The 57671-nt window shown below is 70.8% G+C and carries 47 protein-coding genes (2 of these 47 only partly in view); 25 read left to right on the plus strand and 22 right to left on the minus strand.

The features are described from left to right. On the minus strand, positions 1-690 hold the 5' portion of the coding sequence (locus ACFY0U_RS31340) for a LysR substrate-binding domain-containing protein (RefSeq protein ID WP_388641552.1). The gene continues 63 nt to the left of window position 1, outside the view; the window shows 690 of its 753 coding nt (coding positions 1-690); it begins with the start codon at positions 688-690; its stop codon lies off the left edge, out of view. A gap of 58 nt (positions 691-748) precedes the next feature. Between ACFY0U_RS31340 and ACFY0U_RS31345 the strand changes: the two genes are divergently transcribed. The 4 genes from ACFY0U_RS31345 (at position 749) to ACFY0U_RS31360 (ending at position 7612) form a co-directional block, all read left to right on the plus strand. After that, a complete protein-coding gene (locus tag ACFY0U_RS31345; RefSeq protein WP_388641553.1) occupies positions 749-1147 on the plus strand; it encodes a DUF5997 family protein in 399 nt (132 codons plus the stop codon). Between the two features lie 172 nt (positions 1148-1319). Next, complete coding sequence (locus ACFY0U_RS31350) at positions 1320-3365, plus strand: calcium-binding protein (RefSeq protein ID WP_388641555.1); 2046 nt, start codon at positions 1320-1322, stop codon at positions 3363-3365. A gap of 309 nt (positions 3366-3674) precedes the next feature. Further along, on the plus strand, positions 3675-6593 hold the full coding sequence (locus ACFY0U_RS31355; RefSeq protein ID WP_388641901.1) for a glycosyl hydrolase 115 family protein: 2919 nt from the start codon (positions 3675-3677) through the stop codon (positions 6591-6593). 248 nt (positions 6594-6841) lie between these two features. Next, positions 6842-7612: a response regulator transcription factor gene (locus tag ACFY0U_RS31360; protein WP_388641557.1), complete on the plus strand. Its 771-nt coding sequence runs from the start codon at positions 6842-6844 to the stop codon at positions 7610-7612. Here the strand turns inward: ACFY0U_RS31360 and ACFY0U_RS31365 are convergent. The 4 genes from ACFY0U_RS31365 to ACFY0U_RS31380 all read right to left on the minus strand — a co-directional run bounded on the left by ACFY0U_RS31365 (position 7601) and on the right by ACFY0U_RS31380 (position 12374). Further along, positions 7601-9154, minus strand: coding sequence for an MFS transporter (locus tag ACFY0U_RS31365; RefSeq protein ID WP_388641558.1), 1554 nt, complete (start codon positions 9152-9154; stop codon positions 7601-7603). The two genes, ACFY0U_RS31360 and ACFY0U_RS31365, sit on opposite strands and share 12 nt — an antisense overlap. A 75-nt stretch (positions 9155-9229) precedes the next feature. Further along, positions 9230-10147, minus strand: a complete 918-nt coding sequence (locus ACFY0U_RS31370) for a TIGR01777 family oxidoreductase (protein WP_388641560.1) — start codon at positions 10145-10147, stop codon at positions 9230-9232. A gap of 59 nt (positions 10148-10206) precedes the next feature. Next, positions 10207-11817, minus strand: coding sequence for a DHA2 family efflux MFS transporter permease subunit (locus tag ACFY0U_RS31375; protein WP_388641561.1), 1611 nt, complete (start codon positions 11815-11817; stop codon positions 10207-10209). Positions 11818-11900: 83 nt separating this feature from the next. Further along, on the minus strand, positions 11901-12374 hold the full coding sequence (locus ACFY0U_RS31380; protein WP_388641563.1) for a MarR family winged helix-turn-helix transcriptional regulator: 474 nt from the start codon (positions 12372-12374) through the stop codon (positions 11901-11903). 90 nt (positions 12375-12464) lie between these two features. On the opposite strand from ACFY0U_RS31380, the gene ACFY0U_RS31385 reads away from it, so the two are divergent. Further along, a complete protein-coding gene (locus ACFY0U_RS31385) occupies positions 12465-13793 on the plus strand; it encodes a HEAT repeat domain-containing protein (protein ID WP_388641565.1) in 1329 nt (442 codons plus the stop codon). Between the two features lie 7 nt (positions 13794-13800). Here ACFY0U_RS31385 and ACFY0U_RS31390 read toward each other — a convergent pair whose 3' ends face one another. Further along, positions 13801-17175: a pyruvate carboxylase gene (locus ACFY0U_RS31390; RefSeq protein ID WP_388641566.1), complete on the minus strand. Its 3375-nt coding sequence runs from the start codon at positions 17173-17175 to the stop codon at positions 13801-13803. 282 nt (positions 17176-17457) lie between these two features. After that, entirely contained in the window at positions 17458-18669 is a 1212-nt protein-coding gene (locus ACFY0U_RS31395) for a cysteine desulfurase-like protein (RefSeq protein ID WP_388641568.1), read from the minus strand. 206 nt (positions 18670-18875) lie between these two features. Between ACFY0U_RS31395 and ACFY0U_RS31400 the strand changes: the two genes are divergently transcribed. Both ACFY0U_RS31400 and ACFY0U_RS31405 read left to right on the plus strand, forming a co-directional pair. Next, positions 18876-19835 (plus strand): trypsin-like serine peptidase, encoded by a 960-nt coding sequence (locus ACFY0U_RS31400; RefSeq protein WP_388641570.1) that lies wholly within the window; start codon positions 18876-18878, stop codon positions 19833-19835. 89 nt (positions 19836-19924) lie between these two features. Continuing rightward, positions 19925-20356: a DUF6174 domain-containing protein gene (locus ACFY0U_RS31405; protein ID WP_388641571.1), complete on the plus strand. Its 432-nt coding sequence runs from the start codon at positions 19925-19927 to the stop codon at positions 20354-20356. Positions 20357-20358: 2 nt separating this feature from the next. Here the strand turns inward: ACFY0U_RS31405 and ACFY0U_RS31410 are convergent, their stop codons facing one another. The 5 genes from ACFY0U_RS31410 to ACFY0U_RS31430 form a co-directional block, all read right to left on the minus strand. Further along, on the minus strand, positions 20359-20793 hold the full coding sequence (locus ACFY0U_RS31410; protein ID WP_388641573.1) for a hypothetical protein: 435 nt from the start codon (positions 20791-20793) through the stop codon (positions 20359-20361). Between the two features lie 67 nt (positions 20794-20860). After that, positions 20861-21790 (minus strand): glycine betaine ABC transporter substrate-binding protein, encoded by a 930-nt coding sequence (locus ACFY0U_RS31415; RefSeq protein WP_388641574.1) that lies wholly within the window; start codon positions 21788-21790, stop codon positions 20861-20863. A 41-nt stretch (positions 21791-21831) separates the two neighbouring features. Then, a complete protein-coding gene (locus ACFY0U_RS31420; RefSeq protein WP_388641576.1) occupies positions 21832-22521 on the minus strand; it encodes an ABC transporter permease in 690 nt (229 codons plus the stop codon). Next, entirely contained in the window at positions 22518-23174 is a 657-nt protein-coding gene (locus ACFY0U_RS31425; RefSeq protein WP_388641578.1) for an ABC transporter permease, read from the minus strand. Before ACFY0U_RS31425 ends, ACFY0U_RS31420 begins: the two co-directional genes overlap by 4 nt. Further along, on the minus strand, positions 23161-24255 hold the full coding sequence (locus ACFY0U_RS31430) for an ABC transporter ATP-binding protein (RefSeq protein WP_388641579.1): 1095 nt from the start codon (positions 24253-24255) through the stop codon (positions 23161-23163). The genes ACFY0U_RS31425 and ACFY0U_RS31430 overlap by 14 nt, the downstream gene beginning before the upstream one ends. Positions 24256-24393: 138 nt before the next feature. On the opposite strand from ACFY0U_RS31430, the gene ACFY0U_RS31435 reads away from it, so the two are divergent. The 4 genes from ACFY0U_RS31435 to ACFY0U_RS31450 all read left to right on the plus strand — a co-directional run bounded on the left by ACFY0U_RS31435 (position 24394) and on the right by ACFY0U_RS31450 (position 29266). Further along, a complete protein-coding gene (locus ACFY0U_RS31435; RefSeq protein ID WP_388641580.1) occupies positions 24394-25395 on the plus strand; it encodes an ornithine cyclodeaminase family protein in 1002 nt (333 codons plus the stop codon). Continuing rightward, a complete protein-coding gene (gene hutH / locus ACFY0U_RS31440) occupies positions 25392-26906 on the plus strand; it encodes a histidine ammonia-lyase (RefSeq protein ID WP_388641582.1) in 1515 nt (504 codons plus the stop codon). Before ACFY0U_RS31435 ends, hutH begins: the two co-directional genes overlap by 4 nt. Continuing rightward, the gene (locus ACFY0U_RS31445; protein ID WP_388641583.1) at positions 26903-27802 is read left to right on the plus strand and encodes an amidohydrolase family protein; all 900 of its coding nucleotides are present in this window, start codon (positions 26903-26905) and stop codon (positions 27800-27802) included. Before hutH ends, ACFY0U_RS31445 begins: the two co-directional genes overlap by 4 nt. Positions 27803-27913: 111 nt before the next feature. Then, positions 27914-29266 carry an MFS transporter gene (locus tag ACFY0U_RS31450; RefSeq protein WP_388641585.1) on the plus strand — a complete coding sequence of 451 codons (1353 nt, stop codon included), beginning with the start codon at positions 27914-27916 and terminating at the stop codon, positions 29264-29266. 89 nt (positions 29267-29355) lie between these two features. Here the strand turns inward: ACFY0U_RS31450 and ACFY0U_RS31455 are convergent, their stop codons facing one another. Continuing rightward, positions 29356-30768, minus strand: coding sequence for a condensation domain-containing protein (locus ACFY0U_RS31455; protein ID WP_388641586.1), 1413 nt, complete (start codon positions 30766-30768; stop codon positions 29356-29358). Between the two features lie 254 nt (positions 30769-31022). Between ACFY0U_RS31455 and ACFY0U_RS31460 the strand changes: the two genes are divergently transcribed. Further along, positions 31023-31886, plus strand: a complete 864-nt coding sequence (locus ACFY0U_RS31460; RefSeq protein ID WP_388641588.1) for a glycoside hydrolase family 16 protein — start codon at positions 31023-31025, stop codon at positions 31884-31886. A 9-nt stretch (positions 31887-31895) separates the two neighbouring features. Here the strand turns inward: ACFY0U_RS31460 and ACFY0U_RS31465 are convergent, their stop codons facing one another. The 4 genes from ACFY0U_RS31465 to ACFY0U_RS31480 all read right to left on the minus strand — a co-directional run bounded on the left by ACFY0U_RS31465 (position 31896) and on the right by ACFY0U_RS31480 (position 37320). After that, entirely contained in the window at positions 31896-32789 is an 894-nt protein-coding gene (locus tag ACFY0U_RS31465) for an NAD(P)-dependent oxidoreductase (protein ID WP_388641589.1), read from the minus strand. Between the two features lie 175 nt (positions 32790-32964). Then, a complete protein-coding gene (locus tag ACFY0U_RS31470) occupies positions 32965-33654 on the minus strand; it encodes a response regulator (protein ID WP_388641591.1) in 690 nt (229 codons plus the stop codon). Next, the gene (locus ACFY0U_RS31475; RefSeq protein WP_388641593.1) at positions 33651-34853 is read right to left on the minus strand and encodes a sensor histidine kinase; all 1203 of its coding nucleotides are present in this window, start codon (positions 34851-34853) and stop codon (positions 33651-33653) included. The genes ACFY0U_RS31470 and ACFY0U_RS31475 overlap by 4 nt, the downstream gene beginning before the upstream one ends. A gap of 106 nt (positions 34854-34959) precedes the next feature. Continuing rightward, complete coding sequence (locus ACFY0U_RS31480) at positions 34960-37320, minus strand: MMPL family transporter (RefSeq protein WP_388641594.1); 2361 nt, start codon at positions 37318-37320, stop codon at positions 34960-34962. A 278-nt stretch (positions 37321-37598) separates the two neighbouring features. Here ACFY0U_RS31480 and ACFY0U_RS31485 point away from each other — a divergent pair, with 278 nt between their 5' ends. The 3 genes from ACFY0U_RS31485 to ACFY0U_RS31495 all read left to right on the plus strand — a co-directional run bounded on the left by ACFY0U_RS31485 (position 37599) and on the right by ACFY0U_RS31495 (position 41175). Next, positions 37599-38609 (plus strand): LacI family DNA-binding transcriptional regulator, encoded by a 1011-nt coding sequence (locus ACFY0U_RS31485; protein ID WP_388641903.1) that lies wholly within the window; start codon positions 37599-37601, stop codon positions 38607-38609. A gap of 127 nt (positions 38610-38736) precedes the next feature. Further along, entirely contained in the window at positions 38737-39894 is a 1158-nt protein-coding gene (locus tag ACFY0U_RS31490; protein ID WP_388641596.1) for an SGNH/GDSL hydrolase family protein, read from the plus strand. A gap of 390 nt (positions 39895-40284) precedes the next feature. Continuing rightward, on the plus strand, positions 40285-41175 hold the full coding sequence (locus ACFY0U_RS31495; protein WP_388641598.1) for a S1 family peptidase: 891 nt from the start codon (positions 40285-40287) through the stop codon (positions 41173-41175). A 194-nt stretch (positions 41176-41369) separates the two neighbouring features. Here the strand turns inward: ACFY0U_RS31495 and ACFY0U_RS31500 are convergent, their stop codons facing one another. Beyond that, positions 41370-41528, minus strand: a complete 159-nt coding sequence (locus ACFY0U_RS31500; protein ID WP_388641599.1) for a hypothetical protein — start codon at positions 41526-41528, stop codon at positions 41370-41372. Between the two features lie 349 nt (positions 41529-41877). Beyond that, positions 41878-43635 carry a sensor histidine kinase gene (locus ACFY0U_RS31505; RefSeq protein ID WP_388641600.1) on the minus strand — a complete coding sequence of 586 codons (1758 nt, stop codon included), beginning with the start codon at positions 43633-43635 and terminating at the stop codon, positions 41878-41880. Positions 43636-43823: 188 nt separating this feature from the next. Here ACFY0U_RS31505 and ACFY0U_RS31510 point away from each other — a divergent pair, with 188 nt between their 5' ends. From ACFY0U_RS31510 to ACFY0U_RS31530, 5 genes are all read left to right on the plus strand, one after another. After that, positions 43824-45251, plus strand: coding sequence for a TRAP transporter substrate-binding protein (locus ACFY0U_RS31510; RefSeq protein ID WP_388641601.1), 1428 nt, complete (start codon positions 43824-43826; stop codon positions 45249-45251). Positions 45252-45286: 35 nt separating this feature from the next. Continuing rightward, positions 45287-45643 (plus strand): response regulator transcription factor, encoded by a 357-nt coding sequence (locus tag ACFY0U_RS31515; RefSeq protein ID WP_388641602.1) that lies wholly within the window; start codon positions 45287-45289, stop codon positions 45641-45643. 7 nt (positions 45644-45650) lie between these two features. Then, positions 45651-47279, plus strand: a complete 1629-nt coding sequence (locus ACFY0U_RS31520; RefSeq protein ID WP_388641603.1) for a sensor histidine kinase — start codon at positions 45651-45653, stop codon at positions 47277-47279. After that, positions 47185-47835: a LuxR C-terminal-related transcriptional regulator gene (locus ACFY0U_RS31525; protein ID WP_388641605.1), complete on the plus strand. Its 651-nt coding sequence runs from the start codon at positions 47185-47187 to the stop codon at positions 47833-47835. Before ACFY0U_RS31520 ends, ACFY0U_RS31525 begins: the two co-directional genes overlap by 95 nt. Positions 47836-48692: 857 nt before the next feature. Further along, positions 48693-51335 (plus strand): NACHT domain-containing protein, encoded by a 2643-nt coding sequence (locus ACFY0U_RS31530; RefSeq protein WP_388641607.1) that lies wholly within the window; start codon positions 48693-48695, stop codon positions 51333-51335. A 136-nt stretch (positions 51336-51471) separates the two neighbouring features. Here the strand turns inward: ACFY0U_RS31530 and ACFY0U_RS31535 are convergent, their stop codons facing one another. After that, positions 51472-51897: a secondary thiamine-phosphate synthase enzyme YjbQ gene (locus ACFY0U_RS31535; RefSeq protein ID WP_388641609.1), complete on the minus strand. Its 426-nt coding sequence runs from the start codon at positions 51895-51897 to the stop codon at positions 51472-51474. 122 nt (positions 51898-52019) lie between these two features. Between ACFY0U_RS31535 and ACFY0U_RS31540 the strand changes: the two genes are divergently transcribed. The 5 genes from ACFY0U_RS31540 (at position 52020) to ACFY0U_RS31560 (ending at position 56057) form a co-directional block, all read left to right on the plus strand. Then, the gene (locus ACFY0U_RS31540) at positions 52020-52103 is read left to right on the plus strand and encodes a putative leader peptide (protein WP_349817350.1); all 84 of its coding nucleotides are present in this window, start codon (positions 52020-52022) and stop codon (positions 52101-52103) included. 158 nt (positions 52104-52261) lie between these two features. Then, entirely contained in the window at positions 52262-53137 is an 876-nt protein-coding gene (locus ACFY0U_RS31545; protein ID WP_388641611.1) for an ABC transporter permease, read from the plus strand. Further along, positions 53110-53877: an ABC transporter ATP-binding protein gene (locus ACFY0U_RS31550; protein ID WP_388641613.1), complete on the plus strand. Its 768-nt coding sequence runs from the start codon at positions 53110-53112 to the stop codon at positions 53875-53877. Before ACFY0U_RS31545 ends, ACFY0U_RS31550 begins: the two co-directional genes overlap by 28 nt. Positions 53878-53920: 43 nt before the next feature. Beyond that, the gene (locus ACFY0U_RS31555; RefSeq protein WP_388641614.1) at positions 53921-54943 is read left to right on the plus strand and encodes an ABC transporter substrate-binding protein; all 1023 of its coding nucleotides are present in this window, start codon (positions 53921-53923) and stop codon (positions 54941-54943) included. A 46-nt stretch (positions 54944-54989) separates the two neighbouring features. Beyond that, positions 54990-56057, plus strand: a complete 1068-nt coding sequence (locus ACFY0U_RS31560) for an NAD(P)-binding domain-containing protein (RefSeq protein WP_388641615.1) — start codon at positions 54990-54992, stop codon at positions 56055-56057. Positions 56058-56069: 12 nt separating this feature from the next. Here ACFY0U_RS31560 and mltG read toward each other — a convergent pair whose 3' ends face one another. Together mltG and ACFY0U_RS31570 are read right to left on the minus strand one after the other, a co-directional pair. After that, positions 56070-56927, minus strand: coding sequence for an endolytic transglycosylase MltG (gene mltG, locus ACFY0U_RS31565; protein WP_388641617.1), 858 nt, complete (start codon positions 56925-56927; stop codon positions 56070-56072). A 43-nt stretch (positions 56928-56970) separates the two neighbouring features. Next, positions 56971-57671, minus strand: partial view of an ABC transporter ATP-binding protein gene (locus ACFY0U_RS31570; RefSeq protein ID WP_388641619.1) — the 3' end only. Its footprint extends 1102 nt past the window's final position; the window shows 701 of its 1803 coding nt (coding positions 1103-1803); the start codon falls outside the window, past its right edge — the gene reads right to left on this strand; it ends in the stop codon at positions 56971-56973.

Genomic DNA, 57671 nt, shown 5'->3' on the forward strand with positions numbered 1-57671 from the left:
GCGTCGCCCGCCGGCCGCGTCGGGGCGCTTGGGCTGCTTCTTCGGCTCGGCCTTCGCCTTGGCCTTGTCCGGAGCGGCCGGACGGCCGCGGGTGCTGTTGACCGTGCGGCCGCGGACGATGCCGATGAAGTCCTCGACCATGTCCGTGGTCGCGTCCTCCGGCCACGACAGCGCGATGGACGACACGGGGGCGTCGGTGACCGGCCGGTAGGTGAGGTCCTTGCGGTGGTGCAGCCGGGCCAGCGACTGGGGGACGACCAGGACGCCGATGCCGGCCGCGACCAGTTCGACGGCGTCCTCCGTGGTCGCGGGCCGCTCGAAGGCGGGCTGTCCCGGCGGCTGCGACCAGTCCAGGACGTCGTCCAGGGGGTGCAGCACGATCTCGTCGGCCAGGTCTTCCGTCGTGACCTCGTCGACCGCGGCGACGACGTGGTCCTTCGGGACGACGACGACCGTGGTCTCCTCGTAGAGCGGGATGGCGCTGAACACCGTACGGTCCACCGGCAGCCGTACGAGACCGGCGTCCGCGGCCCCGTCCCGCAGCGCGTCGCGCGCCTCGGCGACGGAGAGCTGGAGGAGGGTCAGCGGGATGTCGGGCAGCCGCTCGTTCCAGATCCGCACCCACTTCGAGGGGGTCACGCCCGGGACGTAGGCGAGCCGGAACTGCGGGGGTTCTTCCGAGCCTGTCACCTGGCCAGGTTACCGGCCGTGGTCGGCGGACGTTCACCCAGTCGATACCCTTGACACCATGACGCAGCACCAGAGCACCCAGACGATGAAGCCCGCGACCGCGGCGAAGAAGCTGGGTGTGTACCTCGAGGCCACCCCCGCCGAGTTCCGTGAGGGTGTCGTCTCGCGGGCACAGCTCACCGAGCTCCAGGCCGATCCGCCCCAGTGGCTCCGGGATCTGCGCGCCAACGGCCCGCACCCTCGTCCGGTGGTCGCGGCCAAGCTCGGCGTGTCCATCGCGGGCCTGGCCCGCGGCGGCGTGACCGAGCCGCTCACCACCGAGCAGATCGAGGCGCTCAAGCAGGAGCAGCCCGAGTGGCTGACCAAGGAGCGCGCCACCCAGGCCGAGGTGCGCAACGAGACGGTCCGGATCAAGAAGAAGCACGCCGAGCAGGCGGAGAAGGCCGAGCGCGACTGACCCCAGGGCCGTCCCGCAGGCCGTGGCCGCGGACGTCCTTCACGCGGCGAAGCCGCATGTCGCAGGCATGACACCGCCGTGATCCCCCGCTCGGATGGATTCCTGCGTCCGGTGAGTGCAACGCCGCTCGTGGTGACCGCCGGAGTGCGCGAGCGCCGGAAGGCTGTCGCGCATGCTCACACCTCATGTGCGGTCGGCACGGCGCCACGGCGGACGTCGCCGCCGGTCCCTCCTGGCCCGGGCAGGGACCGTCGCGGTCACCGTTCTGGCACTCGTCCTGACCTTTCCGGGCGCCGCGATCGCGGCCCCGGGCGACCTGGATCCCACCTTCAGCGGCGACGGCAAGGTGCTCACCGGCTTCGCCGACGACGATCACGCCAATGACGTGGCGGTGCAGTCCGACGGAAAGATCGTCTCGGTCGGCGCCTCCACCGACGAGTCGGTTCTGGAGAACCGCTTCGCGCTGACCCGCCACCATGCCGACGGCACCCTGGACACCGGCTTCGGCGGCCAGGACGGCGACAGCCCCGGGACGGTGACGACCGCCGTCAACAACATGGAGACCAACTTCCAGTGGAGCGAGGCCCACGCCGTGGCGCTCCAGGCCGACGGCAAGATCGTCGTGGTGGGCAGCAGCTGGCGGGAGTACGAGAACTGCTGCTGGTTCGTGGTGGTCCGCTACAACGCCGACGGCACCCTGGACAACACCTTCAGCGGCGACGGCCGGGTCTTCGCCGACATCGCCGGACCGACCGAGGCCCTCGACGTGGCGCTCGACTCCAGCGGGAGGATCGTCGCGGCCGGCTACACCGGGGGCCACATGGCGCTGCTCCGCCTCACCGGTGACGGCACCCCGGACAGTACGTTCGGCGGCGACGGCACGGTGACCACCAATCCGGCGGGACAGGTCCCCCTGGAGGGCGGTGACGGCCGTGCCCTGGCGCTGCAGGCCGACGGGAAGATCGTCGTCGGGGGCGAGGTCGGTACCACCCGCTTCGACTTCGCGCTGATGCGGTTCAACACCGACGGCAGCGTGGACACGAGCTTCGACGGCGACGGCATCGTCCGCACCGACTTCGGCGGCTACGACGGCGTGGATTCGCTGGCGGTCCAGCCCGACGGGAAGATCGTCGCGGCGGGCGGCAGCGACAGCAGCGCCGCGCTGGCCCGCTACCACGCCAACGGCAGCCTGGACACGAGCTTCGACGGCGACGGCCGGGTCCTCACGCCCGGAGCCGGTGCCTCCGACATGGTGCTCCAGCCGGACGGACGGATCGTCGCCGTCGGCACCGGCGGTGCCGACTTCTCCGTCCTGCGCTACCACACCGACGGCAGCCTGGACAGCGGCTTCGGCACCGCCGGTCGGGCGAGCGCGGACTTCGGCGGCGTCGACATGGCCCGCGGCGTGCAGCTCGACTCCGCCGGCAGGATCGTCGCCGCCGGCTGGGGCGGGCCGGACAGCGACTTCGCGCTGGCCCGCTTCCAGGGCGGCGGCAGCGCGCCGCCGAGCGGCACGGACCTCTCGGTCGCGAAGAGCGGTACCGGCACGGTGAGCATCGGTGACCGCGCCACGTACACCGTGGCGGTCACCAACACCACCGACGGCACCACGGCGACCGGCGTCACCCTCACCGACACGCTCAGCGGAGTCGCCGCCTCGGTCGTCTCGGCCACCACCACCCAGGGCAGCTGCACGATCACCGCGACCGGCGCCACCTGCGCGCTCGGCAGCATCCCCGCCGCAGGACCCGGCGCCACGGTGACGATCGTCGTGGAACCCCGCGCCACCGGCACCCTCACCGACCGCGCCACGGTCACCACCACCACGACCGACCCGGCCGCCGGCAACAACACGGCCACCAAGACCACCACGGTCAACAACGCCCGTGGCTGCACCCGTATCGGCACCAGCGGCAACGACACCCTCACCGGCACCTACGGCAACGACGTGATCTGCGCCCTCGGCGGCGACGACACCGTCAACGCGAGCTACGGCAACGACACCGTCCACGGCGGATTCGGCAACGACCGCCTCAACGGCCAGTTCGGCAACGACACGCTCAACGGCGGCCCCGGCAACGACAACCTGACCGGCGACTACGGCACCGACAACCTCAACACCGTCGACGGCGTCTCCGGCAACGACACCGCCAACGGCGGCTTCAACACGGACACCTGCACGACCGACACGGGCGACATCCGCGTCAGCTGCCCCTGATCCCCGGCACAGCCACCCGGCGGCGGTCCTCCATCTCCCGGAGGGCCGCCGCCGCGTTCTTCGCCACGCGTCCGCGCCAGGGGCCGCCCCTCCCAAGTCACCCCACGCACCACTCTGGACGCCCCGGAAACCCTGGCCTAGGCTGGACAGCAAGCGCTTTCTAACCCGTCCGTCCGTCATGCGCCGAGCTCCGCCGACAGTTCCGTGCGCGAGCCGACGCGGACCGGCGCGGAAAGGTGGCGTTCCGTGCCGCACCACGAACCGAACGGCCAGTCGACGTCCTGGACCCGCAAGTCCTTCCTGCGGGGAATGGCCGCCGTAGGAGTGGCTCCCCTGCTTCCCGGGCTGCTGCCCGCCGCGACCGCACGGGCCGCGGAGACCGGCCGGCCCGACTTCCTCCTGGTGGGCGAGGGCGCCGCCGTAGACGTGTTCGTGGACGCCGTCGACGACCCCGCCGTGATCCGCGCCGCCGGTGATCTGCGGGCGGACATCGAGCGGGTCGGCGGAGTACGGCCGGGGCTGCTGCACGAACTCCCCGAGAGCGCGGCCCGCTTGGTCCTGGTGGGCACGATCGGCTCCAGCCCGGTCATCGACCGTCTCGTCGCGGCCGGGCGGCTCGACGTCTCCGGGGTGCGGGGGCGCTGGGAGGCCTCCGTGACCCAGGTGGTGCAGCGCCCGGTGCCCGGCGTGGAGCGCGCCCTGGTCATCGCCGGCAGCGACCGGCGGGGCGCCGTCTACGGCGTCTACGACACCTCGGAGCGCATCGGGGTCTCGCCCTGGTACTGGTGGGCCGACGTACCGGTCGAACACCGTGACACGGTGACGGTCCCGGCGGGCACCTTCAAACGGCGTGAGCCGTCGGTGCGTTACCGCGGCGTCTTCATCAACGACGAGCAGAACCTGACCACTTGGTCCCGCCGCACCCAGGAGACCGACAAGAACATCGGCCCCGAGACGTACCAGCGCGTCTTCGAGCTCCTGCTCCGGCTCAAGGCCAACTACCTGTGGCCGGCCATGCACCCCTACTCCGACTTCTTCAACAAGCACCGCGAGAACCCCGAGCTGGCCGACCGCTACGGCATCGTCGTCGGCTCCAGCCACCCCGAGGCGCTGCTGCGCAACGGCGTCCACGAGTGGGAGCCGTGGGCCGCCGAGCACCCGAACGCGGACGGCACCGCGCCGGTCTACGACTACACCGTGAACCCCGCGGTCATCTCCGACTACTGGAGAGCCCGGGCGAGACAGAACGCGGCGTACGAGAGCAGCTGGACGCTCGGCATGCGCGGACTGCACGACAGCGCGCTGGAGACGCGGTACGCGACGACGATCCCCGAGAAGGTCGTCGTGATGAACGACATCATCGCCGACCAGCGCCGGACCCTGGCCGAGGAGGTCGGTGCGGCGGCCGAGCCGCAGATCTTCATCCCGTACAAGGAGGTTCTGGAGCTCTACAACGCGGGCGTCCAGGTCCCCGAGGACGTGACGCTGATCTGGCCGGACGACAACCACGGCAACATGCGCCAGCTGCCGAACGACGCCGAGCGCGCCCGCCCGGGCGGCAACGGCATCTACTACCACCTCTCCTACTGGGGCCGCCCGAAGAGCTACCTGTGGCTGGACACCACTCAACTGGCCAAGGTCTGGCAGGAGCTGCGCCGGGTGTACGAGCACGGCGTGGACCGGATGTGGATCTTCAACGTGGGGGACGTCAAGTCGATCGAGACCGGGCTGTCCTTCTCGATGGACATGGCCTGGGACGTGGACCGTTGGGACGCGGACGGCGTGGAGGACTTCCTCGCCGAGTGGGCCGGGCGGCAGTTCGGGCGTCTGCACGGGCGGGAGATCGCGGCGATCCGCACCGAGTACTACCGGCTCGCGGCGGAGCTGCGCCCCGAGTTCATCGCCCGAGGCATCCTGTCCGTGATCCACCACGGCGACGAGGCGGGGCGGCGGCTGGGCGCGTACGAGCGGCTGCTGGAGCGCGTGCGGGCGGTGGGCGCGAAGGTGCCCGAGGTGTACCGGGACGCGTTCTTCGAGCTGGTCGAATACCCGGTCCACGGCGCCTGCTTGATGAACCTCAAGTACTACTGGGCGGACCGGAACGCCCTTGCGGTGACGCAGGGGCGCGGTGCGGGGACGAACCGGTTCGCGGACCTGGCCGAGGCCGCGCACGCCCAGGAGGTGGCGCTCACCAAGCGGTACAACACCGAGGTGGCGGCCGGGAAGTGGAACGGGATCGTGAACCCGTACCCCTCGCAGATCCCGAAGGCACCGGGGCGGCCGAGCGTGACCCGGGTCGCCCGGCGGGAGACCTCGGGGCTGGGAGTGGCCGCCGAGGGGAACGAGACCGGGGCGGCCCGGCCGCTGTCCTTCTCCTCCCCCACCCGTGACCGGCGGTTCGTGGACGTCTTCAACACCGGCTTCCTCGCCCTGGACTGGACGGCCGAGCCCGGCGCCTCCTGGCTCCGGCTGAGCTCGGCGGGCGGGTCCCTCACCGAGCAGAGCCGGGTGTGGGTCGAGGTCGACTGGGCGCGGGCACCCGAGGGCACGCTCGACACGACGGTCGCCTTCGCCGGGGCCGGACAGAGGGTCGAGGTGCCGGTGCGGGTGGTCAACGACGGGGAGCGCGCGCTCGGTCGGGCCCGTGGGTTCGTCGAGGCCAACGGGTTCGTGTCGATCGACGCCGCGCACTTCACGCAACGGGTGGCGCGGGGCGGGGCGCGCTGGCGGGTCGTACGGGGACTTGGTCGTCGTACGGGCGCGATGGAGGCCGTCCCGTCGACGGCCTCCTCGGTCACCGAGGACTTCGCCCACCGGGCACCGGAGTTGAGGTACCGGGTGCGGTTCGCGAGCACGGGCACCTTCCCGGTCACCGTGTTCCGGCTGCCCTCCCTCGACGAGCGCGGTCATCGCCGGGTGGCCGTCGCCCTCGACGACCAGCCGGTCTCCGTCCTCACCGGGCAGTCGGTCGCCACCGGCAACCGGGGGGACGCGTGGGCACGGCAGGTGGAGGACGGCGTCGAGAAGCTGACGGCGAACGTGACCGTCGCCGAGGCCGGTGACCACATGCTGCGGATCTTCATGGTGGACGCGGCGATCGCCGTGGACCAGATCGTCGTGGACACCGGTGGCCTGCCGGTGAGTTACCTGGCGCCTCCCGAGAGTTACCACCCGGTGTTCAACCCCGAGCCCGCCCATGAGCCGGGACTTGACGTGCCGGGACAGTAGGTTGGCCGCCGGAGCGGCCGTGGAAGAGGCCCCGTGCGGACCGCCGGTCCCCCGTGCCGGCGGTCCGCACGGAGAGAGGGAGAGATCCAGGCATCCCCTCCGAGCCTGATCTCCCCCGCCTGCGGGCGCCGGAGCGCCGATGTGCTGGAGTACACGAGAACGTCGCTGTTGCTCTGTTGCATTCTGGAGGGGCAAGAGGTTGCGCAGGTATGGGTACAACTGCGTAGGCGAACGAGTGGAGCACGAACGTGGCACAGGGGCTGGGCGGAGCCTATGAACGCATGCTGACGGTGGCCGTCGCCGCACTCCACGAGCGGGATCCGGGGCAGTTGTGGCCGCTGGTGGCGGGTGCGCTGCCGGACCTCATCGGGGCCGAGGTCCTGATCTACAAGCTGGACGACTGGAGCGAGAGCGGCGGCACGCTCGGGCTGTCGCCCGGTGCGGCCCCGGAGTTCGACGGGCTCGGGGACGAGGCCATGGGGCTGCTGCGGGCCGGGTATCCCTTCGCGCAGCACTACCAGGCGAGCCAGGACCGGGCGCCGGTGACGGCACGCCGGGCGGCCGGGCGGGGGTGGTCCGCGAGCCCGACCGCGCGGCTGCTCGACGACATCATGGACGTGGACCACGCGATGGGGATTCCGCTGCCGCAGTCGAGGGCGCCGATCACCGGCTGCATCGTCTACCGCTCCGGCCGGGACTTCACCGACGAGGAGGTCGTGGTCGCCGGGCGGCTCCAGCCGCTGCTGGCGGGGATAGAGCAGCAACGGCAGCTCCTTCAGCGGGTGGTGGTGCCCAGTGGCGACGACATGGGGCTCACACCCCGGGAGTCGACCGTGCTGCTCCTGCTGGGCGACGCGCTGACGGCCGCCGCCATGGGCCGTCGCCTCGGCATATCCGAGCGGACGGTGCACAAGCACGTCGCGAACGTCTACCGCAAGCTCGGCACCCATGACCGGCTCGGGACGGTGCTGCGCGCCCAGCAGTTGGGTCTTGTCCCCACGCCGGCCTCACGGGGGTGAGGGCACTCCGTCGCCCTTGAGGCGTTCCAGGTCGGACGGGCGGACCTGGATGGCGAGGACGGCGATCAGCGCGGCGACCGCGGTGAAGATCGCCGCCACCACGAAGGCGGCCGAGACCCCGGCGGTCAGGACCTCGTCGCCCCAGTGGCCGGGGAGTTGCCCGGTGCGCTTGAACTGGAGGAGCTCGGCCGGCGTGGCCTGCTCCAGGAAGCGCGGGACCTGCTTCTCCGCCTCGTTGGTGCTGGCCGTGCCGAACACCGTGACCAGGATGGACAGGCCCAGCGAACCGCCCACCTGCTGCGTGGCGTTGAGGAGCCCGGAGGCCGCACCGGTCTCCGCGACGGAGACGTTGGACAGCGCCATCAGGGTGAGCGAGACGAACTCCATGCCCATGCCCAGGCTGAAGACGAGGATCGGACCGAGGACGCTGCCCGCGTAGGTGGAGTGGACGTCGGTCAGGGTCAGCCACGCCAGGCCCGCCGCGGCCAGGATCGCGCCGACCACCATGAACGGCTTGGGTCCGTAGGTGGGCAGGAACTTGGAGGCCAGCCCGGCGCCGACCGCGATGACCGCGCTGACCGGCAGGAAGGCGAACCCGGTGGCCAACGGGCTGAAGTTCAGCACGTTCTGCACGAAGAGCGTGAGGAAGAAGAACATGCCGAAGATCGCGGCGGCGAGGCACAGCATGATGCCGTAGGTGCCCGCGCGGTTGCGGTCGGCGAACATGTGCAGCGGTGTGATCGGTTGCCGGGAACGCCGCTCGATGAAGACGAAGCCCGCGAGGATGACGACGGCCGCGCCGAACGAGGCCAGTGTGAGCCCGTCCCGCCAGCCTTCCTGCGCGGCTCTGATGAACCCGTAGACCAGCAGGACCATGCCGACGGTGGAGGTCAGTGCGCCGGCGATGTCGAAGTGGCCGGGATGGCGTTCGGACTCCTTGATCCAGCGGGGCGTGGCGAGGGCGATGAGCAGTCCGATGGGGACGTTGACGAAGAGCACCCATCGCCAGTTCAGATACTCGACGAGGATGCCGCCGGCGAGCAGTCCGATCGCTCCGCCGCCCGCCGAGACCGCGGCGAACACGCCGAACGCCCGGTTGCGTTCCGGGCCTTCGCGGAAGGTCGTGCTGATCAGGGCGAGGGAGGTCGGGGAGGCGATGGCGCCGCCGACGCCCTGGAGGGCGCGTGCGGCGAGGAGTTGGGCCTCGTTCTGGGCGAGCCCGCCGAGCAGCGACGCGAGCACGAAGAGCAGGACGCCCCAGATGAACACCCGTCGCCTGCCGAGGATGTCACCGGCGCGGCCGCCGAGCAGCAGCAGACCGCCGAAGGTGAGGGTGTACGCGTTGACCACCCAGGCCAGGCTGGTGGTGGAGAAGTCCAGGGAGCGCTGGATGTCCGGGAGCGCGATGTTCACGATGGTGATATCGAGGACCACCATCAACTGACACGAGGCGATGACCAGCAGCGCCATGCCGTTTCCGCCACCGCCGGATTTCCCGGTGGTGGCCTGAGCTGCGGAAGTCGGCTGCGGGTTACTGGTCATGAGGTATCGCGCTTTCAGTGAACGGTCACGTCCACTGTTCGACCGTACGCCTGCCTCAAGAACGTCACCACTCGATCAGCCCAATGTCTCCCGACCGACCACCGAGGCGAGCGCCGCGTCGATGGTCGGGTGCTCGAAGGTGAAGCCGGAGGCCGACAGTGCGCCCGGCAGCACACGCTGGCTCATCAGGATGCCGTCGGCGAACTCGCCCAGGACGAGCCGCAGGGCGAAGCCCGGCACCGCGAGAACGGTCGGCCGGTGCAGGGCCCTGCCGACGGCGGCGGTGACCTCGCGGTTGGTCGCGGCGTGCGGGGACGTCATGTTGACGGGTCCGGTGATGCCGTCCGTGGCGATGATGTGGCGCAGGGCGCGGACCGTGTCGCTCAGGGAGATGTGGCTCCAGTACTGTTCGCCGCTGCCCAGGCGCCCGCCGAGACCGGCGCGGGCGAGCGGCAGCAGGCGTCCCATCGCGCCGCCGCGAGGCGACACGACGATGCCGAAGCGTGTGTTCACGACCCGCGTGCCGACCGCGGCGGCACCCTGGGCGGCCGCCTCCCACTCCTGGCAGACGCCGGCCAGGAAGTCCCGGCCGGGCGCGCCCGACTCGTCGACCTCGCTCGTGCCGGTCTCGCCGTAGTAGCCGACGGCCGAACCGGACACGAACACCGGCGGCGGCTTCTCGCAGGCCGTGATCGCCGTCGCCAGGGCGGTGGTGCCGAGGACGCGGCTGTCGCGGATCTGCTTCTTGTACGACCGTGTCCAGCGGCGGTCCCCCACCCCGGCCCCGGCCAACCCGACCACCGCGTCAGCCCCGTCGAGCACGGCGGGATCCAGCAGGCCCGCCCGCGGATCCCACCGTGCCTCGGTGCTGCCGTCGTCGCGGGAGTGCGGCTCGCGGCGGACCAGCCGGGTCACCCGGTGCCCGTCGTCCAGCAGCGACGCGGCCAGTGCGCCGCCGATCAATCCCGAAGAACCGCTGATGACGACGTGCATGGGGGCCTCGATCCAGGAGGGCGGGCGCGTGCCACACCCTTAGGTGCTTTAGACTTCAATCATTGTACGCCTCGCTCCGCGCCGACGGTCACGGGCGTGACGGGAGCCCGTCGCACCCCGATCGCCGCCGCGATCGCGCCCAGCACCGCGAGGACACCGGTGGCCAGCACCGCCGTATGCACTCCATTCATGAACGCGGCGTGACTGCCCTCGACCACCGCGCTCCTCAGCTGCGCCGGCATAGCGTCGGACACCGGCGCCACCCCCATCGCGACCGCGTCCTTGGCCTCGCCCAGCCCGTGGGCCGTCCCCGCGGGCACCCCGGCGTCGGTCAGTTCGCCGGTGAGGGTGGAGCCCACCCGGCTGCTGATGACGGAGACCAGGACCGAGGTGCCGAGCGCACCGCCGATCTGGAGCGCGGTGGCCTGGAGACCGCCGGCCACACCGCCGTCCGTCACCGGGGCGTTGCCCACGATGGCCTCCGAGGAGGCGGACATCACCATGCCGACGCCCAGGCCCATCGCGATGAAGGGCGGCCACATGGTGGCGTACGAGGACTCGGCGCTCCAGGTGAGCATGGTGAACATGGCGGCGGCCTGGAGCAGCATGCCCAGCGGCATGGTGAGCCGGGCGCTGAACCGCTCGGTCAGCGCGGCGCCGAGCGGGGAGGCGACCACGGAGGCGAGGCTCAACGGCAGGGTGCGGACGCCGGCTTCGACGGGCGAGAAGCCGCGCACGTTCTGGAGGTAGAGCATGACGAAGAAGATCGTGCCCAGCAGGACGAAGAAGTTCAGGGCGGTGATGACCGTGCCCACGGTGAGGGCCGGGTTGCGGAACAGCCGCATGGGCAGCAGCGGGTGGGCGACGCGGGTCTCGTAGAGGCCGAAGACCAGCAGGACGACCACGCCCGCGCCGATCGCGCCGAGGGTGCCGGCCGAAGTCCAGCCCCAGGTCTCGCCCTTGACCACGCCGAACACGACGGCGAGCAGACCCACGGCGAGCAGGACGACGCCGGGGATGTCGAACTTCTCCCCCGCGGCCGCGGTGTTCCTGCTCTGCGGCAGGACGAACGCGCTGTAGACGAGGGCGATCACGCCGATCGGGGCGTTGATGTAGAAGACGGACTCCCAGTTGACGTGCTGGACGAGCAGACCGCCGACGATGGGGCCGAGCGCGGTGGACACGGACGAGACCATGGCCCAGATGCCGACCGCCATGCCGAACTTCTTCGGCGGGAACACCGCGCGCAGCAGACCGAGCGTGTTGGGCATCAGCAGGGCGCCGAAGAAGCCCTGGACCGCGCGGAACACGATCACGCCCTCGATCGAGCCGGCGAGCCCGATCGCTACGGAGGCCAGGGTGAAGCCGGCGACACCGATCAGGTAGAAGGTGCGGCGGCCCAGCCGGTCACCGAGCTTGCCGCCCAGGATCAGGGCGGCCGCCAGGGCCAGCAGATAGGAGTTGGTGACCCACTGGAGGTCGGCGGTGGAGGCGTTGAGGTCGCGGCCGATCTCGGGGTTGGCGATCGACACGACCGAGCCGTCGAGACCGACCATGAACAGGCCGAAGGCGACGGCTATGAGGGTCAGCCAGGGGTTGGAGCGGGGGCTGCGGCGGGCCGCGTCGGCGGGCGCGGGCACGCCGACGGGGGCGGCGGTGGAGGAGGGCATGGGGAAGCCGGGTCCTTGCTCTGAAGAAGGAAGAAGTGTGTGAAGAAGGCGGAGACAGACAGACGGACAGGCCGCCCGGGGCGTCAGCCCTGGGCGGCGCGGAGGTGACCGGTCAGGGCACTGAGAGCGCCCGTCGCCGCGCCGAGCGCGCGGCGCTCCCCGTCCGTCAACGCCTTGAGCGCGGCGACGAGATGGAGGCTCATGAGCTGCTCGACCTGGGCGATCCGCTCCCGGGCGGTCTCCGTCAGATACAGATGCGCGATCCGCTTGTCGGCGGTGTCCTGCCGACGCTCCAGCTCTCCCTGCTGGGTGAGCTGCGAGACCAGGGCGCTGACGTTGTTCGGCTTCATCATCAGGGCCTCGGCGGCCTCGCGGACCGTGACGCCCTCGTGCGCCTGCACATGCCACAGCAGGGCCAGTTGGGCCTCGGGCGGCTTGGGGTGCGGGAAGTCCTGGCTGATACGCCGGTCCATGGCCCGGTGCAGCGCGGGCAGGCACAGCAGGAGATCGGCGGCTACGCGGTCGATCTCCTGGGCGGGGGCGCTGGACGGGGACACACGAGGATTATGGGTATGGCGAGATACCTATGTCAAGGTACCTATCTGCGAAGAGGGTGACTGTCAGTGCCGCCCTCTAGGGTTCCCACCATGGACAGGACGCTGCTGACCGCCGAACTCTCCTCGGCGCTGGAGATGTTGTGCGACGAGGGGTCGCCCGTGGACTGGAGTGTGTCGGCGGACGCGCTGGTCAGGATCGGCGAGCCCGCGCTGCTCCCGCTGGCCGAGGTGCTCGCGTCGGCGGAATCGCCCGAGGTGGCGCGCCGGGCCATGTGGTCGCTGGCCCGCCTCGAAGGGGTGGACCCGGGGAGCTACGTGCCGTTGCTGCGGCACCCGCACGCGGAGGTCCGCAGCACCGCGCTCTCTCCCTTCAGGTTCCTGGGTGAGGCCGCGATCGGGTATGCCGACCAGGTGATCCCCTTGCTGGGGGACCCGGAGGCCGACGTCCGGCAGCGAGCGGTCTGGACGTTCCAGGCGATGGGTGGCGCGGCGGTCCCCGTGCTGCGGCGCCTGCGGCAGGGCCCCGCCACCGGGCCCAGGATCCGGGCCACGGCTCTGGAGGCGTTGGCCGGAATCGGCGGACCGGACGCGCTCAGCGACCGGGATCTGGCCGCGTGGCGGCGGCTGACAAGGATCAAGCAGCTCACCGAGACACCCGAGAAGCTGCATCTGTGCGGGTCCTGGTACGCGGTCCCGAGCATCGACCAGGCGGCGGTGCTGGCGGCGTTCGACCTGGGCGACCCGGAGCCGGTCACCCTGCGGACCGGCGCGTCGGCGTGGAACCACGACAGCCACAACTGGCGCGGGAAGCACCCGCACGAGCGCTGTGCCCGTGTCTTCGTCGGTCCGGCGCTGGACGACTGGACGCTGGTCTTCGGCCGCTCGTCGCAGGACACCCACCGCATCGAGGACGCGGACGACCGGGAGGCGGCCCGCACCGAGGTGGCACGCGAGCGGTGCGCCCACCTGAGCCGCCGGTTCGGGGCCGCGCAGTGGTACGGCATGAGCTGCGGGGACGGCTGGACGGCCTGGTGCATCGCCGAGGGCGGAGAAGTGGTGCGCTTCTACGACACGTTCGAGGCCGGGGAGAAGGGGGACGAGGGCCCCGGGCACCCGGCCGAGTCCGGCTACCTCCTGCCGCACGAACACGTCGACACCGGCGACGCCTTCGACGCTGTCATGGGTGACCTGTACGGCGGGGCGGGCCCGCTGGACGTCGAGGCGTTCTACGCCCGCTACGAAGCGGTGAGGAGGGACCTCGGGATACCCGACACCTGCTACGCCACCGACATCGCGGCCCGGCTCTCCGTCGACCCCGGAGCGCTCGGGGCGAGAACCCGGATCACCGGCACCGGAGTTCTCGCCCTCACCGCGTGCGGCCGTCAGTACGGCCACCCCGCGGGAGCGCTCAGGATCTGACCTCGGCCTAGCCGATCACGAAGAGCAGATCGCCGCCCTCCACCTGCTGGATCCGGTTGATGGCGAGCCGGGACACCTTGCCCGCCTTGGGTGCGGTGATCGCGGCCTCCATCTTCATCGCCTCGATGGTGGCGATCGTGCCGCCGGCCGTGACCTCGTCGCCCTCGGCGACCGCGAGCGTCACCACTCCGGCGAACGGGGCGGCGACATGGCCGGGGTTGGAGCGGTCGGCCTTCTCGGTGACCGGGATGTCCGACGCGGCGGCCGCGTCCCGCACCTGAATGGGCCTGAGCTGGCCGTTCAGGGTGGACATCACCGTGCGCATACCGCGCTCGTCGGCCTCACCGACGGCCTCCAGGCCCAGCAGGAGACGGACGCCGGGTTCGAGGTCGACGGTGTACTCCTTCCCCGGGCGCAGACCGTAGAAGAAGTCTTTGCTGTCCAGGACGCTCGTGTCGCCGAAGGACTGGCGGTGCGTCTCGAAGTCGCGGGTCGGGCCGGGGAAGAGAAGACGGTTGAGGGTGGCGCGGCGGTCCTTCTCCAGGCCGTCGCGGTCCTCCGTGGTCAGCCGAGGTTCCGGCTTCGCGGCGGCGCGGCCCTCCAGTGCCTTGCTGCGGAAGGGCTCCGGCCAGCCGCCGGGCGGGGTGCCCAGCTCGCCGCGGAGGAAGCCGATCACGGAGTCGGGGATGTCGAAGCGGTCGGGCGTCGCCTCGAAGTCCTGCGGGGAGACGCCCGCGCCGACGAGGTGCAGGGCGAGGTCGCCGACCACCTTCGAGGAGGGGGTGACCTTCACCAGGTGACCGAGGATGCGGTCGGCGGCGGCGTACATCTCCTCGATGTCCTCGAACCGGTCGCCGAGACCGAGCGCCACCGCCTGGGTGCGCAGGTTGGAGAGCTGACCGCCGGGGATCTCGTGGTCGTAGACGCGCCCGGTCGGGGAGGCGAGACCGGCCTCGAAGGGGGCGTAGATGCGGCGGACGCTCTCCCAGTACGGCTCCAGGTCGCCGACGGCCCGCAGGTCGAGGCCGGTGGGGCGGGCGGAGTGGTCGGTCGCGGCGACGATCGCCGACAGGGAGGGCTGCGAGGTGGTGCCCGCCATGGAGGCGACCGCCCCGTCGACGGCGTCGGCACCGGCCTGGATCGCGGCCAGGTAGGTGGCGAGCTGGCCGCCCGCCGTGTCGTGGGTGTGGATGTGGACGGGGAGGTCGAACTCGCGGCGCAGGGCGGAGACCAGGGTCGCCGCGGCCGGGGCCCTGAGCAGTCCGGCCATGTCCTTGACGGCCAGGACGTGGGCGCCCGCCTCGACGATCTGCTCGGCCAGCCGCAGGTAGTAGTCGAGGGTGTAGAGCCGCTCGTCCGGGTTCGACAGGTCGGAGGTGTAGCAGAGGGCGACCTCGGCGATCGCGGTGCCCGTCTCCCGTACGGCCTCGATCGCCGGACGCATCTGGCCGACGTCGTTGAGGGCGTCGAAGACGCGGAAGATGTCGATGCCGGTGGCGGCGGCCTCCTGCACGAAGGCGTCGGTCACCTCGGTCGGGTACGGGGTGTAGCCGACGGTGTTGCGGCCGCGCAGCAGCATCTGGAGGCAGATGTTGGGGACGGCCTCGCGCAGCGCGGCGAGCCGCTCCCATGGGTCCTCGGCGAGGAAGCGCAGGGCGACGTCGTAGGTGGCGCCGCCCCAGCACTCCAGGGACAGCAGCTCGGGCAGGGTGCGCGCGACGACCGGGGCGACCGCGAGGAGGTCCTTGGTGCGGACGCGGGTGGCGAGCAGCGACTGGTGGGCGTCGCGGAACGTGGTGTCGGTGACGCCGATGGTCGGGGACTCGCGCAGCCAGCGGGCGAAGCCCTCCGGGCCGAGCTCGGTCAGCTTCTGCTTGGAGCCGGCCGGGGGCACCTCGCCGGTGAGGCGCGGGAGCTTGGTCGTGGGCTCGATCAGCTCGGGGCGGTCGCCGTGCGGCTTGTTCACCGTGACATCGGCGAGGTAGGTGAGGATTTTCGTGCCGCGGTCGGCCGAGGTGCGGGAGGTCAGCAGGTGCGGGCGCTGCTCGATGAACGACGTGGTGACGCGGCCCGCCTGGAAGTCCGGGTCGTCGAGGACGGCCTGGAGGAACGGGATGTTGGTGGCGACACCGCGGATCCGGAACTCGGCGACGGCCCGCCGGGCGCGCTTGACCGCAGTGCTGAAGTCCCGGCCCCGGCAGGTGAGCTTGACCAGCATCGAGTCGAAGTGCGCGCTGATCTCCGTACCGGCGTGGGTGGTTCCGCCGTCGAGACGGATGCCGGAGCCGCCGGGCGAGCGGTAGGCGCTGATGCGGCCGGTGTCGGGGCGGAACCCGTTGGCGGGGTCCTCGGTGGTGATACGGCACTGGAGGGCGGCGCCGTGCAGGACGACCGTCTCCTGGAACAGGCCGAGGTCGGCCAGGGTCTCGCCGGCGGCGATGCGGAGCTGGGACTGGACGAGGTCGACGTCGGTGACCTCCTCGGTGACCGTGTGCTCGACCTGGATGCGCGGGTTCATCTCGATGAAGACGTGGTTGCCCTGCGGGTCGAGCAGGAACTCCACGGTGCCGGCGTTGCGGTAGCCGATCTCGCGGGCGAAGCGCACGGCGTCGGCGCAGATCCGGTCACGCAGTTCCGGGTCGAGGTTGGGCGCGGGGGCCAGCTCGATGACCTTCTGGTGGCGGCGCTGGAGGGAGCAGTCGCGCTCGTAGAGGTGGATGACGTTGCCCTGGCCGTCGGCGAGGATCTGCACCTCGATGTGGCGGGGGTCCACGACGGCCTTCTCCAGGAACACCGTCGGGTCGCCGAACGCGGAGGCCGCCTCGCGGGCCGCCGCCTCGATGGACTCCCGCAGCTGAGCGGGTTCCTCGACGCGGCGCATACCGCGCCCGCCGCCACCGGCGACCGCCTTGACGAACACCGGGAATCCGATGTCCTCGGCGGCCCGCACCAGCTCGTCCACGTCGCTGGAGGGCTCGGAGGAGCCCAGCACCGGTACGCCGGCCGCGCGGGCGGCGGCCACGGCGCGGGCCTTGTTGCCGGTCAGCTCCAGGATCTCCGCGCTCGGCCCGACGAAGGTGATGCCGGCGTCCTCGCAGGCCCGGGCGAGCTCGGGGTTCTCGGACAGGAACCCGTAGCCCGGGTAGACGGCGTCGGCGCCCGCCTGACGGGCGGCCCGGATGATCTCCTCGACGGAGAGGTAGGCCCGCACCGGGTGGCCGGGCTCGCCGATCTCGTAGGCCTCGTCGGCCTTGAGCCGATGCAGCGAGTTGCGGTCCTCGTGGGGGAAGACGGCGACCGTCCTCGCGCCCAGCTCATAACCGGCTCGGAACGCGCGAATCGCGATCTCACCACGGTTGGCGACCAGTACCTTGCGGAGCATTCCGGATCCCTTCGGCCTGCCGGTGACGCCCCCCATCGTCTCGGCAATGTCTCCGTCGTGCCATGAGAGCCGGGTCACGCGCCGATTGCCGTTTGGGGGAGCTTCGTACCGGAATGGGAGCAGGACACCGGCGCGTACGCCGCTCCTGGTGATCCGGCCGCTCCACGCAGGCAGACCGCCGAGACCGCGCTGCGGCGGACGGCCGCCGCGACGCGCTGGGCCATCTGAAGGACGGCGCCGCCGGCTCCGGCGGCCTCGGCGGAGGACCTGGGCCCGTGTCTCCTAGCGGGCGCCCGTCAGGAACTCCCCCAGCCCTGTCAGGAGCCGGTCGACGTCCTGCGCGTCGTTGTAGGGCGCGAGGCCGACGCGGAGGCCGCCGGTGTCGCCGAGGCCCAGATGGCGGGAGGCCTCGATGGCGTAGAAGGAGCCGGAGGGGGCCTGGACACCGCGCTCGGCGAGGAAGGCGTAGGCGTCGGTCGTGGAGTGGTGCTCGAAGGTCAGCAGCAGGGTGGGGGTGCGGTCGGCCGCCCGGGAGTGGATCGTGATGCCGGGAAGCGCGGCCAGGCCCTTGTCGAGCTGGGTGCGCAGGGTGTCCTCGTGCGCTTCGAGCGCCGCGAAGGCCGCGGTCAGGCGCTCGCGCCGGGTGCCCGTCGCCGTCGGGTCGAGGCCGGCCATGAAGTCGACCGCCGCCCTGGTCCCGGCGAGGAACTCATAGGGCAGGGTGCCCAGTTCAAACCGTTCGGGGACCGCGTCGGAGGAGGGCAGCAGCTTGTCGGGGCGCAGGTTCTCCAGCAGCTCAGGACCGGCGGCGAGGACTCCGTGATGGGGTCCGAGGAACTTGTACGGGGAGCAGACGTAGAAGTCCGCGCCGAGCGACTCCAGGTCGACCAGGGTGTGAGCGGTGTGGTGGACACCGTCGACATAGACGAACGCGCCCACCTCGTGCACGAGTTGGGAGATCACCCCGATGTCGGGGCGGGTGCCGATCAGGTTGGAGGCGGCGGTCACGGCGACCAGGCGGGTGCGGTCGGACAGTACGGCGCCGATGTCGTCGGGGGTCAACTCGCCTGTGGCCGGGTCGAAGTCGACCCAGCGCACGGTGGCACCGACCCGCTCGGCGGCCTGGACCCAGGGGCGGATGTTGGCGTCGTGGTCGAGGCGGGTGACGACGACCTCGTCGCCGGGTGACCAGGTGTCGGCGAGGGTGCGGGAGAAGTCGTAGGTGAGCTGAGTGGCGCTGCGGCCGAAGACGATCCCCCTCGGGTCCGCGCCCAGCAGGTCGGCCATGGCCCGGCGGGCCCCGGTGACGAGGCTCTCCGCGTTGCGCTCCCCCAGCGTCACGCTGCCCCGGTTGGACAGCGGGTGCGCCAGGGCGTCGGCGATGGCGTCGATCACCGGCCGGGGTGTCTGGGTGCCGCCCGGGCCGTCGAAGTGGGCCGTTCCGGCGGCCAGGGCGGGGAACTGGGAGCGGAGGGCGGTGATGTCGAACGTCACGAGAAGCTCCTGTACGGGTGCCGGGCCGGAGCCCTGAGTCAACCTCATCTTCCGGCCCCCGACGAGATCACCCCCTGCGCCACCACCGGAGAAAGCGAGCCTTTTCGGCCATCATCCTGACGTGCACCTGCCCACATAGGGCGATCGGTGGCACCCTGCGCGCAGAACGGTCACACCCTCCGACCCCCACCGCAGAAGGAGACCGCGTGATAGGCAGACTTCGTGCCGCCCTGGTCGGCGCAGCCGCACTGCTGACCGCCGGCGTCCTCACCACGCCGGCCGGCGCCGCCCCCGACCCGGGAACCGTCTCGCTCACCGCGCAGCAACGCGCCCAGGCCTTCTGGACCCCGGAGCGGATGCGCCAGGCGACTCCGCTGGACGTCCTGTCCGTCGACCGCTCCGAGGTGCGGGCGGCCGAGCCTCGTAAGGGCGAGAAGACGCTCATCGCACCCAGTGCGCCCGGATCCTCCGTCGGCATCCAGGCGTTTCCGAGCGGCGGCGGTCAGTGGACCGGCGGCGGAGCGGTCGTGCAGACCGCCGGGCGGGTGTTCTTCACCTACCAGGGCCGGACGGCCTCCTGTTCCGGCAACGCCGTCACCAGTGCCAACAAGTCCACCGTCCTCACCGCCGGGCACTGCGTGAAACTGGAGGGCGCCTGGCACACCAACTGGGTGTTCGCGCCCGGTTACCACGACGGGCAGACGCCGTACGGCACCTGGTCGGCGTCCAAGACCCTGTCGACCCCGCAGTGGACGGCGAGCGAGGACATCAACTACGACGTCGGCGCGGCCGTGGTGGCCCCGCTGAACGGGCAGTCGCTGACCGATGTCGTCGGCGGTCAGGGTCTGGCGTTCAACACCGGCTACAACAAGGCGATGTACGCCTTCGGCTTCCCGGCCGCCGCCCCGTACGACGGCCAGAAGTTCATCTACTGCAGCGGCACCACCTACCGCGACTTCCTGCTCTCCAGTGACCACGGTCTGACGTGCAACATGACCGGTGGCTCCAGCGGCGGCCCCTGGTTCACCCAGTTCAACGAGGCCACCGGCACCGGACTCCAGTCCTCGGTGAACAGCTTCAAGTACAACTTCCTGCCGAACGCGATGTACGGCCCGTACTTCGGCGCGGACGCGCAGAACCTGTACCAGACGGCCCAGTCGTCCTGAGCCGCTCCTGACGGTACGAGCGCCGGCCGGTCCCGAACGTCCCGGGGCCGGCCGGCGTCGTAGCAGTAACCGTCTTCGAAGGGGCCGCCATGAACCTCGTCCGCTCGCTCTTCTGTGTGGCCGTGCTGGTGGGCGGCCTGGCCGCCTGCGGTGACGAGGCGGAGCCGGCCGCGCCCGCCTGGGAGGAGCCCGCCTCGTACACGTACACGCTGACGTCGAGCGAGGGCGAGCGCGCCCTCATCGGCACCTTCCGGATCACGGTCCGCGACGGCGAGGTCACCAAGGCGGTCGGCCTCGACGACAGCGCCCGTCGGGTCGTACGGCAGCAGCCCGACGAAGTACCCACGCTCGGCGCGCTGTTGGAGGAGCTGGAGCAGGCGCGGGGCGACGGCGCGGACACGGCGGAGGCCCAGTACGCAGCCGACGGACATCCGACCCGCATCGAGATCGACTGGGAGAAGAACGCCGTCGACGACGAGGCCCGCTACGACATCTCCGACTACGCACCGGCCGCCGGCTAGCCCTACAACTGCTGGATGTTCCCGCCGAGTTCGGGGCGGAACTTCTTCAGCAGCGCCTCCGGGGCACTGACCACCCAGCGGGTGCCGACCAGGTACTTGCCGCCGTAGATGGAGGCGGCGTCGAGCCAGGTGAGCTTGAACCGCTCCTCGGGGAAGGTGGTGATGAGGAAGTCACCGTCCTTCCCGTGGCACACGCCTTCCCTCAACTCGTCGGCATCCGTACGGATCTTGACCTCGCAGCCGACCAGCCCGGCGATGACCTCCACCTTCGCGGGTGCCACGACACCGGCGGAAGGGGCAGCAGTCACCTTGGTGCCGCTGCTCACCTTGGACTCGTCGGACCCTCCCGCGCCGCACCCCGTGGCCAGGGTGAGCAGGGCCAGCCCGCCCGCCAGTAGCAGGCGGGCGGTGAGCGGACTGCGGGCGCGCTGGGACACGTACCTCTCCGTTTCGCGACGTCGGCCGGACGTATGCCAGGAGGTACGGGTGCCAGGCGGTGGGTGTTCAGTTCAGTCCGGCCGAGGTCAGCCACTCCTTGGCGACGTCGCTCGCGTCCTCCTTGTCGTTGACGAGCTTCTTCATCATGTCCAGCAGGTCCTGTGTGGTGAGCTTGGCGGAGACCCCGTTGAGGGCGCCCTTGGCCGTGTCGTTCACCGCGTCCTTGTAGACCAGGGGCGTGACGTTCTGCGAGGAGAAGAGGTTCTTCGGGTCCTCCAGGACCACGAGCTTGTCCTCGACGATCGCGGGGTCGGTGGTGTAGATGTTCGCGGCCTGGACCTTGTCGTCCTTGAGCAGCTTCAGCAGGGTGCTCTGCGCGCCCGCGTCGAGCGGCTGGAACTTGCCGAACTCGACGCCGTAGACCGTCTTCAGGCCGACCCCGCCCTGGGTGCGGGTCTTGAACTCCGAACCGGCGCCGATCGTCCAGTCCTTCGCGACGGACTTCAGGTCGGCGAGGGTCTTGAGGTTGTACTCGGCGGCCTTCTCGGCGGTGACCGTCACCGAGTCCTTGTCCTGGGCCTCGGCGGAGTCGAGGATCTCCACCGAGGACGGCAGCTTCTGCTTCAGCTCGGCGTTGATGTCCTCGGTGCTGGTCGCGGTGCTGTTCTTGTCGACCGCCACCGCCAGCAGGGCGCCGTTGTACTCGGGGAAGACGCCGATGCCGCCCTTGACGACCTGGTCGTAGTAGACCTCGCGGGCCCCGATGTCGAACTTGCGGGTCACCTTCAGGCCCTTGGCCTCCAGTGCCTGCGAGTAGATCTCGGCGAGCAGCTGGTTCTCGGGGAAGTTGGCGGAGCCGACGACGATCGACTTGCCGTCGCTGTCGGCGCTGCCGCCGGCCAGCGGGTTGTCGTCGCTGTCGCTCCCGCCGCCGCAGGCGGTGAGGGAGAGCGCGGTGATCAGGGTGAACGCGGCGGCTCTGGAAATGCCTCGCATGGGTGGTTCCTTTCTCACATGCCTTACATGCCTTACATGAATCAGGACTTCGGCACCGCGACCCTGAGGCCCGGTGAGACGATGACGCGCCGCAGCGCGGTGAAGGCGACCTGCACGACCAGCGCCAGGGCGACGACGACCGTGGAGCCGCCGATGACGAGCTCGTAGTCGTTGCGGGAGAGGCCGTCGACGATGAAGCGGCCGAGGCCGCCGAGGCCGGGGTAGGCGGCGACGGTCGCGGTGGCCACGACCTGGATCGCGGCGACCCGCAGCCCGAGGAGGATCAGCGGCAGCGCCATCGGCACCTCGACCCGGGCCAGGACCTGCCACTCGGTCATACCGACCCCACGCGCCGCGTCCCTCGTCGCGGGGTCGACACCCCGTACGCCCTCGAAGGTGTTGATGAGGATCGGCGGTACCGCGAGCGCCACCAGCGCGACCAATACCGGCGTGGTGCTGAGCCCGGCGAGCGTGACGACCAGCACCACCAGACCGAAGGTCGGCACGGCCCGCGCGAGGTTGGCCACGCTGGCCACGGCGAACGCCCCGCGCCCGGTGTGCCCGACGAGCAGTCCGAACGACAGCCCGATCAGGGCGGCGAACAGCAGTGAGAGACCGCTGTAGGTGAGGTGCTCCACGAGCCGGGCGGGGATGCCCTCGTCGCCGTGCCACTGCCGGGACGAGGTCAGCCAGTGCCAGACGAGCTCGGTCTGGTTCAGGAAGTCGTTCATGCCTTGCTCCGGGACCAGGGGGTGAGCAGCCGCTGGGCCAGCACCAGCAGGGCGTCGGTGGCGAGCGCGAGCAGCATGATCAGCGCGATCGCGGTGACGATCGGTGTCGGGAAGTCGAGCTGGAGGCCCCGGATGATGTAGTAGCCGAGGCCGCCCTGTCCGATGAGCTGTCCCACGGCGACGAGGCTGATGGACGAGACGGCGGCGACCCGCACTCCGGCGATGACGACGGGCACGGCGATGGGCAGATCGACCTGGACGACCCGGCGCACCGGGCCGAAGCCCATCGCGGTGGCCGCGAGCCGGACCGGTTCGGGGACCGAGGCCAGTCCGTCGACGACGTTGGGGACCAGCACCGACAGGGTGTAGAGGGTCAGCGGGATCAGCACGGTGCGCTCGGTCAGTCCCGTGTACCTCACGAAGATCATGAACAGGGCCAGCGACGGTATCGAGTACAGGATGTTGGTCACGGTCAGCACCGGCGGATACAGCCACCGCCAGTGCCGGCACGCGATCCCGAGCGGCACCGAGATGATCAGCCCGAACAGCACGGGCAGCAGGCCGAGCCGGAGGTGGACGCCGGTGTAGTCGGCCAGTTCACCGGCGTGGTCGGCTATCCAGCCCCAACGGACCAGTGGCTCACCGTCGTTCATCGTTCACCCCGCCGCTCAGCTCGTGCGCGTCCACCACTCCGGCGACCGCGCCGTCCGCGTCCACGGCCACCGCGAGCCGGGCGGGCGACAGGAGCGCGGCGTCCAGGGCCGCCCGCGCGGAGTCGCCGGCGAGGCTGAAGGTGTGGCCGAGCTCCTTCAGCGGGGCGTCCGCGAGGGTGCCGCCGTCGGGGAGTTCGGCAACCGCGGCCCAGCCGAGGGGCCGCCCGCCGTCGGCGACGACGAGGATCCAGGGCTCTTCCGCCGCCCGGGCCTTCGCCACGGAGGCGGTCGCCGGCAGCACCGGCCCGTCGCGCAGCGGTACCTCGCTCGCCTTGACGAAGGAGAGCCGGCGGATGCCCCGGTCCTGTCCCACGAACCCGGCCACGAAGTCGTCGGCGGGGTGGGCGAGCAGCCGCTCGGGGGTGTCGAACTGGGCGAGTTTCCCGCCGGTGCGGAACACCGCGATGTTGTCGCCGAGCTTGATCGCCTCGTCGATGTCGTGGGTGACGAACACGATCGTCTTGTGCAGCTCCTTCTGGAGCCGGATGAACTCCGCCTGGAGCTCGGCCCGCACGATCGGGTCGACCGCGCTGAACGGCTCGTCCATCAGCAGCACCGGCGGATCGGCGCCCAGCGCCCGGGCCACCCCGACGCGCTGCTGCTGTCCGCCGGAGAGCTGGTTCGGGTAGCGGCCCGCGAACTCGCCGGGCAGGCCCACCAGTTCGAGGAGTTCGGCCGCCCGCGCCCGCGCCTTCTTCTTGTTCCAGCCGAGCAGCAGCGGCACGGTCGCGATGTTGTCGAGGATCGTCCGGTGCGGGAACAGCCCCGCGTGCTGGATGACGTACCCGATGCCGCGGCGCAGCTCGGGCGCGTTGACCTCCCGGATGTCCTTGCCCCGCAGGCTGACCGTCCCGGAGGTGGGCTCCACCATGCGGTTGATCATGCGCAGGGTCGTGGTCTTGCCGCAGCCGGAGGGGCCGACCAGGACCGTGATGCCGCCCTCGGCCAGTTCCAGGGACAGCTCGTCCACGGCCGTGGTGCCGTTCGGATACTTCTTGCTCACCGCGTCGAATCTGATCAAGACTGCCCCTTGCCCGCCTGCATATGGTCATGCAGAGTCCCCGGTGACTGAATGACGCGTCAATGGCGTTTCGTGAACGGCGCGTTACGTTCGTACGAAATCAGCAACTGCGCAGCTCAGAAGCGCGGAGAGGCTCCCATGGAACCGATCTGGTTCACCTTCCTCAACGGCACGGACATCGCACGGCTGGAACTCACCGACGCCGAGATACTCGACGCCGTCGAGGCGGGGCTGCGCGCCCAGGGCCTCGGCGAGACGGTGGTCGAACCGCGCGTCCACCTCACGCCGGATCCCGCGTTCAACGGGCATTTCAACGTGCTCCGCGGCTATGTCGCCCCGCTGTCGCTGGCCGGGGTCAAGATCGTGGGCGACTACGTGGACAACTACCGGCGGGGGCTGCCGTCCGAGATGGCGCTGCTCAACCTGTTCGATCCGCGCACCGGCATGCCGGCGGCCGTCCTCGACGCCACCGCGCTCACCGAGATGCGCACCGGCGCCCTGACCGCGCTGGGCGCACGCCATCTGGCCCGCCCGGACGCCAAGGTGCTCGGACACATCGGGGCGCGCGCCACGTCGTACTGGAACGTCCGTCTCCTGGACCGGATCTTCGACCTGACGGAGATCCGCGTCCACTCGCGTCGCCCGGAGAGCCGCCGGGCCTTCGCCGAGCGGCTGGAGCGCGACCTCGGCAAGCCGGTGGTCGTGACCGAGGACTGGAAGACCTGTGTCCAGGGCGCGGACATCGTGGTGGAGGCGTCCCGACTGGAGCGTCCCGAGCCGCTGTTGAGGACCGAGTGGATCGCGCCCGGCGCCCTGGTCGTGCCCTACGGGACGAACAGCGCCGTCGAGCTCGATCTCACGGACGTCATGGACAAGATCGTCGTCGACGACTGGGGGCAGGCGCACGCGGGACCGTTCGGAGCGCTGCGCGCCCACGTCGACTCGGGCAGGCTCAACAAGGGCAATCTGCACGGGGAGTTGGGCGAGATCGTCGCCGGTCTCAAGCCGGGCCGGGAGAGCCCCGACGAGACCAATCTGTTCTGGCACCGCGGTCTGTCGCTCTCCGACATCGCGCTGGGTGCGGCGATGCTCAGGAAGGCCGAAGAGCTCGGTGTCGGACAGAAGTTGAGGTTCGCGTGATCGCCGTCGACGGGCGGACGCTGACGTACGGCGATGTCGTCGCCGTCGCGCACGGATTCGAGCGAGTCGCCTTGTCCGAGGGTGTGTTGGAGCGACTGGAGCGTGACCGTGCCGTCGTCGAGGACGTCGTCGACCGCGGGATTCCCACGTACGGTCTGACGACCGGGCTGGGCACCCGCTCCTCGTACGCGCTGCCGCGCGAGGAGCTGGAGCTGTTCAGCGTCCGCACCGTCCGGGGACGGGCGAACGCGGTGGGCGGTCCGCTGCCGGTGCCCGTGGTCCGCGCCGCCCTCCTCGCGCGGGTGAACGGCATCGCGGGCGGTGGGAGCGGGGTGCGCCCCGGGACCGTGCGGCTGCTGGTGGACATGCTCAACGCGCGCGTGCACCCCGTCGTCCCCGAGGTGGGGTCGATCGGCGCCTCCGACCTGTGCCAAATGGCCCATGTCGGCCTGGTCGTCATCGGAGAGGGCAGCGCGGAGCACGGGGGCGAGGTGCTCGAGGGCGCGACCGCGCTGCGGCGGGCCTCTCTCGCGCCGGTCCGCCTGGGGCCGAAGGACGGGATCGTGCTGTGCGGGGCGAGCCCGCTGGCCGCCGGGCAGGGTGCGCTCGCGCTGCACGAGACGGCGGCTGTCCTGCTGCTGGCCCAGGCGGTCACGGCGCTGACGTACGAGGGATTCCGGGCGAACACGAGCCCGCTCGACCCCCGGGTGCTGGGCCTGCGCCCCGCGCCGGGCCAGGCCCGTGCGGCCGGCGAGCTGCTCGCCCTGCTCAGCGGCGGTGAGCTCCCGCGGAACGCCCGGCGCGTCCAGGACCCCGTCAGTCTGCGCTGCTCGGCGCAGGTGCACGGGGCCGCGTACGCGGCGCTCGACTTCGCCTCCGCCGCGCTGCACCCGGAGCTGAACGGCTGCGGCGACAACCCCGTCGTGCTGGCCGGCACCGGCGAGATCCTCTCCTCCGGCAACTTCCACACGCCCGCCCTGGCCCTCGGCCTCGACACCCTGGCGCTGGCGCTGACCCAGACCGCGGCCCTGTCCGCCGAACGTATGCGACGGCTGCTGGACCCGGCCGTCAGCGGCCTGCCCGCCAACCTCTCGCCGTACGGCCCGGAGCGCTCGGGCTTCGCGCCGCTGGCCAAGACGGCGCAGGCGCTGGTCGCCGAGGTCCGCATGCTGTCCGTCCCGGTGTCCACCGACCCCCGGCACGGCGCGGACGCCGTCGAGGACGACTCGACGAACGCGTTCCTGGGGGCCCGGCGGCTGGCCACGATGCTCGACCGGCTGCGCCTGCTCCTCGCCGTGGAGGCCGTGGTCGCCGCGCAGGCCGTGGACCTGGCGGCACCGCCCGCACCGGGGCGGGGCCCTGAGTTCCTGCACCGCGCGATCCGCGCCGTCGTGCCGCCGCTGGAGGACGACCGGCCCTGCGGGGTGGACGTGGAGGCGGTGGCCCGCGAGATCCTGAGTGACGAAGACGTCCGGAGCACGCTGCGCGCCTGGGTGGGAGAACTGTCATGAACGTCGACGTGCACCAGCATCTCTGGACCCCGTCCCTGGTGGCGGCCCTGCGCTCACGCCGTGAGCCGCCGTATCTGGACGGCTGGACCCTGTACCTGGACGGGGAGCCGCCGTACGGCATCCCGCCCGCCGACCACGACATCGCCCGGCGTGCCGAACTCGCCGGCGCCGACGGTCTGGGGCGGGCGCTCGTCTCGATGTCGGCCCCGATCGGTGTGGAGTGGCTGCCGGCGGCCGAGGCACGCCCCCTTCTCGACGCCTACCACGAGGGCGCGGCGGCCCTCCCCGAGCCGTTCGGCGCCTGGGCCGCCGCATGCGTGCGGGACATCGACGCGAAGGCCACGGCCCAGTACCTCGACGGGGGCTTCGTCGGCCTCCAGCTCCCGGCCGACGCCCTGCTGGACGCCGCCGGTTACGCGCGCTGCGCCCCGCTGCTCGATCTGCTGGAGGAGCGCGGCCTGCCGCTCTTCGTCCACCCCGGGCCCGCGCCCGGCGGGTCGGAGGGGCCCGGCTGGTGGCCCGCGATGGTGCCCTACGTCCAGCAGATGCACGCCGCCTGGTTCGCCTTCCGCGCCTTCGGCCGCCCCCGCCACCCTCGCCTGCGGGTGTGCTTCGCGCTGCTCGCCGGGCTGGCCCCGCTGCACGGGGAGCGGTTCGCGGCCCGGGGCGACGGCTCGGCGGCGGTGGATCCGGATGTCTTCGTCGAGACGTCCTCCTACGGTCCGCGCTCGGTCGACGCCGTGGTCCGCGCGCTCGGGGTGGACGCCGTCGTCCAGGGCTCGGACCGGCCCTACGCGGAACCGCCGCAGCATCCCGGGTTCGGTCTGGGCGGGGCCGCGGCCTATGCCTTCCGGATCGCGAATCCGCGGCGGCTGCTGACCGGTGGAGGGCGCTGAACCGGGGTGAGGCGTGGCGGGCGCCACCTGTCAATGTTGTGCACTTTCTTGACGGCGGTCACCTGAGAGCCTAGTTTCACGGTGTCCTTCCCCCGGTCAAGGGAGACCGCGATGCCCTCGTCCCCCGTCGCATCACCCTCCACGGCCGCCGAGCGGACCCGACAGCTGCGCATGGTCGCGGCTTCCGGGCTGCTCGGTACCGCCGTGGAGTTCTACGACTTCCTCGTCTACGGCACGGTCGCCGCGCTCGTCTTCGGCGAACTGTTCTTCCCCGGCGCCGATCCGGCCGTCGGCACGATCGCCGCGTTCGGCACCTTCGCCGCCGGCTATGTCGCCCGTCCGCTCGGCGGCATCCTGTTCGGGCACTTCGGCGACCGGCTCGGCCGCAAGTCGATGCTGCTGCTGACCATGGGTCTGATGGGCGGCGCCAGCTTCCTCATCGGCCTGCTGCCCACGTACGACACGATCGGCGTGTGGGCGCCGGTCCTGCTGATCGCCCTGCGCGTCGTCCAGGGCATCGCCATCGGCGGTGAGTGGGGCGGCGCGACCCTGATGGTCGTCGAGCACGCCGGAGAGCGCCGCCGCGGCCTGTGGTCCAGCTTCACGCAGATGGGAGCCCCGCTCGGCTCCCTGCTGTCCACCGCCGTCGTCGCCTACGTCGTCACCCTCCCCAAGGACGACTTCGCGGCGTGGGGCTGGCGGGTGCCGTTCCTGTTCAGCGTCGCCCTGCTCGGCGTCGGCCTGTTCGTCCGCCTCAAGGTGGTGGAGAGCCCGCTCTTCGCCGAGGTGAAGAAGGACCGCGCCGAGTCCCGGCTGCCCATCCTCGACGTCCTGCGCCGCCCGAAGCCCGTGCTGCTGGCCTGCGGTGTCGGCATCGGCGCCTTCACCGCACAGTCGCTGCTGACCAGCTACATGATCGCGTACGCCACCGGCATCGGGTACGCCCGGCCGCAGGTGCTCAACGCCCTCACCGTCTCCGCGTGCGTCGCGCTGGTCGTGCTGCCCTGCGCCTCCGCGCTCTCCGACAAGGTCGGCCGCCGCCCGGTCGTCCTCGCCGGAGCCATCGCCTCGGCCGCGCTCGCCTTCCCGGTCCTGGCGCTGGTCGACTCCGGGTCGCCCGGGCTGCTGATCCTCGCCGTCGTCCTCGGCCACGGCATCGCCCAGTCCACGATGTACGGCCCGCTGGGCGCGCTGCTCACCGAGATGTTCGGCACCAAGGTCCGCTACACCGGAGCCTCCCTCGGCTACCAGGGCGCCACCCTCGTCGGCGCCGGCTTCTCCCCCATGATCGCCACAAGCCTGGTGGCCGGAAGCGGCAACAGCACCCCCGTGGCCCTGCTGCTCTGCGGCGGCGCCGCCATCACCGCGGTGACCGTCTGGTTCGTCCGCGAGACCAACCGCAGCACCCTCGGCGACTCCGCGGACCGCCCCGCCGCCCCCCACCCGGAGGAGATCACCGCATAAGAACCGGCTCCGCCGGGCCGCCGTCGCCGCGCTCCCCACGCGGTCGACGGCGGCCCGGCGGACGGCTCAGGGAACCGCCGGCGGGGGCGCTACCCCTGCCGGGCCGACGGGCCCACGGCCGCGGTCTCACGCGCCACCGCGACGATCCGCGCCCGCAGGAGCTCGGCACAGCGCCGCATGTTCTTGTCGGCGACCGGCGTGTCCGGCAGCCGGCAGGCGAACTGGAGCCCCTCGGGGACCCGGGTGACCCACGCGCACACCTGGTCGCCGTACGACACCCGGATCAGCCCGTACGCCTTCAGCTCCTGCCAGCGCTCGGCACCGGGAATGGCGCGCGAGTCGACGTACGAGAGGATCGAGTACAGGTCCGGTGAGGTGGGCCGGAAGTCCGCGCCCAGGAGGCGCAGGACGCGGGCCAGCGGCATCCGGGACAGTGCCCGGGTGTCCCGCAGGGCGGCCCGGACCAGTTCCAGGGTGGCGTCGAAGTCCGCGGCCCGCTCCACCGGAATCTCGACGGGCGCGCCGCCCACGTACCAGCCGACCGAGTCGGCCCAGCGGGACTTGACCCGGGTGTGGAAGGGCACGACGGTGCGGTACACGCTCACACCGCTGATCTCTCGGGCGGCGAGCGCGACGGCCGCGACGACGCCGACGAGGCTGCCGCCGTAGGGACGGCAGTACGCCTCGAAGGCCGCCGCGTCCGCGGCGTCCACGAGCATCTCCTGGACGAACCTCTGCTCGGGCAGCGGACCTTCGGGGTCCAGGCCGAGATCGACGGGGAAGTTCGGCAGCCTGCCGTCGCAGCGTGCGATGAACTCCCGCCAGCGGCCGACGACTTGGTGGGTGTCGTCGATCCGGTCGGCGTCGGAGCGTTCGTCGGCGCAGAAGTCGACGTAGCTGGCGACCGGTTCGGGCGCGACGGTGCGCCCGTCGAGACCGGCCGCGTACAGCTCGTGGATCTCGGCGGTGATGCGGTGGATCGAGTACGCGTCCACGTTGCTGTGGTCGAACGCCATGTACACGCTCGCGCCGTCGTCCCGTACGACGGCCGCGAAGAGGAAGTTGGGCCAGGTGAGCGCGTCGGCGGCGACATCGAAACGGTCCTGCAGATACCGGGTCAGCGTCACCGCGTCCGCGAACTCGCCGATGTCCTCGCGGTGCAGGGCGACGGCCCCGGCGTCCAGGGTGAACCGCCGCATCTCGTCGCCGGCCCATCTGAAGCCGCTGCGCAGCGTCTCGTGGCGCAGCATCCAGGCCTCCAACGCGCCCTGGAGCACGTCGAGTTCGACGCGCCCGGGGATGTCGAAGGCGGTCCCGAGCCAGGTCGGCACGAACAGACCGTCCTCCCGCACCGTGCGTGCCGTGCGGATGTGGGACTCCTGGACGTACGCCGGTGGCCTCGCGTCGTCCGGCAACGCCCGCGCCGCGCCCACCGACGCCGGATGCAGGGTCCACTCCACGAGCCTTCCGGGCCGGATCTCGCACCGCTGGAGGTCGGTCATGCGCACAGGGCTCTCCGATCATCGCTCACCGCGTGGAGAGATCAACGAGCGGACGGTCCCGAAGCAACGCGACTGGAGGCTGACGCTCCGGTACTCCGGCCGTTCCGGGGATGGTGTTCGCACCGGCGCGCGGCAAGGATGCTCCCTCGCGCGGCACTTCCCGTCGTACGACATCGGCGCACCGCGGACCGGAGGGCCTCCCGATGGGATCACACGCAGCACCGAACGGCCGTAGGCGCGCTCTGCTGGTGTCCATGGGGCTCGTGCTCCTGGCCGCCGTCTTAGGCATCCCCCGTGCCGACGGAGCGGCGGGGGAAGCGGGTGCGGCCGACGCCTGCCGGACCACCGGCACCGCCCTGCCCCGCGGCGACTGCGGGCCGTTCTGGCAGGTCCTCGCCGAGGACTTCAACGGGGACCGGGTGCCGCTGGGCTCGTTCAGCGACTGCGACCACCATGCCGACACCTCCGCCGCGTACTGCGGGGGCCTGCGCGGCGCCTACCGGGACAACTGGTGGGCCTATCCGACCGGCTGGCGGGACACGGCCAATGACCGCGGCCGGCAGGTCGTCGGTGTCTACCACCCGGAGGACACCGTGAGCGTGGGTCCCGCGGAGAACGGCGACGGACGGATGTTCATCCGTATGTGGCGACCCGCCGACGGGGGTCCCGTGCACGCTGCGGCAGTGGTACCTCGTGCCGTCATGCAGATGAAGTACGGCAAGTACAGCGCCCGTATCAAGGTGACCAAGCTGGCGCCGGGCTACAAGTCGGCCTGGCTGCACTACGGCGGGGGCTGCGAGATGGACCACCCCGAGGGTGAGTGGACCGGCGATCTCACCGCCTTCCACCATCCGTGCGGCGGGGGCGAGCAGGGCTACTTCCCGGGCAGCGACGACTGGACCCGGTGGCACACGGTCTCGACCGAGTGGACGCCGGGCCATGTGCGGTTCTTCGTGGACGGCCGCCAGGTGGGGCACGACACCCGCGAGGTGCCCAAGCAGCCCCTGTCCTGGGTGCTCCAGAACGAGAGCGCCCTGCAAGGCCCCGGCGCGGCTCCGGGCAGCAGCGCCCAGCTCGACATCACCTGGGTCGCCGCGTACGCGTACGACTGGAAGTGATCCCGCGCGTCAGTCGGTGGGGGCCTTCTCGTCGAAGCTGGCGAAGTACGCGGCGGCCATGTCCTCGTCGCCGTGGCCCTGCGCGGCGGCACGCTCCAGGCGTTCCGCGCTCGCGGCGGCCACGTCGAGCCGGACGCCGTTGCTTTCGCCGGCCTCGACGATCAGACGGGCGTCCTTGGCCGCGGTCGTCACGGCGAACTGGGCCGGGGACAGCTTCTCGTCGAGGATCAGCGCGGACTTGGCGCGCAGATAGCCCATGTCCAGCGGGCCGCCCGCGATGGCGTCGAAGAAGTTCTGCGGGTCGACGTCGAGCGCCTTGGCCAGGGCCAGCACCTCGCCCACCGCGTTGGTGGTCGCGATGACCCAGCTGTTGGCGACCAGCTTCAGCCGGGTGGCGCTGCCCTCGGCGCCGTCCTCGCCGGTCCACACCGTGCGGGCGCCGACGGCGTCGAGGACCGGTGTCACCTGCTGCCGTCCGTCCGCCGGCCCCGCGGCGAGGACGAGGAGCTGTCCGGCCTCGGCGGGCCGGCGGGTGCCGAGCACGGGGGCGTCGTAGAAGACGAGGTCGTGCTCGCGGGCGAAGGCGGCCAGCTCGGCGACGCCCTGGAGGCCGGCGGTGGTGGACTGCACCCAGGCGGCGCCGGGGCGCAGCGCGGCGGCGGCCTGCCGCATGACGTCCAGGGCGGCGGGACCGTCGTACAGCATGGTCAGGACGACGTCGGCGCCCTCGACGGCCTCGGCGGGGGTGCCGGCGACGGCGATGCCGTCGGCGGCGAGCGGTTCGGCCTTGGCGCGGCTGCGGTTCCAGGCGCGGACGGTGTGTCCGGCGCGGGCGAGGTTGCGGGCCATCGCGGCCCCCATGATCCCGGTGCCGAGGACACTCACGGTGAGTTTGTCGGTCATGACGTCAACTTCCCTTGGGAGTGGGGACCGGGTGCGTCCGAAGGCCGGGGTCGCACCCGGAGTGGGGGGTACTTCGAGGCCGCGCCGACGAGGCCGTCCAGCCAGGCCTGGTGACCGTTGAGCATAGGGTTCGGACGCTCGTTCGCGAGAGCCGCCCGGGACTGGTGGTCGCCCCCTATGCGCCGGGTCCCGAAGGAGATACAGGGCGCACGAGTCCCGTCTGGTAGGCGATCACCACGAGTTGCGCGCGGTCCCGGGCGCCCAGCTTCGTCAGGGCGCGTTGGATGTGGCTGCGGACGGTCAGGACGCTGAGGACGAGTTCCTCGGCGATCTCGTCGTTGGACCGGCCTCGGGCGGCGAGGCAGGTGACCTCGCGTTCGCGGGGGGTGAGGTCGTTCAGGCGGTCCGGGGGTGCGAGGAGGGCGCCCGGGGCCGGGGCGGTGAGGAAGCGGGTGATGAGGGCGCGGGTGGCGCCGGGTGAGAGGAGGGCCTCGCCGGCGGCGACCGTGCGGATGCCCGCCAGGAGGGTGTCGGTGGTGACGTACTTGCCGAGGAAGCCGCTGGCACCGACGCGCAGTGCCTTGGCGACGTACTCGTCGGTCTCGAACATGGTCAGGACCAGCACGCGGGTGCCGGCCAGTGCGGGGTCGTCGCAGATCGTGGCGGTGGCGGCGAGGCCGTCCGTGCCGGGCATGCGGATGTCCATCAGGACGATGTCGGGGCGGTGGGTGCGGGCGAGGTCCACCGCCTCCTGGCCGTTGGCGGCCTCGCCGACCACCTCCATGTCCGCGCAGGAGTCGATCAGCAGCCGGAACGTGCCGCGCAGCAGGGCCTGATCGTCGGCGAGCAGGACACGGATGGTCACAGGATTGCCTCGTTCTCGTCCGGGGCGAGGGGGTGCAACGGCAGTGCGGTGGCGACCTCGAAGCCGCCCTCGGGGCGAGGGCCGGCGCGCAGATCGCCGCCGATGGAGTGGGCGCGCTCGCGCATGCCCATCAGACCGTAGCCTCCGCCGGGGACGGACGCCGTGGTGGCCGCCGCCTCGTTGGTGACCGAGATCAGCACACGGGAGTCCGAGTACGTCAGCCGGACGCTCGCCCCGGTGCCCGCGCCGTGTTTGGTGACGTTGGTGAGGGCCTCCTGGATGATCCGGTACGCCGTCAGGTCCACGCCGGGTGACAGCGGCCGGGGCTCGCCCTCGGTGATGACGGTGACCTCGACGCCGGCGGTCTCGCAGGTCGCGATCAGCTCGGGGAGGCGGTCCAGACCGGGGGCGGGTTCCAGGGAGTCGGCGTCGCGGTCGTCGCCGATCTGGCGCAACACCCCTACCGTGGCGCGGAGTTCGAGGAGCGCGGAGGACGTGGTGGCGGTCAGCTCGTCGAGCAGTCTCATCGCCTGTTCGGGATGGGTGGGGGCCAGGTGGCGGGCGGTGCCGGCCTGTGCGTTCGCGATGGCCATGTGGTGGGCGACGACGTCGTGGAGTTCGCGGGCGATCCGCAGCCGCTCCTCGGCGACCCGCAGCCGGGCCTCCTCCTCGCGGGTGCGCTCGGCGTACGCGGCGCGTGCCTGCACCGACTCCGTGTGGGCACGGCGCAGCCGGTCCCGGCTGCCGCCGACCAGGGGCAGCATCAGCCACAGCACGGGGCCCAGCGTGCGCAGCAGGAGCATCCCCGTCTCGTCCGTGGCCATGTCGAACACGGCGGTGGCGACCACCACGGCGATGGTCACGGCACCCCACACCCGCGTGGTCCTGGGGTCGGTGTCGGCGGCGAGCCGGAACAGGGCGATCATCAGGGGGGCGAGGATCAGCGGGGTCACCAGGTAACCGAGACCCACGGTGATCACCGTGCAGACCGTGGCCACGACGAGCGCACCGCGCGGGTAGGTGCGGGCCCTGAGCTGGCTGAGGCAGGAGACGACCGCGAGGACTTCGGCCGGCCAGTCCGCGCGTGGCTGGCTGACGCCCGGGATGGCGATGGACGCGCCGAGGGTCACGGTGCCGAGCAGCCCCAGGACCAGGATCACGTCCGTGGCGGTGTAGCGGCGGTCCGGGCTGGTGGTCATCTGTCTCTCCGGGGGAAGGGCCTGAGCCCCATGGTGGACGACGTACGACGTGCGGGCCGCCCGTGACCTTCGCCACGGGCAGCCCTGGGCGGGACGGTCGTCCCGGTCAGACGCGCGCCCCGACCGGTTCGCCGTCCGGGTCGCAGTCCCGGTCCGCCTCCTCGGCCGCCGGGCGCCGGCTGAGGGCCTCGCCCTCCACGTCGACCCGGGGCAGCCACCGGTCCAGCCACTTCGGCAGCCACCAGGCCCGGTCGCCCAGCAGGGCGAGGACGGCGGGCACGATCGCCATCCGGACGACGAAGGCGTCCAGGAGTACGGCGGTGGCCATGCCGAAACCGATCATCTTGATCATGGAGTCGCTCTCGCCGATGAATCCAGCGAAGACGGCGATCATGATGAGCGCGGCGGCCACGACGACCCGGGCACTGTGCCGGAACCCCGAGACGATCGCCTGGTCGGCCGGTTCGCCGTGGACGTACGCCTCCCGCATCCGCGAGACGAGGAAGACCTCGTAGTCCATGGCCAGGCCGAAGACGATGCCCACCAGGAAGATCGGCATCAGGCTCATGATCGGACCGGTCTGCTCCACCCCGAACACGCCCGCCCCGTGGCCCTGTTGGAAGACCAGGACGACCGCGCCCAGGGCCGCGAGGACCGAGAGCAGGAAGCCGAGCGCCGCCTTGAGGGGGACGAGCAGGGACCGGAAGACCACCAGCAGCAGGACGACGGCCAGACCGACGACGGTGATCAGATACGGCACCAGCGCGGCCTGCACCTTCGTCGCGATGTCGATGTTCAGCGCGGTGGTACCGGTGACCTCGAAGGACGCCCCGGTCGCCGACTCGATCCCCGGGCGCTCGCCCCGGATGGTCTTGACGAGGGTCTCGGTCCGCTCGTCGGTCGGGCTGGTGGCCGGTGTCGCGGTGAACACGGCCGTGTCCCCGGCCTCGTTGAAGCGCGGCGTGGCGACCGAGACGACACCCTTCGTGTCGGTGATGTCCTGGTGGACGGCGTTCACCGCGGCCTTGGCGTCGTCGGTCCCCTCGGCGTCGACCACGATGGTGAGCGGCCCGTTGAAGCCGGGGCCGAAGCCCTCCGCGAGGGCGTCGTAGGCGCGGCGCTCGGTGGTGGAGGTGGACTTGGCCTCGTCGCCGGGCATGCCGAGCTGAAGCTGGGTCATCGGGATCGCGAGGGCGCCGAGGCCCACGACGCCCAGCAGCAGGACGGGGATCGGGCGGCGCAGCACGAACCGGGCCCAGCGGGTTCCGCGGTTGTCCCCGGGGCCCGCCCCGGTGGCGGCGGCCGCGTCGTTCGCTCCGGTCGCGGCCGTCGTCAGATCGCCGGTCCGTACCCGCCGGCCCGCGACGGTCCGCTTCCCCGCGACGACGCGCTTCACGAGCAGGACCCGGCTCCGGGCCCTCGGCTTCGCTGCGCGCTGGGCGCCCTTGCGGACCGCGCCCGACAGCACGGCGTTCGGCCAGAAGCCGACGAGTGCGGGGACGACGGTCAGGGCGATGATCACGGCGACGACCACGGCACCGGCGGCGGTCAGGCCCATCTTGGTCAGCATCGGAATGCCGACGACCGTCAGACCGGCCAGGGCGATGACGACGGTCAGGCCCGCGAAGACGACCGCCGAACCGGCCGTACCGACCGCGAGACCGGCCGCCTCCTCCGGCGCGTGCCCCCTGTCGCGTTCCTCGCGGTAGCGGGAGACGACGAACAGCGCGTAGTCGATGCCGACCGCGAGGCCCAGCATCATCGCCAGGGTGCCGGTGCTGGTGGACAGCCCGAACGCGTCGGCCAGCATGGTGATGGTGAACATGCTGACGCCGACACCGAGGATCGCCGTCAGCAGCGGCAGTCCGGCGGCGGCCATCGAGCCGAAGGTGATCAGCAGGACGAGGGCGGCGACCGCGATGCCGATGATCTCGGCGACCCCGCCGGGACCGCCCCCGCTGTCCATGGCGCTGCCGCCGGTCTCCACGCTCAGGCCGCTCTGCCGGGCCTGGTCCGCGGCCCTCTCCACCGCCGTCCGGCTGGCGTCGGTGACCTCGGACGACGCCACCTTGTAGGTGACGGTGGCGTACGCGGTCGAACCGTCCTCGCTGACCGCCTTCGTCTCGAAGGGATCCGCGACAGTGGCCACCTGCGCGCCGTCGCCGAGCGCGGTCACCGTCTCCTCGATCGCCTGCCTGGTGGCGGTCGCGGTGACCTTGTGCCCGTCGGGGGCGACGAACACCACCCGGGCGGTGGCTCCGTCGGCGGCGGCTCCGGGGAAGCGCTCCTGCATCAGGTCGTACGCCTTCTGCGACTCGATGCCCGGCATCGAGAACTCCTCGTCGGAGGCGCCCGGCGCCTGGAGGGCACCCAGCCCGACGGCGGTCAGTACCGCCAGCCATATCAAGGCGACGTAACCGCGCCGCCGGAAGGCCAGCCGGCCCAGTCGATACAGAAAAGTAGCCACGTCAGGGAACTCCGCATCTGCTCTCGTTTACCCGATCAGGCTGTCGTGGCGGACCCCCTCCCGTCGTCGTGCGGCTACTGGCACTGCCGACTACCGCAGCCGGAGGACCCTCTACTGAAACCGCAGTACATGTCCGGGCCGCCGGGTCCTGCGCCGGGACGACATCCACGCGGTCGGACAGCGGGGTCTGACATCATTGCGGCTCGATCGTGCGGTCACCGGGAGACACCGTGAAGCGAGGTACAGGACGGAGCGGCGGCTCCGCGGCGCCGAACAGTATGGATGTGGCGCGTCTCGCCGGGGTCTCCCAGAAGACGGTGTCGAGGGTCTTCAACGAAGAGCCCTATGTCTCCGCCGAGGCCCGCAAGCGCGTCCTCGAAGCCGCGGAACAGCTCGGTTACCGGCGCAACAACGCCGCCCGGGCACTGGCGTCGGGGCGGACGCGGTCGATCGGCGTGATCACGCTCGGCACCGCGCTGTACGGGCCCGCGTCGCTCCTCATGGGCGTCGAGCGGGTCGTCCGGGACACGGGGTACGCGCTGCGCGTGGTCAACACGGTGGAGGGCGACCCGGCCGGGCTCGCCGGTGCGGTGGACTCGCTCCTCGACCAGGGCGTGGACGGCATCGTGATCTCCGAGCCGATCGACGAGCAGGGCGGCGGGGCCGAACCCCTCCGCGTCGACGTCCCGGTCCTCGTCATCGGCGCTCCGCCACCGCCTCTCACCTCCCCGGCGGTGCTGACCGCGGGCGGGGGCGCCGATCTGATGGCCCGCGCCGCCACCGAACACCTGCTGGGGCTCGGCCATGTGACGGTCCATCATCTGGCCGGTCCGCAGCGGTGGTTCGCCGCGCAGGACCGTCTGGAGGGGTGGCGGACGACTCTGACCGCGCACGGGAGGGACGTACCCGCCGCCGTCGAGGGCGACTGGTCGGCGGCGTCCGGGTACGCGGCGGGCCGCGAGTTCGCCCGGGACCCCGAGGTCACCGCCGTGTTCGCCGCCAACGACGACATGGCGATCGGACTGATCCGCGCGCTGACGGAGGCCGGGCGGCATGTACCCGACGACGTCGCCGTGGTGGGCTTCGACGACATTCCGGTCGCCGCCTACGTCACTCCTCCGCTGACCACGGTGCGGCAGCCCTTCGACGCCGTGGCCCACGAGGGACTCAGGCGTCTGGTGCACGCCATCGAGAACCCGGACGCCGATCCCCTGCCGACGAGCGCCCCGCCGATCGACCTCGTCGTCCGCGCCTCGACGGCTCCCCGGCAGGCGCCGACCGGAGCGTGATTGTCCGCGGCATCTCGGGGAACACGGTGGCCGATGAGGTCTCCCAGGACAGCCCCCACCTGTACAGCCGGCGTCTCGCACCCGAGGTGATCCGGCGGATCGAGGACCACGACCGAAAGGCCCCGCTGTGCACTCCGTCCTCGATCTCGCACTCGACTGTGTCGTCGGCGCCCTCGAAAGGACCAGCGGCCCGTCCGGCGTGACCCTGCACCGGTCACCGGATGCCGGGCGTGCCCAACTGGGCGACAGGGCCTTCGAGTTCAACAGTGCGGTGCCCTCAGGTGTCCGGTTCGACCTGCTCACCGACGCCACCGCCATCGAGCTCGATGTCCGGCTGACCGTGGTTCTGCCGCCGGGCATGCCGGCCGCCGGCACCGTCTTCGACCTGGTGGTGGACGGCGAACCGCGCGATCCGGTCGTGGCCACGCGACAGTCGCTGATCTTCCTCGACCCCGTCTCCGGCGACCTGGAGACCCGGCCGGCGGAACCCGTCACCGTTCGCTTCCCGCTCGGCCCCGGTTCCCGTGAGCGCCGTGTCGAGCTATGGCTCCCTGTCGACGCGACGCTCGAACTGCTCGACGTACGCGTGCCGGCCGGGGCGTCGGTGCGTCCGGCTCCCGCGAGCGGCCCGCTGTGGGTGCATCACGGCAGCTCGATCAGTCAGTGCGCGGAGGCGGACCGGCCGACCGGCACCTGGCCGGCGATCGTGGCCCGCGCGGCCGGCCTGTCCCTGGTCAACCTCGGTCTCGGCGGGCAGTGCCATCTCGACCCCTTCATGGCACGCGCCATCCGGGACCTGCCCGCGGACGCGATCAGTCTCGAACTCGGCATCAACGTCCTGAACGCCGACAGCATGCGGGAGCGCACCTTCGTCCCGGCCTTCCACGGCTTCCTCGACACGATCCGTGACGGGCACCCCGACACCCCGATCCTGATCATCACCCCCATCGTCTGCCCGGCCGCCGAGAACCGGCCCGGCCCCACCCTCGTGGGCCCCGACCTGTGCGTGCACACCGTCGACCGCCCCGCCGAGCTCGCCATGGGAGCGCTCACCCTGACCCGCATCCGCGAACTGCTCACGCACCACGTCGAACTGCGCCGCAAGAACGGCGACGACCGACTCCGACTCATCGACGGAACGGCGTTGTTCGGACCCGAGGACATCGCCGACCTCCCCGACGGCCTGCATCCGAACGCGGCCGGCTATGCCCGCATCGCCGAGCGCTTCCTGCCCTTGTCGTTCGCCGGGACCCGTCCCTGTCTTCCGCCGGCGACGTCCCGGTAGTCACGGCGCCTCTCTCCGGCAGAGGGGCCGCCCGACCGGCGCGCCTGCTCCCCCGGGGTCCGCCCCGACCTGGGCTGGACGACGTTCGACCTGGCCGGCCACGACTGGGGCGGCGTGGTGGCCTAAAGGGACCGTCCCGGTTCGAGACCCTCCGAGATGTCAGCCACTGGATCCCCGAGAAGGCGCCCGAGGCGCTGAACCGTCTGCTCCTCGAACACCTCGCCGCCGCCGTCTGACACTCCGTCTCCAGGTAGGCCGACGACCGCCTACCCCCGTCGGACACCACCGGGCACACTGAGGCCGCGTCCCACCACGGGACGGAAGTACAGCACGCCCGATGACCGTTCGGGCCCGCCTCGCACCCGACCTACCGACCTCGGGGAGACTTCGGTGATCAGAGCACGCGGTACCACCACAAGACGTCCACGGCTCGTCGCCTCGGTGCTGAGCCTGCTGGTCGCGACCGCTCTCGCGGTGTCCGACACCGGTGCGGCCACGGCGTCCACCGCACCGTCCGTCACCTCGGTGTCCGGCGCGGCCTCGGCCGTCGAGGAACTGGGCGTCGCGGGAACGAGCTGGGCCGTCGACGAACGCACCGGGACGTTGCGGGTACTCGCCGACTCCACGGTCGCGGACGCCGACCTGGCCCGACTCCGCCGCACCACCGGACGTTTCCCGGGTGCCGCAAGCGTCGAACGACTCGACGGCCGGCTCCGCACCCTCCTCTCGGGCGGCGACGGCATCTACACGGCCGGTTGGCGCTGCTCGGCCGGGGTCAATGTGCAGAGCGGATCCACGTACTACTTCGTCACCGCGGGCCACTGCACCGAGGGCACGACCACCTGGTACACCGGCTCCGCCCTGACCACGACGATCGGTTCCACCACCGCCACCAGTTTCCCCGGCAACGACTTCGGGGTCGTCCGGTACACCAACCCGGCCGTACCACACCCCGGCACCATCGGATCCGTCGACATCACGGGGACCGCGACCGCCTACGTCGGCCAGACCGTCTGCCGCCGGGGAGCCACCACCGGCGTCCGCTGCGGCAGGGTCACCGCGCTGAACGCGACCGTCAACTACGGAAGCGGAGACATCGTCTACGGCCTGATCCAGACCAACATCTGCGCCGAACCCGGCGACAGCGGCGGCCCGCTCTACGCCGGCGACAAGGTCATCGGCATCCTGTCCGGCGGCTCCGGCAACTGCACGGTGGGAGGGACCACGTTCTACCAGCCCATCCAGGAAGCGCTCAGCGCGTACGGGCTGTCCGTCTATTGACCGCGACGCGGTCGGCGAGGGTGTGGGAGGGGGGAGGGGAGTTCGTCGGCGCGGGCGAGGTCGGGCGAGGACGTATGGGGTCCGGGTGAACTGCCCCGTACGACCGTGTCGGGTTGATCAGCACAGTCACCGTGGCCGTCACGCACCCGACGCCCTCGCCCGCCCGCGATCCGCTACGAACGGACCACCCAGTACTAGGACACCGGCGCGGGCCGCGTCTTCGACCCGTTCGCCGCGGTCCCGGCCGCGGCCACCTTGGTGACGGAGCCCTTGCTGGACCCCGCCCGCCTCAACCGCCTGGCCTGGCAGCCCGCCACCGATCCGACGGTGCCCGGCGTCACGGACCTGCTCACCGAGCTCCTCGCCGCCACCTGGCGCCGAGACGACCCGGTCCCTACTGACGTCCCCGCGGGCACAGCGGTCCAGCACACCGCCGACTGGACCCTCCTCCACCAGACACTGCGCACCCTCACCACCGACGCCCTCCACGCCCCTGTCCGGTCCGAACTCCGGTCCACCCTGCGCGAACTCGCCGCGGACCTACGCCAGAAGGACGGCACCCACCACCACGAGGGCGCCGAGTTCCTCACCGCCTACCTGACCGATCCGGCCTCCGTCCGCCTCGACCCACCCCCGCGACTGCCGCCGGGCCAACTGAGACCTGGGCCGGGCCCGGGAGCCGGCCATGGTGGAGACGCGCGACTACGGATCGGTGACGGCGCTCGGGCCCGTGCAGCGCAGCGGAAGGTCGGCGGTCACCCGCGTCGCGCCACACTCCGTGGAGACGGTGAGCACGCCTTCGAGTGTGGTGATCCGGTCGGCCACGTCAGCCAGGTCCGGCAACTCGCCCGCCACCAGGACGCATGCGATCAGCTTCCCGTCACGACAGTCGACGGAGACTCTCGCAGGCCCGTTCTCGCTCAGCCGAGCCACCAGCAGGTACACCGTGGACTCCAGGACATCGGAGTACCGCACGCGCGGGACATCATCGATGCGAAGGTCTCGGGTCTGGCCCAGCGCTTCGAGGGCAACGGCAAGACCGGCCTCCTTGAGCAGGACAGGGTGAAGTCCGCGTGCCAGCCGTCTGAGCTCGGAGATGGCCTGTTCGAGCTCCGCCCGAGCCAGGTCCAGTTGCGGTGCCGGTGCCCTCGCGCGCATCCGGAGCAGCTGCAACCCCAGGGTCAGGCTGACAAGGCGTTGCTGAGCACCATCGTGCAGATCTCGCTCCAGACGGCGCCGTTCCTCGTCACCGGCGGTGACGATGCGCGCCCCTGATGCCCGCAGGGCGGCGAGTTGGGCGAGGCTCTCCGCGTGGAGGCGTTCGTGCTCCAGAGCCATGCGGGCGCCGGACAGGAGGTCGTCGATCGCACTCGGGCTGTCCAGCAGCCCGCGGCGGTGGATCAGCGTAGCGAGGTGTGAGTCACCGTGGCGGAGTGTGGTGGCGGCTCTACCGCGGGGCGGGGGCATGGTGACCGGATGGGCCGCCGCGTCGACGTGGCGGCGGCCGGCGTCCACCGGGTAGGCGATCTGGAGTTCCGGGTCGCCGAGGCGTACGGCGATCGCGTCACGCAATCCGCTCGAGGCGGCCGTGCCACCCAGGTCGATCACCAGACGGGTCAGCTCGCGCCGCCTCAGTCGGGCGCGGACTCTCTCCACGATCAACGCGGCCGCCAGCAAGCACAACGCTCCGGCCTGCGCCTGCCAGAGTTGGCCGTCACGTGCGTCGAAGCCGAGGAAGCCTCGGTCCAGGCTGCGGATGTAGAAGCCGGCCACGGCCGTGAAGTAGCCGAGGGCGCACAGCATCGTCAGCGCTGAGGATCGCCGCGCGGCCCGACTCGAGGTGACCAGACGGCAGGCGAGGAAGACGATGAGCGCCAACAGCCAAGCTGTGCCCGCCTGTACGCCCAGCGCCGCGACACCCTGTGCGCGAGCCGAGGCGTCGGCGACTTCCCACCAGTTGCGTGGGCACCCCGAGCAGCCTTGCGCCCGGGGGCTGAAGTACGCGGCCGTGCCCACTCCTTGTACGCCCACGGTGATCGCGTAGCCCACCGCCGCGAGCGCCCGTGCGGGACGCGACCCGAGGCGGCCACCCGGGTAGGCCAGCGCCAAGTGCCCCACCACCGCCGGGCAGGCCGCGTTCAGGGCGAGACCGAGGGAGAAGACCGCCGACGAGGTTGTCCCTGGGTTGTCCCACTCCTGCAGGAACCAGGCGTATGCCGTGAGGAACAACAGCGGTCCCGTACGTCTCCCGGAAGTCCGCCGACCGAGAACGAGAGCGCCGATCAGCAGGACCCAGCCGGCGCCCAGCAGGGCGGTCAGGCCGTGCGATGTCGTGAGTGCCGTCGAGAACCCCCGCCCCGCCTGGGCGATCACCACGGTGACAAGGCTGAGTACGACTCCCAGCCCGAACAGCAGCAGGCGTATCGGCATCGGCTTCTCTCCGGCGAGCGACGCGCTCATCTGTCAGGACACGATGGTCCCGGGACAGGCCTTGTTCCGGGAGAGGGCTGTCCCTGATTCTGTCCGTGGTGTCTGCGGGGACAGCCCCGATGTCCCGCTCGGCGGACGCTCCTAGCGTCGTGGGCATCGACGGGAGGTGCCCAGTGAAACGACGGCAACCAGGAACGTGGGCCGCAGCGACGGCAGTTGTGGGAACTCTGCTGGTCTCGGCGGCGTGCTCGGCTCCGTCACCCGACCGGGCCGGTGGACATGCCGGCGCCGAGGCCACCGTACTCGCCCTCGCCAACCCCGGCGGAGCCGTTGAGCCTCCGCAGCTGGTCGCCTGGGTCAAACGTGTCGACCAGATGTCCAAGGGGACCATCAGCATCGAGTTCCGGAACGAGTGGCGGGAGGGAGAGGCCCGCCCGGAGGCGGCGACGCTCGACGACATCCGCAGGGGCAAGGCCGACATGGCATGGGTGGGAGCCCGCGCGTTCGACCGGGTCGGCATCACGGACTTCCAGGCGCTGTTGGCGCCGATGCTGGTGGACAGCTACGAGCTCGAGGCGAAGGTGTTCGAGGCCGGCATCCCGGCCGAGATGCTCGGCGGCGTGCGCAAGGCCGGTGTCGTGGGCATCGGCGTGCTGCCGGGACCCTTGACGCGCCTGGTGGGTACCCGCGAGCCGCTGGTGAACCCGGACGCCCTCAAAGGCGAGAAGATCGTCAGTCAGGACTCGGCCCTGATGGACGAAAGCCTGCGGGCCCTCGGGGCAACTCCCGTCACGGCACCCCCGAGCACCGACCTCGGCTCCTACGGCGGCGCACAGATGCAGCTCGGCGCGGTGGTGGGCCGACACCACGACCGCGATGCCAAGTACGTGACCGGCAATGTCGATCTGTGGCCTCGCCCCCTCGTCGTCGTCATGGGCAAGGCCGCCAGCGACAGGCTCTCCGCACAGCAGCGGGCCGTCCTCACCAAGGCGCTCGAACAGACGACCACGCAGGCGGTGGACGCCGCCCGAGCCGAGGACCGGGAGGCCGCGCCCACTCTGTGCAGGCTGGGAATGAAGCTCCCCACGGCGTCTTCCGCCGACCTCAAGGCCATGAAGGCGGCTGTGGAACCGGTGTACACCGGGCTGCGCGAGGACAAGCGCACGGCGGACTGGCTCGAGCGGATCCAGTACCTCAAGGAGACGACCGGAGCCGGACCTGACACCGCCTCATGTCCCGGCAAGTCCACCACGGCCAGTCCGCTCGAAGGGACGTGGACGCGCACCATGACCGACGGGGACTGGCGGCACTGGCCGGGGGACGAGACCTGGACCGAGGGTCCGCCGAACGGCACCTGGAACCTGGCCTTCGAGAACGGCGTCCTCACCAAGACCGACCCCAACGGCGAGACCGAACGGTGGCCCTACCAGACGTTCCGCGACCGGATCCATCTCGCCGGGTTGGTCACGCTCGACGCCACGTTCCGCCTCGACGGCGACCAGCTCACCTTCGACAACTTCGACTGCACGGACTGCGGAGGCTACGCCGTGACCTTCGGTGGCTCCAAGCAGCCGTGGGTGAAGAAGGCGGTCCCCCCGTTGAACGGGTCGTACGGGGGCGCGGCGGCGCATCGGGGGCAGCCCTGATGCGCCGCCGCCGTGCGTCCTGGCACCCTCGGGCCGTGGCCCCGACGCTCCTGATCGTGGACGATCACGCAGGCTTCCGTACCTTTGCCAGGGCGTTGTTGGAGGCGGAAGGGGTCGACGTGGTCGGGGAAGCCGCGGACGGCGCGTCGGCCGTTGTCGCGGCCGAGCGGCTGAACCCCCAGATCGCGCTGGTGGACATCATGCTGCCGGACTTCGACGGTTTCGAGGTCTGCGCGCGCCTGACCGAAGGGGGGCGGGAGCGGCCCGCCGTCGTCCTCACCTCCAGCCGTGACGCCTCGGTGTACGCGGACCGGCTGGGCCGCAGCGCCGCTCGCGGGTTCATTCCCAAGGACAGGCTGTCGCGCACCATGCTCCTGGCGCTGGCGGGGTGAGCTCGCCATGCCAGATCGAGTGTTGTCGCTGGCCGACGCCGCGGTCGGTGCGGTGCTTGTCGGGTCGGGCGCGGTGGCGTGGACGGGCAGGCGCCGCAGTCGCGTCGGGCTGCTCATGGCGGTGGCCGGGGCATGCTGGTTCCTGGGCAGTGTCGTCCCCGGCATGGTGTTCCTCCACCGGGGACCGCTGGTCCATCTGCATCTGTCCTATCCGATCGGACGGATGCACCGGCGGTCGGCCGTTGCCGTGGTCCTCGCCGCGTACATGGCGGCGGGCTACGAGGGCTTCGTACCGACGCCGTGGTTGACCGCGGGACTGTCGGTGCTCGTCATCGCGGCGGCTGTGGATGTCTTCGCCCGGACGTCGGGACCCGCTCGCAGGGCAGGGCGGTCGGCGCTGGCCGCCGCGCTGCTCTTCGCCGGCGTCCTGGCCCTGGGCAGTGCCAACGTGCTGCTGAAGTGGGGCGCGGACCGCACTGTCCTGCTGGTCTACGACGCGGCCGTCTGCCTGGTGGCGATCTGGCTGACGGTGGATCTGCTGTACGGGCGCTGGACCGAGGCCACCGTCGCCGACCTCGTCACGCAGCTCGGTCGGCGCACGGACACCGCCGGACTGCAGGGTCAGTTGGCCAGGGCGCTGGGCGATCCCGGCCTGACGCTGGGCTATTGGGTGCCGTGGCAGCATGCGTACGTGGACGAGGCCGGCCAGACCGTCGAGGTCGGCGGGTGCACCGCAGAGCGGGTGACGACGACCGTCGAGAACGACGGGGAGCCCGTCGCCGTACTCATCCACGACCCCTCGGTGCTGGACGACCCGAAGCTGGTCGACGGGGTCACAGCGGCGCTACGCCTGGCGGTCACCAACGCGCGGATGAGGGCGGAAGTCCAGGCCCGCATGGCCGGGCTCGCCGCGTCACGCCGCCGCGTCGTGGAGGCGTCGGACGCCCAGCGGCGCGCGCTGGAGGCCGAGTTGGCCACAGGTGCGCAACTCCACTTGGCCCAGGCAGGGCTCCACCTCGCCGCCCTCGAAGCCGAGGCGGGTGAGGAGCTGCGTGCCGTACTTCCGAAGGTGTTGGCCGAGGTGGACACCGCCCTGCGCGAACTCGCCCAGTTCGCGCAGGGGGTCCGGCCGCAGAGCCTCACCACCGGTGGGCTCGGCGCCGCACTGCCGCTGCTCGCCGGCCGGGCCGGGCTGCCGGTCTCGGTGGCGGTCAGCGTCGGCCGGCTGCCTCCTCCGGTCGAGGCCGCCGCCTATTTCGTGTGCGCCGAGGCACTGACGAACATCGCCAAGCACGCGGCGGCCACGCGGGCGCGCGTGGAAGTCGTCGCGGACACGAGCCACGTCGTCGTGCGGGTGACCGACGACGGCCGCGGCGGTGCCGACGCCCAGGGCTCGGGGCTGCGAGGGATCGCCGACCGGGTCGAAGCTCTGGGCGGAAGCATCACTGTCGGCGGCGGTGCCGCGGGCGGCACACTGCTCATGGCCAGGATCCCGGTAGAGGAAGCGGAGTCGGATGGAGATCGCGAACGGGGGGTGTCCGATGAAGATCGTGATCGCGGACGACTCGATGCTGATCCGCGACGGCCTGGCCCGGCTGCTCACCGAGGCCGGATGCGAGGTGGTGGCGACCGCTGAGAACACCGCCACGCTGATGCACAAGCTCGACTCCGTCGTGCCCGACGCGGTGATCGTGGACATCAAGATGCCGCCGACCTACACGGATGAGGGCCTTGTCGCGGCCCGTCAGCTGCGATCCATGGGCCCGTCCATCGGCGTCCTCGTCCTGTCGCAGTACCTGGAGGCGCACTATGCGACGCGTCTGATCAGCGACGCACCCGAACACCTCGGGTACCTGCTCAAGGAGCGTGTGTCGGACATCGCCCTGATCGTCGACGCGTTGCGCCGCGTCGTCGAGGGCGAGTGCGTCATCGATCCCACGATCGTGACCACGCTCATGCGGCGGTCGCGCGATCCCGACCCCCTCATGGGCCTCACCGCGAGGGAACTCGAGGTCCTGGCTCTCATGGCCGAGGGACGTTCGAACACAGCCATCGCCGGGAGGCTGTCGATGAGTCCGAAGACGCTGGAGGCCCATGTCCGCCAGATCCTGCAGAAGCTGAACCTGCATCAGTCGCCGGACGACCACCGACGCGTCCTCGCCGTCCTGAAGTACCTCCAGGTCCAGCACTGAAGCGCGACTCGCCGGCTCGCGTGCAACACAAACAGTTGTAGCGATAAGCGTTCACGTCCCACGCCGAAGGCCCCCACCGCTCGCTGGCCGAAGCGGGTACGCAGGGCAGGGTTGTCCAGCACCGCGCGCATCAGGGGCTGAGCCGCGTACCGGTGCCACGCCAGTCCTGGACAACGGTCCGTGGCTTCCGGTTCCTCGACCACGCGCTTTCACAGGGCCGCCGGAACAACGGCCCGGCGGAATGACGTGCACGTTCCCTTCACGCGTCGGCTCGTGTTCCCGGACCAGCCGGGGATCGCCCTCGGATCCAGGTCTGATCCGAAACTCCTGGCCGCGCCCAGGGACCATGCGTCCCCCTCGCCGGGCTCCAGGTCCTCCGGCTCCGCGTTGCCGTCAAAGGGAGCGATGGCCTCAGCGATCGCCCGCCGGACCGTCCCTGGATCCACGGGAGGCAGACAGACGGTCAGCACTTCGCGGGCCAAGAGAGGTCCCTTTCAATCGTATTCCCGTCCTTGGCGAACTGGTGAACAGCGAATATCTCATCGAAAATGCCTGCCCCGTTGGGATTTCCTCCTGCGTCGATGATTCATCGCCCTCAAGGGATCTACTCGTTGAACCATGGCTCGCGGACAGGACTGGGCGGTGGGATCCGGCGCGCGCCTCGGCTTCGCCAAGTAGCGGCCTGCTCGCCTCATGGACACAGGGCACGCACATCATGAAGTTGTCGAGCCTCGGCCACGTCCGCTGTACAACCAATGACAGTGACTGTCTCTGATTGATCGTTCCAGTTGCCTTTCGAGGCCCGGCACGTGATTGAACCGCCATGACCGGCATGGCAGTTCTATGCTGAGCTCGACATGGAACCCGTGAGCATCGGCGCGCGACTCGCCTCAAGTGTCGTCGTCCCCTTGGTCAAGAAACTGTTTGTGACAGACGGACCGGGTGCGGGCCTCGTCGACCGCCCCGTGCGGATCTCCAGGATGGTGTCGTTCCGTGGCGAGAAGCGGACTCTTTCAGACGTCGAACTCCGGAAGATCGCCGAGGAGTTGGTCGAGCGCGCGGCCCAGTCGACCGGTATGTCGGAACGTCTGCCAGGGTTCGAGTACCGCGCGGTGGTGAACGCGGTCACACACTCGCTGGGCTCGCTCGGCCATGTCGACATGGACGACGTTCAAGCCGTCCAGCTCGGCTACCTGGAACTGTCTCGGGTCCTGCGATCTGGAAACCAGGCAGCCACCCTCGGCTTATCAAGTGATGCTGTACACCTGCACGCGAACGTGGTGGATACGGCCTGCCTGCACATCTTGCACTTCTTCACCACAAGGTCCACCTTCGTATCCCGCACCCTGATCGAGCAGAGTCGCCGAATCAAAGAGCTGTCCTCGAAGATCGACTTACTGATCATGCGAACACCCTCTCCGGCGGACGGTGGCTTCGAGGAGCGATATAGGCGCTATATCTCGAAGAAGCATGGCAAGCTGACGATCTTCGGCCTTGATCTACCCGAATCGTCGGGCTCATGGCCTCTCGACGCGGCCTATCTGAGCTTGGAGGCTACTGGGACCACCGGCGACAACATTCCGTTGGTGCTGCCCGCAGAACAGGTGCTGGCGGGACGTGACCGGGTGTTGTTGCGGGGCGTGGCGGGTTCCGGCAAAACCACACTTGTGCAGTGGTTGGCGGTGAGCTCGGCCCGAAGCAACCTCGACGAACGGCTCCTCTATCTCCATGGGCTGGTGCCGTTCGTGCTGCCCATGCGGTCCCTGACTCGAGCCGGGGCAAGGTTGCCGGCACCGGACGAGTTCCTTTCAGCGGTGGGGTGCCCCATCGCCCACGCTCAACCCACGGGCTGGTACGACCGTGTCTTGACCGCGGGGCGTGGGCTCATGCTGGTCGACGGGATCGACGAGATGCCCGAGGGAGAACGCGAGGAAGCTCGACATTGGTTGCGGGACCTCATCGGCTCGTACCCGAAGAACCGCTGGCTCGTCACGTCCCGGCCCTCAGCCGTCAGAGAACATTGGCTGGGGGACGAGAAGTTCGCGGAGCTGGATCTGGCTTCCATGAGCCGCGACGACGTAGCCGCGTTCATCAGGCGCTGGCACAAGGCGGCCGGCAGCGCAGACGCTTACGGCAAAGAACTGCTCTACGCCGTACGGGCCAAGCAGGAGCTCGCCCGGCTCGCCACGAATCCGCTCATGTGCGCACTGATCTGTGCACTGCATCGTGACCGGAGGGGCTACCTCCCCGACGGTCGCAAGGAACTCTACGACGCGGCGCTGTCCATGCTGCTTTCCCGGAGGGACCGCGAACGCGGAATCTACAAGTCGGGCGACATGCGCATCGGCGAGACGCACCAGGTACAGCTGATCCAGAAACTGGCCTATTGGTTGATCCGCAACGGCCGTTCTGAAATGGACGCCAAGGACGTCCTGGACCTGTTGTCCCAGGCGTTGACGGCTATGCCACGCGTCGCTGAGCAGGGCACCGTGAAGCAGATCTACCGGCACCTGCTGGTCCGCAGCGGGTTACTCATCGAGCCAGTCGAAGGCACGATGCAGTTCATTCACAGGACCTTCCAGGACTACCTCGGAGCCAGGGCAGCCGTAGAGAGTCTGGATTTCGACTTCCTCGGCGGAAACGCCCACCTTGACCAGTGGGAGGACGTCATCCGCATGGCCGTGGCCCACTCTCGTCCGGCAGAACGCACTCGCTTGCTCACCGGACTGATCGAACGCGGTGACGCGTCAACGGACACACGCCACAGGCTCCATCTGCTGGCTGCGGCCTGCTTGGAGGACGCCACCGAGCTTGATCCCGCCGTACGAACCGAGGTTCAGCAGCGCGCGGAAAGGCTCATTCCGCCCCGCTCGATCACACAGGCCCGTGCACTCGCTGATGTCGGCCCAGTTGTCTTGGAACTGCTGCCCGGCCCAGAGGACCTCGCCGACGAGGAGGCCTACTTCACCGTGCTCACTGCCGTGCGCATCGGTACCGATGCCGCGATTCCGGTGCTGACCCAATTCCGCACTCTGGAGGACCTGCGGGTGCGGACCGAACTGGCCCTCACCTGGAGCCGGTTCGACACCGACCGCTATGCGGAAGAAATCATCGCGCACTTGCGTGAGGACGGCCTGTATTTCGTGGTGTCAAGCAGCCGAGAGTTGCGAGCCCTACGCCTTTTCGGGGGAAGATCCTTGTTGAAGATCACGTCCCCCCTCAGCCCTGAGGAGATCAAGCAATTCTGCGTGGCCGACCGTCTCTCAGGACTGTGTGTCGCGACAGATTTAAGCGACTCCTGGGAGTGGCTTGCCGCCTTCCCTCGTCTGACCCAACTGACGCTGGAAACCCCCCATCCCACCATCGACGTGAGTTCCCTGCGCCATGTGAGGTCCCTCCGCACTCTCAGGGTTCCTCCAACAGCGAGAGTCATCGGAACGGACCAGTTGTCCGCCAGCCTTGAGATTGTCCGCACGGACTCGGGGAACCAGAGAGACTAGCCGGACGGCGCCCCTCAAGGATGAGCCCCAGTTCCGGCAGTCCGAGAGCCAGGATCAGGCGGAGCCCCAGGAGTTCCGCCGCTTGGCTGGGCGCGTGGCACTCGAACCCGCACTCAGCGGATTCTCGAGCCCGCCGTCAACCCGCAAGGAAGGTGATTCGCACTTTTCGCTGCGGGTTGTCCTTGTTCGTGTCCACCAGACACACCGACTGCCACGTCCCCAACTCCAGCCGCCCGGCCACCACCGGCAGCGTCGCGTGGGGTGGTACGAACGCGGGTAGGACGTGGTCGCGGCCGTGGCCGGGGCTGCCGTGGCGGTGTTGCCAGCGGTCGTCGGAGGGGAGGAGGGTGTGCAGGGCAGCGAGGAGGTCGTTGTCGCTGCCGGCGCCCGTCTCGATGATCGCGATGCCCGCGGTGGCGTGCGGGACGAAGATGTTGAGGAGGCCGTCGCGGCCGACGGCCGCCTCCCGCAGGAAGGCCTCGCAGTCGGCGGTGAGGTCGACGACCCGCTCCGTCGAGCCGGAGGTGACGTTCAGGACCCGGGTGGTGAAGGCGTCTGACATGCGTCCATCCTCGCCCATACGTCCGGTGTCGCAAGTGATCGGCCGCCCGGCCGTTGATACGGCTGGTCCACTCCGCGAGACGCCATTGACCATGGCCACGCCATCTGACTACTTTCGGCCGCATGTTGCGTTCAGCCCTGCTCACCACGCGCGGTCACATCGACCTGCTGCGGGTGGCCTCCGCCGCGTGTCGCCGCGGCTGCTGACGCCCTTTTCCGCACCCCCTCGCGCCCTGCGCTCCGCCCCCTGCCCGCACGTCTGATCCGCGCGCACCCCTGACCCCGGTGCACGTCCGAGGCGGCGGCACACGGTCGCGGTCCCCCCACTCCCCTCATCGGCCGCTCTCCCCCTCCGTGGAGCACTCATGAGCATCAGCCATGCCCCACCACACCCCCAAGAACCCGATATTTCCGTCAAGTCCGGTCCGGACACTCCTCTCGACCTCGAACCCATCGTCCCCGCCTCCTCCCGGCGCGCCCGCGTCCCGCGCTGGCTGCGCCGCACCACCGGCCCGGTCCTCCTGCTGGCGCTCTGGCAAGTCCTCAGCGCCACCGGCGTGCTGACCGCCGACGTGCTCGCCTCACCGGGCCGTATCGCGCAGGTCGCGAGCGATCTGATCGCCGACGGTTCGCTTGCCTCCGCCATGACCACATCGCTCCAGCGCGTCGCCGCCGGTCTGCTCCTGGGCACCCTCGTCGGCACCGGACTCGCCCTCGTCTCGGGCCTGTTCAGGATCGGCGAGGACCTCGTGGACGCTCCCGTGCAGATGCTGCGGACCGTGCCGTTCGTCGGTCTGATCCCCCTGTTCATCATCTGGTTCGGCATCGGCGAGGCGCCCAAGGTCGCGATCATCACGCTCGGTGTGACCTTCCCGCTCTACCTCAATGTCTACGCCGGTATCCGCGGCGTGGACGCCCAGCTGATCGAGGCCGGTGAGTCCCTCGGGCTCTCGCGCTGGGGGCTGGTGCGGCACGTCGTCCTGCCGGGGGCGCTGCCCGGCGCCCTGACCGGACTGCGCTACTCCCTCGGTATCGCCTGGCTGGCGCTCGTCTTCGCCGAGCAGGTCAACGCGGACTCCGGGATCGGGTTCCTGATGGTCCAGGCGCGGGACTTCCTGCGGACCGACGTGATCGTGGTCTGTCTGATCGTCTACGCCTTCCTCGGCCTGCTCGCCGACTTCATCGTCCGCTCCCTCGAAAGGCTGCTGCTGCAATGGCGACCGACGTTCACCGGCCGGTGACCACGAAGGAGTCGGCCCCGGCTCCCCGCGCCCCGCACGCGGTCCGCGTCAAGGGGCTGACCCGCTCCTTCGACGGCCGCGCCGTCATCGACAACCTCGAACTCGACGTCCGGCCGGGCGAGTTCGTGGCCCTCCTCGGCCGCAGCGGCTGCGGCAAGTCCACCCTGCTGCGCATCCTCGCCGGCCTCGACCGGGAGATCGAGGGCACCGTCCTGGTGCCGCGCCGCAAGGCCGTCGCCTTCCAGGCACCCCGGCTGATGCCGTGGAAGAAGGTGTGGCGCAACGTCCTGCTCGGCCTGCCGGGCAAGCCCGCGCGGACCGTCGCCGACCAGGCCCTGGAAGAGGTCGGGCTGAGTCACCGCTCGGACGCCTGGCCCAAGACCCTCTCCGGCGGCGAGGCCCAACGCGCCTCACTGGCAAGGGCGTTGGTGCGCGAGCCCGATCTCCTGCTGCTCGACGAGCCGTTCGGCGCGCTCGACGCACTCACCCGTATCAAGGCCCAGCGCCTGGTGGGCGAGTTGTGGCAGCGCCGCGGCTGCGCGGTGCTGCTCGTCACCCACGACGTCGAGGAGGCCGTCCTGCTCGCCGACCGTGTCCTGGTGATGGACGACGGGGTCATCGCCCACGAGCAGCGGATCGACCTCGACCGGCCGCGCGACATCACCGACCCCCGGTTCGCCGAGCTGCGGGCCGGTCTCCTGGAACGCCTGGGCGTCGACACCGCCGCCGAAGCCGCCTGATCCCCCCACAGCAACAGCACCAGCGACACAGAACGGAACCCCCATGCGACGACGCCTCGCCCCCGCCGCACTGCTCCTCCCCCTCGCCCTCCTGCTCACCGCCTGCGGCGGCAGCGCGACCGCCGGGACGGGGTCCGACACCGACGGCAAGGGCTCGCTCACGCTCAACGTGGGTGACCAGAAGGGCGGTTCGGAGGCGATCCTGCGTGCCGCGGGTGAGCTGAAGGACCTCGACTACAAGATCAAGTGGTCGACGTTCACCTCTGGTCCGCCGCTGTTGGAGGCCGTCAACGCCAAGGCCGTCGACATCGGCGGCGTCGGCAACACCCCGCCGGTGTTCGCCGCGGGCGCGGGCTCCAAGATCAAGGTCGTGGCCGCCTTCCACGGCACGTCCAAGGGCGACGCCATCCTCGTGCCGAACGACTCGAAGCTGACGAAGGCCGAGCAGCTCAAGGGCAAGTCGATCGCCGTGGCTCAGGGGTCCTCCGCCAACTACCAGCTGGTCGCCTCCCTCAAGGAGGCGGGGCTGAGCCTGGGCGACGTGAACGTCAAGTACCTCCAGCCGGCCGACGCGCTGGCCGCCTTCACCTCCGGCAAGGTCGACGCCTGGGCGGTCTGGGACCCGTACACCTCCCAGATCCTCCAGGGCAAGCAGGGCCGCGTCCTCACCACCGGCGACGGCATCACCAACGGCCTGACCTTCCAGGTGGCGGCGCCCAGCGCACTCCAGGACAAGAAGAAGGCCGCCGCGATCGAGGACTACCTGGAGCGGCTGCGCCGGGCCACCGCGTGGGTCCACGACCATCAGGAGGAGTGGGCCGAGGTGTGGGCGAAGGACACCGGTCTGCCGTACGAGGTGGCGCTGGCGTCGGTGAAGCGGACCAACGCCAGCCGGATCTCGGTCGCGGTCGACAAGCCGCTCGTCGCGTCCGAGCAGGAGATCGCCGACACCTTCACCGAACTGAAGCTCATCCCGAAGAAGGTCGACTTCGCGGACTTCGTGGACACGCGCTTCAACGCGGATCTGCCGCCGTCCACGACCCCCGCGCGCGGCGAGAAGTCGTAAGCCGGCCGCCGGGAAGATCTGTGCCCCCGGCACAGTTGGTAGAAACGTGAACAACATCGAGGTCGTCGTCATAGGCGCTGGTCAGGCAGGTCTGTCCAGCGCCTATCACCTGCGCCGGACCGGTTTCGAGCCCGAGCGTGACTTCGTGGTCCTGGACCACTCCCCCGGGCCGGGCGGCGCCTGGCAGTTCCGGTGGCCGTCGCTGACGTACGGCAAGGTGCACGGGATGCACGCGCTGCCGGGCATGGAGCTCACCGGCGCCGATCCCTCGCGGGCCTCCTCCGAGGTGATCGCCGAGTACTTCGACACCTACGAGCGCACCTTCGACCTGCGGGTGCGCCGGCCCGTCGATGTGCACGCGGTGCGAGAGGGCACGGACGGACGCCTGCTCGTCGAGACCTCGGCCGGGACTTGGGCGACACGGGCGCTGATCAACGCGACCGGCACCTGGGACCGGCCCTTCTGGCCGCGCTATCCCGGCCAGGAGACGTTCCGGGGACGGCAGTTGCACACCGCGCAGTACCCGGGGCCCGAGGAGTTCGCCGGGCGGCGGGTGGTCGTGGTGGGCGGGGGCGCGTCGGGCACCCAGCATCTGCTGGAGATCGCCCCGTACGCGGCCTCCACCACATGGGTCACACGGCGCCCGCCGGTCTTCCGCGAGGGCCCGTTCACCGAGGAGATCGGCCGGGAGGCCGTCGCGCTCGTCGAGGAGCGGGTGCGGCAGGGGCTGCCGCCGAAGAGCGTGGTCTCGGTGACCGGGCTGCCGCTCAACGACGCGATCCGGCAGGGCATCGAGGAGGGGGTACTGGACCGGCAGCCGATGTTCGACCGGATCACTCCGGACGGAGTGGAGTGGAACGACGGACGGCGGGTGGACGCCGACGTCATCCTGTGGGCGACCGGTTTCCGGGCCGCCGTCGACCATCTGGCGCCGCTGAAGCTGCGCGAGCCGGGTGGCGGCATCCGCGTCGAGGGGACGCGCGCGGTCGCCGACCCCCGGGTCCATCTCGTCGGCTACGGCCCGTCGGCCAGCACCATCGGCGCCAACCGGGCGGGCCGTGCGGCCGTACGGGACATCAGACGGCTGCTGGAAGGGGAACCGGTCGCCGTCTGACGCCCCGCCGGGTCACTTCTTCGGCTGCTGCGAGGCGGATGAACTGCCGCTCTTCTGCTGGGCGTTGAACTCGGCCACGTTGCGCAGGTGCTCCTCGTAATTGGCCGTGAAGCGGGTGTCGCCCGGCTTGACCGTGACGAAGTACAGCCAGTCACCGGGCGTCGGGGTGATCGCCGCACGCACGGCCTCCTCGCCCGGGCTGTCGATCGGGGTCGGGGGCAGCCCCATGCGCTGGTACGAGTTGTACGGGCTGTCGATGCGGGTGTCCGCCTCGCTCGTCCTGAGGGTGGAGCGGTTGAGGGCGTAGTTGATGGTGGAGTCCATCTGCAACGGCATCCCGCGTTCCAGGCGGTTGAAGATGACCCGGGCCACCTTGCCCATGTCGGCCTTGGTGGCGGCCTCGGCCTGGACGATGCTGGCGATGGTGACGGCCTGGTAGACGTTCATGGCGTTGCGCTGGGCGCCGGCGGCGATCGGGGCGCCGTTGAACTTCTGGTGGGCCGTGTCGGCCATGACCGTCAGCAGCGACTCGGGGGTGGTCTTGTCGTTCAGCGGATACGTCGCCGGGAAGAGGTAGCCCTCCGGGTTGCCCTCGGCGTCGGTCGGCAGCTTCAGGTTCGCCTTGGCGAGGGCCTTCTTGGTGGTGCCGGCCGGGCGGGCGAGGACCTTGTCGACGGCGTCGTAGATCTGGCTCGCGCGCCAGCCCTCCGGAATCACCAGCGAGGTGGGCTTGGCGTCCTTGTCACTGTCCAGGCCCAGCAGCGGCACCGCCACGGCGGTGCCGGCCACGACGGCCCCGGTCGCGATGAGGACGAGGCGGCCCCGACGGGTCAGTCGAATCGAGCTCCGTGACGGAGTGTTCTGGTACATGCGGGCACGGTAACCCTCGAATCGTTACAAACCCGGCATATCTTCAGCTTGTCGGTTCCAGTTGAGCATCCCGGCGTACGAGGGCGGCGTACCGTCCGTCCATCTCCAGGAGTTCCTCGTGCGTACCGCGCTCGGCCACGCTCCCGGAGTCCAGGACCACGATCTGGTCGGCGCCGCGGACGGTGGAGAGCCGGTGCGCGATGGTGAGCGTGGTGCGGTCGGCGGACAGGGCGTCGATGGCGTCCTGGACGGCCGCTTCGGTGCGGGTGTCCAGGGCGCTGGTCGCCTCGTCCAGGATCAGGACCGGCGGGTCGCGCAGGATCGTACGGGCGATGGCCAGGCGCTGTTTCTCGCCGCCGGAGAAGCGGTGTCCGCGCTCGCCGACGACCGTGTCGTAGCCGTCGGGCAGGCCCGCGATGTGCTCGTGGATCTGGGCCGCCTTCGCCGCCGCGTACAGCTCCTCGTCGGTGGCGTCGGGCTTGGCGAAGCGCAGGTTGTCGGCGACGGTGGCGTGGAAGAGGTACGTCTCCTGGGAGACGACGCCGACCGCGCGGGCGAGGGTGTCGAAGTCGAGGTCGCGCACGTCGGTCCCGTCGAGGGTGACGCGGCCGCCCGTCACGTCGTACAGCCGCGGGACCAGGTGGCCCAGCGTCGACTTTCCGGCGCCGGTCGGGCCGACGACGGCGAGGCTGCCGCCCGCGGGGACGGTGATGTCGATGCCGTCGAGGATGAGGCCGCTCTTGC

The organism is Streptomyces sp. NPDC001536, from assembly GCF_042894505.1.
Lineage (GTDB): Bacteria > Actinomycetota > Actinomycetes > Streptomycetales > Streptomycetaceae > Streptomyces.

Bases quoted from the DNA above. Each gene is read 5' to 3' on its own strand.
- ACFY0U_RS31460 (WP_388641588.1), top strand. From the start codon at position 31,023: ATGGGGCTCGTGCTCCTGGCCGCCGTCTTAGGCATCCCCCGTGCCGAC.
- ACFY0U_RS31405 (WP_388641571.1), top strand. From the start codon at position 19,925: ATGAACCTCGTCCGCTCGCTCTTCTGTGTGGCCGTGCTGGTGGGCGGC.
- ACFY0U_RS31530 (WP_388641607.1), top strand. From the start codon at position 48,693: ATGGAACCCGTGAGCATCGGCGCGCGACTCGCCTCAAGTGTCGTCGTC.
- mltG (WP_388641617.1), bottom strand. From the start codon at position 56,927: ATGTACCAGAACACTCCGTCACGGAGCTCGATTCGACTGACCCGTCGG.
- ACFY0U_RS31485 (WP_388641903.1), top strand. From the start codon at position 37,599: ATGGATGTGGCGCGTCTCGCCGGGGTCTCCCAGAAGACGGTGTCGAGG.
- ACFY0U_RS31540 (WP_349817350.1), top strand. From the start codon at position 52,020: ATGTTGCGTTCAGCCCTGCTCACCACGCGCGGTCACATCGACCTGCTG.
- ACFY0U_RS31475 (WP_388641593.1), bottom strand. From the start codon at position 34,853: ATGACCACCAGCCCGGACCGCCGCTACACCGCCACGGACGTGATCCTG.
- ACFY0U_RS31435 (WP_388641580.1), top strand. From the start codon at position 24,394: ATGGAACCGATCTGGTTCACCTTCCTCAACGGCACGGACATCGCACGG.
- ACFY0U_RS31450 (WP_388641585.1), top strand. From the start codon at position 27,914: ATGCCCTCGTCCCCCGTCGCATCACCCTCCACGGCCGCCGAGCGGACC.
- ACFY0U_RS31525 (WP_388641605.1), top strand. From the start codon at position 47,185: ATGAAGATCGTGATCGCGGACGACTCGATGCTGATCCGCGACGGCCTG.
- ACFY0U_RS31370 (WP_388641560.1), bottom strand. From the start codon at position 10,147: ATGCACGTCGTCATCAGCGGTTCTTCGGGATTGATCGGCGGCGCACTG.
- ACFY0U_RS31365 (WP_388641558.1), bottom strand. From the start codon at position 9,154: ATGACCAGTAACCCGCAGCCGACTTCCGCAGCTCAGGCCACCACCGGG.
- ACFY0U_RS31505 (WP_388641600.1), bottom strand. From the start codon at position 43,635: ATGAGCGCGTCGCTCGCCGGAGAGAAGCCGATGCCGATACGCCTGCTG.
- ACFY0U_RS31550 (WP_388641613.1), top strand. From the start codon at position 53,110: ATGGCGACCGACGTTCACCGGCCGGTGACCACGAAGGAGTCGGCCCCG.
- ACFY0U_RS31535 (WP_388641609.1), bottom strand. From the start codon at position 51,897: ATGTCAGACGCCTTCACCACCCGGGTCCTGAACGTCACCTCCGGCTCG.
- ACFY0U_RS31390 (WP_388641566.1), bottom strand. From the start codon at position 17,175: ATGCTCCGCAAGGTACTGGTCGCCAACCGTGGTGAGATCGCGATTCGC.
- ACFY0U_RS31345 (WP_388641553.1), top strand. From the start codon at position 749: ATGACGCAGCACCAGAGCACCCAGACGATGAAGCCCGCGACCGCGGCG.
- ACFY0U_RS31555 (WP_388641614.1), top strand. From the start codon at position 53,921: ATGCGACGACGCCTCGCCCCCGCCGCACTGCTCCTCCCCCTCGCCCTC.
- ACFY0U_RS31385 (WP_388641565.1), top strand. From the start codon at position 12,465: ATGGACAGGACGCTGCTGACCGCCGAACTCTCCTCGGCGCTGGAGATG.
- ACFY0U_RS31415 (WP_388641574.1), bottom strand. From the start codon at position 21,790: ATGCGAGGCATTTCCAGAGCCGCCGCGTTCACCCTGATCACCGCGCTC.
- ACFY0U_RS31425 (WP_388641578.1), bottom strand. From the start codon at position 23,174: ATGAACGACGGTGAGCCACTGGTCCGTTGGGGCTGGATAGCCGACCAC.
- ACFY0U_RS31350 (WP_388641555.1), top strand. From the start codon at position 1,320: ATGCTCACACCTCATGTGCGGTCGGCACGGCGCCACGGCGGACGTCGC.
- ACFY0U_RS31520 (WP_388641603.1), top strand. From the start codon at position 45,651: ATGCCAGATCGAGTGTTGTCGCTGGCCGACGCCGCGGTCGGTGCGGTG.
- ACFY0U_RS31545 (WP_388641611.1), top strand. From the start codon at position 52,262: ATGAGCATCAGCCATGCCCCACCACACCCCCAAGAACCCGATATTTCC.
- ACFY0U_RS31455 (WP_388641586.1), bottom strand. From the start codon at position 30,768: ATGACCGACCTCCAGCGGTGCGAGATCCGGCCCGGAAGGCTCGTGGAG.
- ACFY0U_RS31355 (WP_388641901.1), top strand. From the start codon at position 3,675: ATGGCCGCCGTAGGAGTGGCTCCCCTGCTTCCCGGGCTGCTGCCCGCC.
- ACFY0U_RS31375 (WP_388641561.1), bottom strand. From the start codon at position 11,817: ATGCCCTCCTCCACCGCCGCCCCCGTCGGCGTGCCCGCGCCCGCCGAC.
- ACFY0U_RS31465 (WP_388641589.1), bottom strand. From the start codon at position 32,789: ATGACCGACAAACTCACCGTGAGTGTCCTCGGCACCGGGATCATGGGG.
- ACFY0U_RS31445 (WP_388641583.1), top strand. From the start codon at position 26,903: ATGAACGTCGACGTGCACCAGCATCTCTGGACCCCGTCCCTGGTGGCG.
- ACFY0U_RS31420 (WP_388641576.1), bottom strand. From the start codon at position 22,521: ATGAACGACTTCCTGAACCAGACCGAGCTCGTCTGGCACTGGCTGACC.